The 56,913-nt window shown below is 74.5% G+C and carries 51 protein-coding genes and 1 riboswitch (2 of these 52 only partly in view); of the genes, 16 read left to right on the top strand and 35 right to left on the bottom strand.

What is annotated here, in order from left to right:
• The 7 genes from ML5_RS24595 to ML5_RS24565 form a co-directional block, all read right to left on the bottom strand.
• Positions 1 to 1,798 carry the 5' portion of a hypothetical protein gene (locus ML5_RS24595; protein ID WP_013476592.1) on the bottom strand. The gene continues 332 nt to the left of window position 1, outside the view, so the window shows 1,798 of its 2,130 coding nt (coding positions 1-1,798); it begins with the start codon at positions 1,796 to 1,798; the stop codon falls past the left edge of the window.
• Between the two features lie 9 nt (positions 1,799 to 1,807).
• Positions 1,808 to 2,920 (bottom strand): VWA domain-containing protein, encoded by a 1,113-nt coding sequence (locus ML5_RS24590; RefSeq protein ID WP_013286602.1) that lies wholly within the window; start codon positions 2,918 to 2,920, stop codon positions 1,808 to 1,810.
• Positions 2,917 to 5,271 (bottom strand): DUF5682 family protein, encoded by a 2,355-nt coding sequence (locus ML5_RS24585; protein ID WP_013476591.1) that lies wholly within the window; start codon positions 5,269 to 5,271, stop codon positions 2,917 to 2,919. The genes ML5_RS24590 and ML5_RS24585 overlap by 4 nt, the downstream gene beginning before the upstream one ends.
• Positions 5,268 to 6,371: an AAA family ATPase gene (locus ML5_RS24580; RefSeq protein WP_013476590.1), complete on the bottom strand. Its 1,104-nt coding sequence runs from the start codon at positions 6,369 to 6,371 to the stop codon at positions 5,268 to 5,270. The genes ML5_RS24585 and ML5_RS24580 overlap by 4 nt, the downstream gene beginning before the upstream one ends.
• A complete protein-coding gene (locus tag ML5_RS24575; protein ID WP_013476589.1) occupies positions 6,368 to 10,051 on the bottom strand; it encodes a DUF4132 domain-containing protein in 3,684 nt (1,227 codons plus the stop codon). Before ML5_RS24575 ends, ML5_RS24580 begins: the two co-directional genes overlap by 4 nt.
• Before the next feature lie 75 nt (positions 10,052 to 10,126).
• Positions 10,127 to 12,424, bottom strand: a complete 2,298-nt coding sequence (locus ML5_RS24570) for an FtsX-like permease family protein (RefSeq protein WP_013476588.1) — start codon at positions 12,422 to 12,424, stop codon at positions 10,127 to 10,129.
• Positions 12,421 to 13,095 carry an ABC transporter ATP-binding protein gene (locus tag ML5_RS24565; RefSeq protein WP_013476587.1) on the bottom strand — a complete coding sequence of 225 codons (675 nt, stop codon included), beginning with the start codon at positions 13,093 to 13,095 and terminating at the stop codon, positions 12,421 to 12,423. The genes ML5_RS24570 and ML5_RS24565 overlap by 4 nt, the downstream gene beginning before the upstream one ends.
• 187 nt (positions 13,096 to 13,282) lie before the next feature.
• Between ML5_RS24565 and ML5_RS24560 the strand changes: the two genes are divergently transcribed.
• Complete coding sequence (locus tag ML5_RS24560) at positions 13,283 to 14,545, top strand: sensor histidine kinase (protein WP_013476586.1); 1,263 nt, start codon at positions 13,283 to 13,285, stop codon at positions 14,543 to 14,545.
• Positions 14,542 to 15,210, top strand: a complete 669-nt coding sequence (locus ML5_RS24555; RefSeq protein WP_013286609.1) for a response regulator transcription factor — start codon at positions 14,542 to 14,544, stop codon at positions 15,208 to 15,210. Before ML5_RS24560 ends, ML5_RS24555 begins: the two co-directional genes overlap by 4 nt.
• 24 nt (positions 15,211 to 15,234) lie before the next feature.
• On the opposite strand, the gene ML5_RS24550 is transcribed toward ML5_RS24555, so the two are convergent.
• A complete protein-coding gene (locus ML5_RS24550; RefSeq protein ID WP_013286610.1) occupies positions 15,235 to 15,564 on the bottom strand; it encodes a hypothetical protein in 330 nt (109 codons plus the stop codon).
• Positions 15,565 to 15,699: 135 nt separating this feature from the next.
• Here ML5_RS24550 and ML5_RS24545 point away from each other — a divergent pair, with 135 nt between their 5' ends.
• The 5 genes from ML5_RS24545 to ML5_RS24525 all read left to right on the top strand — a co-directional run bounded on the left by ML5_RS24545 (position 15,700) and on the right by ML5_RS24525 (position 21,326).
• Positions 15,700 to 16,431: a histidine phosphatase family protein gene (locus tag ML5_RS24545; RefSeq protein WP_013476585.1), complete on the top strand. Its 732-nt coding sequence runs from the start codon at positions 15,700 to 15,702 to the stop codon at positions 16,429 to 16,431.
• Entirely contained in the window at positions 16,415 to 17,278 is an 864-nt protein-coding gene (locus ML5_RS24540; protein ID WP_013476584.1) for an NAD(P)H-hydrate dehydratase, read from the top strand. Before ML5_RS24545 ends, ML5_RS24540 begins: the two co-directional genes overlap by 17 nt.
• A 148-nt stretch (positions 17,279 to 17,426) precedes the next feature.
• The gene (locus tag ML5_RS24535; RefSeq protein WP_013476583.1) at positions 17,427 to 18,911 is read left to right on the top strand and encodes a S8 family serine peptidase; all 1,485 of its coding nucleotides are present in this window, start codon (positions 17,427 to 17,429) and stop codon (positions 18,909 to 18,911) included.
• A gap of 106 nt (positions 18,912 to 19,017) precedes the next feature.
• Positions 19,018 to 19,518, top strand: coding sequence for a hemerythrin domain-containing protein (locus ML5_RS24530; protein WP_013476582.1), 501 nt, complete (start codon positions 19,018 to 19,020; stop codon positions 19,516 to 19,518).
• A 263-nt stretch (positions 19,519 to 19,781) separates the two neighbouring features.
• A riboswitch (ZMP/ZTP riboswitch) is annotated at positions 19,782 to 19,871 on the top strand.
• Between the two features lie 18 nt (positions 19,872 to 19,889).
• On the top strand, positions 19,890 to 21,326 hold the full coding sequence (locus tag ML5_RS24525; protein WP_013476581.1) for a glycine hydroxymethyltransferase: 1,437 nt from the start codon (positions 19,890 to 19,892) through the stop codon (positions 21,324 to 21,326).
• A gap of 66 nt (positions 21,327 to 21,392) precedes the next feature.
• Here ML5_RS24525 and ML5_RS24520 read toward each other — a convergent pair whose 3' ends face one another.
• The 6 genes from ML5_RS24520 to ML5_RS24495 form a co-directional block, all read right to left on the bottom strand.
• Positions 21,393 to 21,644, bottom strand: coding sequence for a hypothetical protein (locus ML5_RS24520; RefSeq protein ID WP_013286617.1), 252 nt, complete (start codon positions 21,642 to 21,644; stop codon positions 21,393 to 21,395).
• A 27-nt stretch (positions 21,645 to 21,671) separates the two neighbouring features.
• The gene (locus ML5_RS24515) at positions 21,672 to 23,015 is read right to left on the bottom strand and encodes a PLP-dependent aminotransferase family protein (protein WP_013476580.1); all 1,344 of its coding nucleotides are present in this window, start codon (positions 23,013 to 23,015) and stop codon (positions 21,672 to 21,674) included.
• Position 23,016: 1 nt separating this feature from the next.
• The gene (locus ML5_RS24510) at positions 23,017 to 24,120 is read right to left on the bottom strand and encodes an alpha-hydroxy acid oxidase (protein WP_013476579.1); all 1,104 of its coding nucleotides are present in this window, start codon (positions 24,118 to 24,120) and stop codon (positions 23,017 to 23,019) included.
• Positions 24,113 to 25,087 carry an alpha/beta hydrolase gene (locus tag ML5_RS24505; RefSeq protein ID WP_013476578.1) on the bottom strand — a complete coding sequence of 325 codons (975 nt, stop codon included), beginning with the start codon at positions 25,085 to 25,087 and terminating at the stop codon, positions 24,113 to 24,115. Before ML5_RS24505 ends, ML5_RS24510 begins: the two co-directional genes overlap by 8 nt.
• On the bottom strand, positions 25,084 to 26,307 hold the full coding sequence (locus ML5_RS24500; protein ID WP_013476577.1) for a cytochrome P450: 1,224 nt from the start codon (positions 26,305 to 26,307) through the stop codon (positions 25,084 to 25,086). The genes ML5_RS24505 and ML5_RS24500 overlap by 4 nt, the downstream gene beginning before the upstream one ends.
• 66 nt (positions 26,308 to 26,373) lie before the next feature.
• Positions 26,374 to 27,684 carry an SGNH/GDSL hydrolase family protein gene (locus tag ML5_RS24495; protein ID WP_013286622.1) on the bottom strand — a complete coding sequence of 437 codons (1,311 nt, stop codon included), beginning with the start codon at positions 27,682 to 27,684 and terminating at the stop codon, positions 26,374 to 26,376.
• Between the two features lie 285 nt (positions 27,685 to 27,969).
• Here ML5_RS24495 and ML5_RS24490 point away from each other — a divergent pair, with 285 nt between their 5' ends.
• From ML5_RS24490 to ML5_RS24470, 5 genes are read left to right on the top strand one after another with little or no spacing between them, the layout of a single operon-like run.
• Positions 27,970 to 29,532, top strand: coding sequence for a class I adenylate-forming enzyme family protein (locus ML5_RS24490; protein WP_013476576.1), 1,563 nt, complete (start codon positions 27,970 to 27,972; stop codon positions 29,530 to 29,532).
• On the top strand, positions 29,529 to 30,749 hold the full coding sequence (locus tag ML5_RS24485) for an MFS transporter (RefSeq protein ID WP_013286624.1): 1,221 nt from the start codon (positions 29,529 to 29,531) through the stop codon (positions 30,747 to 30,749). Before ML5_RS24490 ends, ML5_RS24485 begins: the two co-directional genes overlap by 4 nt.
• A gap of 50 nt (positions 30,750 to 30,799) precedes the next feature.
• A complete protein-coding gene (locus ML5_RS24480; RefSeq protein ID WP_013286625.1) occupies positions 30,800 to 31,192 on the top strand; it encodes an MmcQ/YjbR family DNA-binding protein in 393 nt (130 codons plus the stop codon).
• On the top strand, positions 31,189 to 31,821 hold the full coding sequence (locus ML5_RS24475) for an HAD family hydrolase (RefSeq protein ID WP_013476575.1): 633 nt from the start codon (positions 31,189 to 31,191) through the stop codon (positions 31,819 to 31,821). Before ML5_RS24480 ends, ML5_RS24475 begins: the two co-directional genes overlap by 4 nt.
• 41 nt (positions 31,822 to 31,862) lie before the next feature.
• Positions 31,863 to 32,543 (top strand): SGNH/GDSL hydrolase family protein, encoded by a 681-nt coding sequence (locus ML5_RS24470; RefSeq protein ID WP_013476574.1) that lies wholly within the window; start codon positions 31,863 to 31,865, stop codon positions 32,541 to 32,543.
• Positions 32,544 to 33,061: 518 nt separating this feature from the next.
• Here the strand turns inward: ML5_RS24470 and ML5_RS24465 are convergent.
• The 13 genes from ML5_RS24465 to ML5_RS24405 form a co-directional block, all read right to left on the bottom strand.
• Positions 33,062 to 34,411: a hypothetical protein gene (locus tag ML5_RS24465; RefSeq protein ID WP_013286628.1), complete on the bottom strand. Its 1,350-nt coding sequence runs from the start codon at positions 34,409 to 34,411 to the stop codon at positions 33,062 to 33,064.
• Between the two features lie 3 nt (positions 34,412 to 34,414).
• On the bottom strand, positions 34,415 to 35,380 hold the full coding sequence (locus tag ML5_RS24460) for an alpha-ketoacid dehydrogenase subunit beta (RefSeq protein ID WP_013476573.1): 966 nt from the start codon (positions 35,378 to 35,380) through the stop codon (positions 34,415 to 34,417).
• On the bottom strand, positions 35,380 to 36,351 hold the full coding sequence (locus tag ML5_RS24455) for a thiamine pyrophosphate-dependent dehydrogenase E1 component subunit alpha (RefSeq protein ID WP_013476572.1): 972 nt from the start codon (positions 36,349 to 36,351) through the stop codon (positions 35,380 to 35,382). The genes ML5_RS24460 and ML5_RS24455 overlap by 1 nt, the downstream gene beginning before the upstream one ends.
• Complete coding sequence (locus tag ML5_RS24450) at positions 36,348 to 37,145, bottom strand: DUF3050 domain-containing protein (RefSeq protein WP_013286631.1); 798 nt, start codon at positions 37,143 to 37,145, stop codon at positions 36,348 to 36,350. The genes ML5_RS24455 and ML5_RS24450 overlap by 4 nt, the downstream gene beginning before the upstream one ends.
• A gap of 2 nt (positions 37,146 to 37,147) precedes the next feature.
• Positions 37,148 to 38,071 (bottom strand): phytanoyl-CoA dioxygenase family protein, encoded by a 924-nt coding sequence (locus ML5_RS24445; RefSeq protein WP_013286632.1) that lies wholly within the window; start codon positions 38,069 to 38,071, stop codon positions 37,148 to 37,150.
• Entirely contained in the window at positions 38,068 to 39,168 is a 1,101-nt protein-coding gene (gene hppD / locus ML5_RS24440) for a 4-hydroxyphenylpyruvate dioxygenase (protein WP_013476571.1), read from the bottom strand. Before hppD ends, ML5_RS24445 begins: the two co-directional genes overlap by 4 nt.
• A gap of 60 nt (positions 39,169 to 39,228) precedes the next feature.
• A complete protein-coding gene (locus ML5_RS24435) occupies positions 39,229 to 40,491 on the bottom strand; it encodes a beta-ketoacyl synthase (RefSeq protein ID WP_013476570.1) in 1,263 nt (420 codons plus the stop codon).
• Complete coding sequence (locus tag ML5_RS24430) at positions 40,488 to 42,107, bottom strand: class I adenylate-forming enzyme family protein (RefSeq protein ID WP_013476569.1); 1,620 nt, start codon at positions 42,105 to 42,107, stop codon at positions 40,488 to 40,490. Before ML5_RS24430 ends, ML5_RS24435 begins: the two co-directional genes overlap by 4 nt.
• Entirely contained in the window at positions 42,104 to 42,604 is a 501-nt protein-coding gene (locus tag ML5_RS24425) for a beta-ketoacyl synthase chain length factor (protein WP_041784263.1), read from the bottom strand. The genes ML5_RS24430 and ML5_RS24425 overlap by 4 nt, the downstream gene beginning before the upstream one ends.
• Positions 42,605 to 42,717: 113 nt before the next feature.
• Positions 42,718 to 43,848, bottom strand: coding sequence for a beta-ketoacyl synthase (locus ML5_RS24420; RefSeq protein WP_013476567.1), 1,131 nt, complete (start codon positions 43,846 to 43,848; stop codon positions 42,718 to 42,720).
• Positions 43,841 to 44,086: a hypothetical protein gene (locus tag ML5_RS24415; protein WP_013286638.1), complete on the bottom strand. Its 246-nt coding sequence runs from the start codon at positions 44,084 to 44,086 to the stop codon at positions 43,841 to 43,843. Before ML5_RS24415 ends, ML5_RS24420 begins: the two co-directional genes overlap by 8 nt.
• A complete protein-coding gene (locus ML5_RS24410) occupies positions 44,086 to 44,349 on the bottom strand; it encodes an acyl carrier protein (protein ID WP_013286639.1) in 264 nt (87 codons plus the stop codon). Before ML5_RS24410 ends, ML5_RS24415 begins: the two co-directional genes overlap by 1 nt.
• 180 nt (positions 44,350 to 44,529) lie before the next feature.
• Positions 44,530 to 45,927, bottom strand: coding sequence for a class I adenylate-forming enzyme family protein (locus tag ML5_RS24405; protein WP_049800155.1), 1,398 nt, complete (start codon positions 45,925 to 45,927; stop codon positions 44,530 to 44,532).
• 257 nt (positions 45,928 to 46,184) lie between these two features.
• Between ML5_RS24405 and ML5_RS24400 the strand changes: the two genes are divergently transcribed.
• Positions 46,185 to 46,622, top strand: coding sequence for a GNAT family N-acetyltransferase (locus tag ML5_RS24400; RefSeq protein ID WP_013476565.1), 438 nt, complete (start codon positions 46,185 to 46,187; stop codon positions 46,620 to 46,622).
• Between the two features lie 3 nt (positions 46,623 to 46,625).
• On the opposite strand, the gene ML5_RS24395 is transcribed toward ML5_RS24400, so the two are convergent.
• Genes ML5_RS24395 through ML5_RS24360 form a run of 8 tightly spaced genes read right to left on the bottom strand, consistent with a single transcriptional unit; the run spans position 46,626 to position 54,408 of the window.
• A complete protein-coding gene (locus tag ML5_RS24395) occupies positions 46,626 to 47,873 on the bottom strand; it encodes a beta-ketoacyl synthase N-terminal-like domain-containing protein (RefSeq protein WP_013476564.1) in 1,248 nt (415 codons plus the stop codon).
• A gap of 55 nt (positions 47,874 to 47,928) precedes the next feature.
• The gene (locus ML5_RS24390) at positions 47,929 to 49,200 is read right to left on the bottom strand and encodes a beta-ketoacyl synthase (RefSeq protein WP_013476563.1); all 1,272 of its coding nucleotides are present in this window, start codon (positions 49,198 to 49,200) and stop codon (positions 47,929 to 47,931) included.
• Entirely contained in the window at positions 49,197 to 49,607 is a 411-nt protein-coding gene (locus ML5_RS24385) for a cupin domain-containing protein (protein WP_013286648.1), read from the bottom strand. The genes ML5_RS24390 and ML5_RS24385 overlap by 4 nt, the downstream gene beginning before the upstream one ends.
• A complete protein-coding gene (locus tag ML5_RS24380; protein ID WP_013476562.1) occupies positions 49,604 to 50,311 on the bottom strand; it encodes an SRPBCC family protein in 708 nt (235 codons plus the stop codon). Before ML5_RS24380 ends, ML5_RS24385 begins: the two co-directional genes overlap by 4 nt.
• Positions 50,308 to 51,852, bottom strand: a complete 1,545-nt coding sequence (locus ML5_RS24375; RefSeq protein ID WP_013476561.1) for an acetyl/propionyl/methylcrotonyl-CoA carboxylase subunit alpha — start codon at positions 51,850 to 51,852, stop codon at positions 50,308 to 50,310. Before ML5_RS24375 ends, ML5_RS24380 begins: the two co-directional genes overlap by 4 nt.
• Entirely contained in the window at positions 51,852 to 52,337 is a 486-nt protein-coding gene (gene accB / locus ML5_RS24370) for an acetyl-CoA carboxylase biotin carboxyl carrier protein (RefSeq protein WP_013476560.1), read from the bottom strand. The genes ML5_RS24375 and accB overlap by 1 nt, the downstream gene beginning before the upstream one ends.
• Positions 52,337 to 54,058, bottom strand: a complete 1,722-nt coding sequence (locus tag ML5_RS24365) for an acetyl-CoA carboxylase carboxyl transferase subunit (RefSeq protein WP_013476559.1) — start codon at positions 54,056 to 54,058, stop codon at positions 52,337 to 52,339. Before ML5_RS24365 ends, accB begins: the two co-directional genes overlap by 1 nt.
• Positions 54,055 to 54,408: a TcmI family type II polyketide cyclase gene (locus ML5_RS24360; protein ID WP_013286653.1), complete on the bottom strand. Its 354-nt coding sequence runs from the start codon at positions 54,406 to 54,408 to the stop codon at positions 54,055 to 54,057. The genes ML5_RS24365 and ML5_RS24360 overlap by 4 nt, the downstream gene beginning before the upstream one ends.
• Before the next feature lie 410 nt (positions 54,409 to 54,818).
• On the opposite strand from ML5_RS24360, the gene ML5_RS24355 reads away from it, so the two are divergent.
• The 3 genes from ML5_RS24355 to ML5_RS24345 all read left to right on the top strand — a co-directional run.
• Complete coding sequence (locus ML5_RS24355) at positions 54,819 to 55,664, top strand: BTAD domain-containing putative transcriptional regulator (protein ID WP_047894767.1); 846 nt, start codon at positions 54,819 to 54,821, stop codon at positions 55,662 to 55,664.
• Between the two features lie 62 nt (positions 55,665 to 55,726).
• Positions 55,727 to 56,074, top strand: coding sequence for a TcmI family type II polyketide cyclase (locus ML5_RS24350; RefSeq protein WP_013286655.1), 348 nt, complete (start codon positions 55,727 to 55,729; stop codon positions 56,072 to 56,074).
• A 252-nt stretch (positions 56,075 to 56,326) separates the two neighbouring features.
• Positions 56,327 to 56,913, top strand: partial view of a helix-hairpin-helix domain-containing protein gene (locus ML5_RS24345; protein ID WP_013476557.1) — the 5' portion only. It continues 412 nt past the right edge of the window; only the first 587 of its 999 coding nucleotides appear in the window; its start codon is at positions 56,327 to 56,329; the stop codon falls past the right edge of the window.

Genomic DNA, 56,913 nt, shown 5'->3' with positions numbered 1-56,913 from the left:
CGGCGACCACCGCCAGCGGCTCGACGACGAGCCCGTCGGCGCCCCGGCGGACCGTTCCGCTGACGTAGCGCGGCGGCCCGTGTGTGCCGTCCAGCGCCGCCGCGAGCGCGTCGAGTGCACCAGGGGCGGCGGCGTGGTGGGTCGCGGTGACGGTCGCCGTGCCGCCGTCGGCCCCGGTCACCGTGGCGTCCAGGCGCTGCTCGCCGGCCGCGTACCCGATGGCGCGCACCTCGCCGAGCGCGAGCACCCGCACCGACTCGGCGGCGGTGCGGGGGCGCAGCAGCCGGGGTGGCCGCCCGGCCAGCTCGGCGGCGAGCGCGTCCGGGTCGCGGGCGAGCAGGCCGGGCGGCAGGCCGGACCACTCCCCCGCGCCGGGGGTGACCGTGGTGCGGGCCAGCCGGCCGGCGGCGATCCGGAGCCGGTGCGCGGCGCTGCGCACCGCCGACTCGGAGACCACGTTGCCGGTGGCGAGCGCGCCGAGCGTGGCGCCGGTGACGCGCCGCCCGGCCAGCTCGTGGCCGGTTGGCGGGCCGTCGTCGGTGACCGGGTAGGCGCGGCGCAGCACCAGCACCGAGACGGCCGCCGGGTGGGCGAGCACCACGTCCACGCCCACCTCGCCTCCACTGCACCGGACCCGGGCGCCGAGGCCGGTCAGCCGTACCCGCCGCAGCGGCGTCTCCGCCGGCTCGTGGGTGCCGAGCACACGCTCCACCGGGGTGGCGCCCGCGTTCACCACCGCGCGCCGCCGCGCGGGCAGCTCGGCGAGCAAGTCGGCGAACGTCTCCGGCCGGTACCGGGCGCCGCGCGCCGCGTACGCCTCCAGTTGCCCGGCCAGGTCCTCGACGGCGAGCAGCGGCCAGCGCAGACCGGCCGCGTCGAGGTCACGCCGGGTCGCCGCCAGGCGGGCGTCCACGCCGGAGCCCAGGTGCGCGGCCCCGGTCAGCAGCACGTCGGCGGCCAGCGCCACCGCCGCGTCCAGCGTCGGATGCTCCGTGACGGTGGCGGTTCGCCCGACGCGTACCTGCGCCTCCGGACGGTCCGGGTGTTCCCGGTCGGCCGCCCGGCACGCCCACACCGCGAGCGCGATCGCCTCGCCGCCGTCGTCGGCCGCGTCGCCGCGCGCGTACCCGATCTGGCGGGGCACCAGGAAGCGGACCGTGCCGGTGGGCAGCTCCACGCGCGGGACCGGGTCGGCGGCGTCCGGCCGGTGGACCACAGCGGCGTAGCCGCGCCGCAACCGCCGTCGCGCGGCGGTGAGCGCCGGCGCGCCGATCGCGGCGGCCAGTTCCTCGTCGGTGACGTCGCCCGGCGACCACCGCCACGGCTCGCTCCCGGCTGCGGCGCCCTCCCGGCCCGGCGCCGCGACCCGGCCCGGCCCGGCCGCATTGCCCGGCGCAGCCTCCTGGTCCCGCGGCGCGCCAGGGCCCGGAGCCTGCCCGCCTGGATCGGCGTGCCGGCCCGGCGCGGCATCCGTGTCCGGTGCGGCCTCCCCGTCCGGTGCGGCCTCCCCGTCCGGTGCGTCGGCGTGCGTGCGCTGGTAGGTCAGCACGACGGCGAGCAGGTGCCGGCACACGCCGGGCGCCGGGCAGGAGCAGATCCCCGCCGCCAGGCCGCCGCCCACGGGCAGCGTCACAGTCACCCCGTCCGGGTACGCGGCACGCACCGCGCCGTCGGCGTCCTCGGCGAGCGCGGGCCGCTCACCGGCGTCGACCTCCTTCGTGGCGCGCTTCACCAGGCCCCTGTTGCTCAGCGCGGCCAGCACGTCCGGGGTGAGCGCGATCAGGTCGTCACGGATCATCCGGTCCCCCTACCGGCCCACGTGCTCGGCCACGAACGCGGCCAGCTCGCCCGGCGTCATCGCGCCGACCGCCGCGCCCACGTCGGCCAGCCGCTGGGCGGTGGCCCGGTCGTACGCCGGGTCGGCCTCCTCGTCCAGCGCGGCGAGCGCGAGCACGTGCGTGCCCTGCTCCACGAGTTGCTTCACCGACCGGACCAGACGTCCGGCGTCGCCGCCCTCGTAGAAGTCGGACACCAGCGCGACTATCGACCGGCGCGGGTTCTCCACGAGCTGCGCGCCGTACGCGACCGCGCGGGCGATGTCGGTACCGCCGCCGAGCTGCACCTTCATCAGCAGCTCCACCGGGTCGTCCACGTCGGAGGTCAGGTCGACCACGTCGGTGTCGAACGCGACCAGGTGGGTCCGCACGCCGGGCAGCCCCCACAGGCAGGCGGCGGTCACCGCCGCGTGGATCACCGAGCCGAGCATCGAGCCGGACTGGTCCACCAGCAGAATCACCTGCCAGCGGTCCAGGTGGCGGCGGGTACGGGAGAAGAAGTGCGGCTGCCGGACGTGCAGCCGGCGCTCGTCCGGCCGCCAGTGCGCCAGGTTCGCCCGGATGGTGCGGCGTACGTCGAAGTTGCGGGCCTGCCGGAACCGGCTGGGGCGGCGCGCCCGGGGCCCGGAGAACGACTGCCGCACCTCCCCTGCCAGCCGCTCGACCAGTTGCCGCACCACCGCCTCGACCAGCTTGCGGGCCAGCCGCAGCACCTGCGGGTCCATCAGGTGCTTGGTGCGCAGCACCGCGCGCAGCAGCGCCGGGTTCGGCTCGACCCGGGCCAGCACCGCAGGGTCGGTGACGACCTCGTGGATGCCGTACCGCTCGACCGCGTCGCGTTCCAGCCGCTGCACCGTCTCCTTCGGGAACAGCCGGGTGATCCCGTCCAGCCAGTCCACAGTGGTCAGCGCGGACGGGCCGGACCCGCCGCGCCGCACGTCGCGGCGGCCGAGTTCCGCGTCCCTGCCGTAGAGCCAGTCCAGCGCGGCGTCCCGGCCGGCGGCCTCGGCAGACAGGCCGCCCAGGCTGTCCTGCGCGGCGTCGCCGAGTACCAGCCGCCAGCGTTCCCGCATCGGGTCGGTCACGTCCGGTCCCCCTCCCACAGCCCTTCCCGGGCCAGCACCGCGTCGACCCGCTCCTCCACCGCGCGGGCGGCGGCCACCAGCAGCGGGTCGGCGTCCAGCCGCAGCAGGTCACCGGGCGGCGCGTCGCCGCCGTGCAGCGCCTGCACGTGCCGGGCCACCTCCGCCCGCTCGCGGGGCGGGAACCAGCCGAACGCCTGCCGCAGCGCGGGCAGCGCCACCAGGAAGTCGTGCGCGCCCATCGCGGCGAGCAGTTCGTCCACCACTGTGAGCAGCGCCGCGTCGCCGCTGACCACCTCCTCCCGGGCCAGCGCGAACAGCCCGGACAGCCAGTCGCCGAGCGTGTCCGGTGCGGCCACAGCCCGGACCGCGCGGGCCGCGTCCGGCACGTCCCCCAGCGACCAGGCCAGACCCAGCGCCGCGCCGCGCAGGTCCGGCGGGGCCGCCGGGTCGGCCGCCACCCGCCCGGCCACTGCCAGCGCACCGTCCCGGTCGAGCCCCAGCGCCGGGCCGGCGTGGCGAACCGCGTCCCGGACCGCGACGAGCGCGGTGAGCCGGCCCGGGTCGGCCGCCGCGGCCGTGGCGCGCACGCCCTCGACGAGCCAGAGCGCCCGGCGTACGGCGGCGGTGATCAGCGCGCCCAGCGGGGCGGTCCCGGCGCTGCCGAGGAGACGATCGTGCCGCCACAGCGCCAGCGCCACTGCGAGCGCCCGGCCCAGCGCCCGCAGGTCGGTGACCGCGCCGGTGGCACGGGCGATCGCGGTGAGCGTCCGGGTGGAGTGCTCGGGCAGCCCGGCCAGCGCGGTGTCGAACAGCGTCATGGCGAGCGCGTCGACGTCCGCGCCGAGCAGCGTCACCCGCTCCTCGATCCGGGCGGTGACGGCGTCCAGCACGGTCGGCCCGTACCCGCCCGCCTCGATCACCCGGGCGAGCCGGTCCGCCGACGGCGCGGGCGACCAGCGTTCGGTGAGCAGCGCGTCCGCGCCCACCCGGGGGCCGCGTTCGCGGACGTGACCGGGTACGTCGAGCAGCCGCAGCCGGTGCAGCAGGCGGCTGCGGGCCAGGTCGCCGGCGACTGTCAGGTCCAGCTCGGCCGCCTCGTGCGGATCGATCCGGTGGCGTTCCAGCTCGGCGTCGACGTCGTGCACGAGCGGCGGCAGCGGCGTGTCCGGGTGCAGGCGGCCCACCAGGTCGCCGCTGAGCGCGGCCACCATCTCCACCACCACCGGGTGGGCACCTGGTGCCAGCGTGCCCCGGGTCGCCCACGGCAGCGGCTGGTCGAGCGCGTCGGTGACCAGTGCGGACACCAGCCCGTCGAGCACGTCGACCCGGCCCGGGTGGGCGTGCCCGCGCAGCCGGGCCAGGCCGCCGGCCATGCTCCGGGCGGCGATCAGGTCGGCGGTGGAGACGGGCTGCCGCCGGGTACGCAGCCGGGCCGCCACCGCCTCGGTGAGCGCCTCCGCGGCCCGGCGCGGGCCGTCCTCCCAGACCCGCTGGTAGTACGCCGGTGACGGCATCCCGGACTGGTAGCCGACGAACGCGTCCAGGCGCCGGAACGAGTACGGCACGAGGTAGCTGCCCGCCACCGCGTCCGGAGCCGGGGCGGGCACCTCCGGCCAGTCGTCCTCCTCCGGGCCCGTGCCGTCCGGGCCCGTGCCGTAAGGGCCGGTGCCGTGCCGATCGGCGCCGTCCGGGCCGACGGTCAGCCGGACCAGGGCGGGACGGTGGAAGCCGCCGGTCACCACCAGCACCGGGCGGCCGGCGGCCCGGCGGCGGGCGGCGCGTACCCAGCGGGCCATGTACGCCTCCCGGGCGGTGTCGTCAGCCCCGGCCGCCGACTCGCCCCGCAGCACGTCGAAGTACGTGTCCAGCCGCTCGGCCAGCCCGTCGTCCGGGCCGATCTCGAACAGGTGGTCCCAGAGCGCGTCCACGTTGTCCACGGCGAGCGTGGCGCACAGCCGGCGCACCGCCTCGGCGTACCGCTGGTCGGCGTCGGCGTACCGGTTGGCGCGGTCGGACAGCGCGGGATGCCACGCAGGCAGGTCGATGAAGCGCAGCTGCGCGCCCACCTCCCGCCCGGCGGTCAGCGCCACCCACTCCGGCGAGTACGCGCAGAACGGGCTCCAGGAGGCGTGCCGCCGGGTGCCGTCGCGGTGCGCGGTGAACACGGCGATCGGCAGCTCGTGGTCTCCCAGCAGCTCGTCCATCCGCCCGTTCAGGTCAGCCGGCCCCTCCACCAGCACGTACGCCGGGCGCAGCCGCGCCACCGTGGCCGCGACCAGCCGGGCGCAGGCCGGGCTGTGGTGCCGGACGCCGAGGAACGTGACGCCGCCGGGCGCCTCGACGGCGCTCACCCGGGCAGCAGGTGCCGGGCGTCGTGCACCGCCCGCCACTGCGCGCCGGAGCGGCGGGACACCTGCTGCTCCAGGTAGCGCCGCAGCCGGGCCAGGTCCTCCGCGTCGTCCTTCGCGGCGGTGCCGGCCAGGCAGGCGACCAGGTCGGCGGCGTCGCCGGACTCGCCGCGCAGGAACCAGCCGCGCAGCCCGACCGCGTGCGCCACCGACACCGCCTCCGCGGTGCTCATCACCGCCGACAGCCGCTCCATCGCGTCGCCGCGTTCGGTGATGCCGGTCCGCAGCTCCCGGAACGTGGTGACCAGCACCTCCAGCAGGTCCCGCCGGGGCGGCGCGGTCACGCCGGAGCGGCGCAGCAACTCGCCCGCCTCCGCCTCGACCAGTTCCAGCTCGGTGCCGAGGTCGGGGATCGGGAAGACGGTCTCGAAGTTGAACCGCCGCTTCAGGGCGGCGCTCATCTCGTTGACGCCCCGGTCCCGGGTGTTCGCGGTGGCGATCACGTTGAAGCCCTCGCGGGCGAACACCATGGCGTCGGTGCCCGGCAGCTCCGGAACGGCGAGCACCCGGTCCGACAGCGGGGAGAGCAGACAGTCCTGCACCTCCAGCGGGCAGCGGGTGATCTCCTCGAAGCGGACCACCCGCCCCTCGGCCATGCCGCGCAGCAGCGGCGCCGGCACCAGCGCGCGCGGCGACGGGCCGTCGGCGACCAGCAGCGCGTAGTTCCACGAGTAGCGGATCTGGTCCTCGGTGGTGGCCGCGCCGCCCTGGATGGTCAGCGTGGAGTCGCCGCTGACAGCGGCGGCGAGCAGCTCCGACAGCAGCGACTTGGCGGTGCCGGGTTCGCCGACGAGCATCAGGCCGCGGCTGGTCGCCAGCGCCACAAGCGCCCGGTCGATGAGCGACGGGTCACCGACGAACTTGCGCCGGACCCCGGCCGCCGGGTCGCCGAGGATGAACCGGCGGGCGGCGCGCAGGCTCAGCCGCCAGCCCGGCGGGCGCGGGTCGCTGTCGTCGGCGGCCAGCGCGGCCAGCTCGCCGGCGTACCGCACCTCGGCCGGGGGACGCTGGGCCCGCTCGGCGGCCGGATCGAGCGCGGTCACCGGGTCACCTCCGCCAGGTCGCGCAGCACCTCGGAGAGGGTGACGTCGTCGAGGTCGCCGAGGCGGACCTTGCCGCCGCGCCGGAACCAGTCGCCGCGCGGCACGTCGTTCACCCAGATCGCCTCGATCTTCTGGTCCGGGAACATGTCCACCACCCCGACCGCGATGCCGGGGTCGAGGTCGATCACCACGGCCCGGCCGCCGGGGGCCTCGCGCTCCAGCCAGCTCTGGATGCCGGCGTCCTGCGGCATGCCGCGCCGCCAGCCCCGCCGTTCCAGGCTGAGCAGCCGCCCGGCCGGGACCGTGACACCCGCGTGCCGCCGCAGCAGCGTCTCCGCGCGCTCGGCCGCGTCCAGCCGGTACACCTCGCGGCCGAGCTGCGGGAACGGCTGGAGGATCTCGTAGTCGGCGAACACCTCCGCCCAGGCCGGCACCGCCGCGCCGAGGCTCAGCGGGTGCGCGATGGTGACAGTGGCGTCGTCCGGCAGCGTGTACGTCTCGTCGTCGACGTCGGCGAGCGTGCGGTCCTCGGCGACCCGGAACGCGGTGACCACATGACCGGCGTCGTCCACAGTGGCCCAGGCCAGCCGGCGGACGACGTGCCAGAGCAGCGGGTGGGACAGGAAGTAGCGGCGGAAGTCGGCGGCCGGCCAGCGCCGCCCGGTCACCATGGCCGCCTCGAAGCGGCGGATCTGGTCGGCGGCGAGCGTGCGCACGTCCTTCTTCAGGCCGGCGAAGCGCTTGTGCGCGGCGGGCGCCGCCGTGGCGTCGTCCCGGGCGCCGGGCTTGGGCAGGTCCTTGCGGCGGGCGCCGGAGCCGTCCACCACGTACGGCTTGAGCTGCTCGTCGAAGCCGACTGTGAACCGGCGCGGCCCGTAGTCGAGGACGAGGCTGCCGTCGGCGTCCAGCCCGAGGTCGGGCACCAGGCGGTCGCCGAGCTGCTCGGGCGTCAGGCCCAGCCCGTCGGCGACCTCGGTCACCTTGCGCGCCGCCTGGTCCCGCAGGCCCCGGAACTTCACCTTCTGCGAGATGCCGTAGAGGTGCATCAGCGCCACGTCGGTGCCGATCTGCGCCAGCACCTCCAGGCCGGTCACCGCCCGGGTGTGCTGGCTCTCGCCCGGCCAGGCCCGCACCAGCGGCGCGAGCCGCCGCGCGGTCGAGTCGTCGCCGAGCAGCCCCAGCGCGGTGAACGCCCAGCCGTCCTTCGAGGGCGCACCGGCGCTCTGCCAGCTCTCGAACAGCGCCCAGGCGAACTCCGCCAGGGAGTCGGTGTCGCACGCCGCGCGGACGACCTCCACCCCCGGGTACGGCTCGCCGGGCGGGGAGATGGCGAGCATCGTGCAGAGGTGACGGACCGCGTCGGCAGGCAGCGCGGCGGAGCGGTCCCGCAGCAGCACCTGCGGCAGCACCGCCGGGTCCAGCCACGCCGGCAGGCTCGGCATCCGGGCCGGGAGCTGGGCCAGCGGGTCCGCGTCGAGCATCGCCGTCGCGGCGGCGAGCGCCTCCTCGCCGTGCTCCCGGGCCACACCGAGGAGCACACCACGGTGCTCCGCGGCGACCAGCCGCAACGCCCGCTCGGCGGCCCGGCGACGCGGGCCGGGCGCGCCCAGGGCCGCCGGCAGCAGCGCCCGCACGGCGTACTCCGGGTGCCGCCGCAGCCAGGCGCGGGCGACCGGGCGGCCCGTCTTGAGCCGGTCGAGCCAGTCGGCCATCAGGTCGGCGACCTCACCGTCGGTGTACGGCAGCAGCACCTCGCCGACGCTCTTCGGCGCGGTGCGGGCCAGGTGCAGGGCGGCGGGCAGCGCGTCCAGCTCGTATCGGCCGGCGAGGCGGGACATCCACTCGTCGGCTCCCCAGGACTCGTCGGGCCGCCAGGACGGCAGCAGCGGCCGGGCCAGCTCCTCGGTGGCCCGGACGAAGAAGTGGATCGCCTCGTACGATCCGGCCCGCCCGGCGGCGACCTCGGCGGCCAACACGCTCAGGTCGTCGCCCCGCCACCAGCCGGACCAGCCGGGCACGATCGCGGCCCACCGCCCCCGCTCCCCCGGCAGCCAGGCCGTCGCGGACCCGGTGGGCCGGTTCAGCCCGCCCACCACCGGCGGGTCGGCTCGTGGGCGCCGGACCGTCCAGGGCGGCGTCACCAGCACCGGCGGCAGCCGGTCCGGCGCGGCGACCGGCAGCGCGGACGCGTCGTCGCGGATCCGCTCGACCCGTTCCCGCCGCGCCGGATCAAGCATCGGCAGCGCCTCCTCGACGGCGGCCGGGTTGGCCAGCACGTGCGCGCGCAACAGGGTGGCGGCCTCCCGCGCGGCCGGGCTGCGCCCCTCGGCGGCCGCGGACACCAGGCGCACGCCGCGCACCGGGAAGCGGCGCAGCATCTCCGTCATGGCGGGCGGGACGTACTTACGGTCCAGCCGGTCGAGCAGCGCCGCCATCGGCTCGTCACCGGGCAGGGCGGCCAGCAGCGACACCAGCCGCTGCCGCGCGTCCGCGCCGACGTGTTCGTCGTCGAACCACCCGGCCAGCACCGGCGCGATCGGCGGCCCGACCGCCGCGGTGGCGGTGACGATCGGCGCCTGGTCGTACATCAGCCGGTAGACCTGCAGGTGCCCGGCGAGGTTGTGGATCGCGTCCACGTCGTCGACTGCGCCGAGCAGCAGTTCCGCGAGCAGCGGACCCCCCTCGCGCGCCACGTCGGCGACGTCCTGGGCCACCCACTCCCGCTCGGTCGGCAGCAGGAACGAGGTGACCGCCCGCGCCGCCAGCGGCCCGGACCGGTACGGGACCAGCGCGGCGCGGGCCGCTGCGTAGTCGGCCTCGCGGGCCGCCGCGAGATGCGCGCGGACCCGGCGTAGCACCCCCTGACGCAGGCGCCAGTGGCCGTAGTTGTGCGCCTTGTTCACCTCGGCGCGGCCCAGCGAAAGCGGAGACGCCGACCCGGTGGCCGCCACGGTGATCTGCTCGGTCGCGGCGACCGCCGCTCCGGCCGGGCCGAGATCGGCGGCCAGCAGGTCGGCGAGGGCCACCCCCTGCTGGTCGCGTGCGTGATAGCCGAGCGCCACGGCCACTGCCGCCACCAGCGCGGCCCCGCCCAGCGGACCGGGCCGGCCGTCGAGGTAGCCGCGCAGCGCCGGACCCAGCTCCGGATCGTCGGTGGCCCGTGCGGTGGCGGCGACCGGTGCGGCCACCGAGTCCAGCACCTTGCGGCCGGCGGCGCGGCCCTTCGCGGCGCTCGGCAGGCCCGGGCCGGGTGTGCCGCCCCGGCGCGGGACCAGCATCCGCCGCCAGGCGGCCGGAACCTGGAACGCGTCCTCGTCCGGCAGCTCGCCGGCTTGCGATGTGGCCGACGGCGCCCCGGCCGGGACGCTACCGGCCGAACCGGCGGCGGCCGGATCGGCACCGGCCGTTTCCGGGTCGCGGCTCGGCGCAGCCGGCTCGACGGCGGGCGTTCCGGTGTGCCCGGCGGAGGACGCGGCGGTCGTCTCGGCGTACCCCTTGCGCAGTTTCTCCGCGATCAGCCGGTCGGCGTGCGCGGCGGCCTCGGCCGGCGCACCCAGTTCCTTGACCTGGGTGCGGCCCTGCGCGCCGATCGATCCATAGCGGACCGTCACCGTCGCGTCGCTCTGCCCGACCTCCCAGAACTTGGCCGAACCGCCGCCCACGAACTCGAATCTGCGCACACCGTCTCCTTGATCGCCCGCAGTGTGCGGGGACCATAACCGGCCCCACCGACACCCGCGACGCCGCCGGGCGCGCTACTCGCTCCGCAGTGCCGTCGCGGTCCGGGTCCGGGCCGCCCACCCGGCCGGCAGCAGCGCTCCGAGCAGTGCCGTCAGCGGCCCGCCCAGCGCCAGCGCCGCCAGAAGGACCGGCCCGTACACGTCGAGCAGACTCTCCGGCAGGTGCAGTCCGCCGTTGGCGGCCATCGCCGGGACGACGAGCCGTTGCATCGCCACACCCGCCGGTACGCCGAGCAGCCCGCCGACCAGACCGACGGCGGCGACCGAGGCGACCACCATCGCGATCGTCTGGCCCGGCGTCATGCCGAGCGCCTTGTACACACCGAGATCGTGGACCCGGTCGCGCAGGTCGAGGACGAGCATGTTGAGCACGCCCAGCGCGGCCACCGCGAGGAGCAGCAGGGTCAGCGTGGCGGTCAGCCCCTCCACGACCAGCAGGAGCGGGTCGGTCTCCGCGCCGCTCGGCCGCGCGGTGAGGCCCCGGCCGGCGAGTGCGCCGGTCAGCGCCTGTGCATAGGCGCCGGCGTCGGTGTCCGGGGCGAGCGCGATCCGGTACTCGGACGGGTTCCGGCCGGTGGGCGTGGCGGTACCGGTGAACACCGCCATGGCGGACTCGAACACCTCGCCGACGACGCGCAGGCGTACCGGCGTGCCCTCGATCCGGACCGTGACGGTGTCGCCGATCCGGGCTCCGGTCGCGGTCAGCAGGGGTCCGCCGACGACGGCATCGCCGGGTGCGGTGAACCAGCGTCCGGACACCATCTCGAAGCCGTCCCACGCCGCGTCGCCGGTGATCGTCGTGACGGAGACCGGGTCGGCGACGCCCGCGACGGCGCCCGGTGCCTGCGTGAGGCCGTACCTGGCGCGGGTGCCCGGCTGGGCGTCGATCGCCGCCAGCACCGCGGCCGGATCGGCGGTGGGAGCGGCGGCCGGTCCGGCGTCCGGGTCGCCGTTCACAGTGACGTCAGCGACGTCCTGGGTGAGCGCGGTCTGGATGCGCAGCAGCGACGCGGCGAGCCCGGTCGCGAACGTCACCGCCGCCGCGCCCGTCGCGACCGCCAGCAGGATCGCGACAGTGCGCGCCGGCCGCGCGAACGGGCGGGCCAGGCCGAGGCCCACCGGCCTGGCCACCGGCAGCCGCGCGGCCAGGCGCAACGCCCACCGGCCCCGCGCCGGACCGGACGCCCGTCCGACCGCGATGGCGTCCACGGTACGGAGCCGGCCCGCCCTCAGCGCGGCCGTCCACGCGGTCAGCGTCACCACCGCCAGCACCCCGCCGGTGGCCAGCATCGTCACCCACCAGGCGATGGTGGTGTTCGCCGAGCCGTAGACCTGCTCGGTCTCGGCCAGCACCGGCAGCGCGATCAGGTTCCCGGTGACCGTTCCGGCGACGGCACCCACGGCGGCCGGGAGCAGCGTCTGCGCGACGAAGGCGCGGACGATGCCCGCGGGGGTGCAGCCGAGCGCCTTGAGGATGCCGATCCGGCGGGTGGCGGCGCCGACCGTCCCGGCGACCACAGTGCCGACCACCAGCAGCGCCATCACGATGCCGAGCAGCGCGAACGCGACGAGGAACGGCACGAAGACGGCCGCGTCCTCGACGGCCTGCTGCCGCACGTCGAGCCAGGATCGGGCGCCGGTGACCGCGCCGGGGGGCAGCGCCGCGACCACGGCGTCCCGTCCGGCGCCGACCTCCGTCGCGGTGCGGGCGTCCGCGAACCGGTAGAGCATCTGGTACCCGTCGGCCGTGTCCGGCCCGTCGAGCCGGCCGACGGCGGACGGCAGCACCCAGGCGCCGACGGTGTCGCTGATCGACCGGGCCGTACCGACCACCGTGAACTCGCCGCCGCCCGGTGTGGTCAGGCGGGATCCGGGCGGCAGGCGGACCGCTCCGCCGCTCAGCACGATCTCGTCCGGACCGGTCGGCCACCGCCCGCCGGCCAGCTCGATGCGGTCGACGGGGCCGCCCGGATCGCTGCGCGCGACGACTGTCAGCGGCGGTGTCCGCATCCCGCCGCGCTCCGTGAAGGCGACCACCAGCACCCGGTACGGACCGGCGGCGGCCACCACGCCCGGCGCCGAGGCCGACGCGGCGAGCTGTGGTTCCGTCACCGCACTGGAGTCCGCCCGCACGGTCAGGTGTGCTCCCCGCTGGGCGGCGAACGCGTCGTCGAAGGGCGCCTGCGACGCGACGAGCAGCCCGGCTCCGAGCACCGTGGCGGTCACGGCGGCGGCGGTGACCAGGCCGACGACGACTGTCTGCACCCGGCGGCGCCGTACGCCGGACCGGACGACCCGGCGCAGCCCGCTCACCGTCGCACCTCGATCCGGCCGTCGCGCAGGCGGATCGTGCGGCCGGCGGACGCCTCGGCCAGCCGCAGGTCGTGGGTGACGAGCACGATGGTCTGGCCGCTGCGGTGCAGCTCGTCGAGCAGGCGCCGGACGTCCTCCCCGGAGGCGGTGTCCAGCGCGCCGGTCGGCTCGTCGGCCAGCAGGAGCGCGGGCCGGTTGATCAGGGCGCGGGCGACGGCGACGCGCTGCCGCTCACCGCCGGAGAGGCGTCCCGGGTACGCGTGCGCGTGCCGGGCGATGCCGAGCGAGTCCAGCAGGGAGGTCGCGTGTTCGCGCGCCGCGCGGGCCGGTGCGCCGGCCAGCTGGGCGGGCAGCAGGACGTTGTCCAGCACTGTGAGGTCGTCGAGCAGGTTGAAGAACTGGAAGACCAGGCCCACGTGTGCGCGCCGGAACCGGGCCGACGCGGCCTCGCCCAGCTTCTCCAGCCGGGTGCCCGCGACGGTCACCGTGCCGGCGTCCGGCCGGTCCAGCGCGGCGAGCAGGTTGAGCAGTGTGGACTTCCCGCTGCCGGACGGGCCGAGCACCGCCACGCACTCGCCGGGCCGGACGGTCAGCGACACGTCGTGCAGCGCGGGCGGCCCCTCGCCGTAGCGGCGGGTCACCCCGCGTACGTCGATCACCGGATCGGTCATGTGTCGCCCCTCGGGTCAGGCCTGTCGACTGGACGCCGTGACGTTAGGGGCGGATCCGAGGCCTGGGCATCGGTCCGGCAACGCACCACCCGTACCGCCAGAGGCGGATCTTCGCCCGGGGTCATCCCTGCGATGTAGTCGCACTGCACACCGTGACCGATGCCCCGGCCGGCGTACGGCGGCGAGAATGTGGCTCGTGAGAGGCATCGTGGCGACGGGACCGCTGCCGAGGCCGGGCTGGCGGGCGCTGCTGCTCGACGCGGCGCTGGCGGGTGCACTCGGGCTGGTGTGCTTCCAGGCCGCCACTGACGACGTCGGCGTGCCGCCCCCGCCGTTGCCGCCGCCACTGCCGCTGCCCCCGTTGGCGGTCCCGCCGGAGATGCAGCCCGCGCAGCCCGGGTCCACGCTCGGGGCACTGCTGCTGGTCTTCGTCATGTGCGCACCGCTGGTGCTGCGCCGCCGGTATCCGCTCGCGGTGCTCTGGGCGACGATGGCCGCCGCGTCACTGGTGCTGGTGACCGACGGGGAACGGCAGCCGGCCCTGTACCCGTGCGTGGTGCTGACCTGCCTCGTCGCCGTCTACAGCGCGGCGGCGCACAGCCCGTACCGGCTGCCGGCGCTGGTGTCCGTCCCGGCGGTGGCGCTGCTCGCCCTGGGCCTCCGGGAGCTGATGCCGGTCACGGTGTCCGCGGGCTACCTGCCGTTCGTCGTGCTGGCCCCGCTGGTGGCCGCCGCGGGCGGCCACCACGTGTGGCGGCGACGGGCGGGTGAGGACCGGCGGCGGCTCACCGCCGAGGCCCGCGCCCACGAGCAGGCGCTGCGCGACGCGGTCGCCGGTGAACGGGCCCGCATCGCCCGGGAACTGCACGACGTCGTGACGCATCACGTCAGCGTGATGGTCATCCAGGCCGGTGCCGCCCGGACGGTGCTCGCCGCCGCACCGGATCAGGCACGGGAGGCGCTGCTCGCCGTCGAGTCGACCGGCCGGTCCGCGCTCACCGAGCTGCGGCACGTCATGGGCCTGCTGGCCGAGTCCGAACCGGACGACCCGGAGGACCCGCAGCCCGGGATCGAGGGCCTGCCCGAGCTGATCGAACGCATGCGGGACGCCGGCGTGCCGGTACGGCTGACCATCTCCGGCGAGCGCCGGCCGGTCACCTCCGGTGTCGGGCTGACGGCGTACCGGGTGGTGCAGGAGGCGTTGACGAACATGGTCCGGCACGCGCCCGGCGCCGCCGGCACCGTCGTCGTCGAGTACTCGCCGGAGACCCTGCGGATCGAGGTCGGCAACACCGAGCCCGGCGTACCGGCCGCCACCGGGGTGTCGGGCGGGCGCGGCCTGATCGGGCTGCGGGAGCGCCTCGCCGTCTACGGTGGGACGCTGCGCGCCGGCGCCCGGCCGGGCGCCGGTTACCACGTCGAGGCCGTGATCCCGTGGGAGGCGACATGACGGTACGAGTGGTGGTCGCCGACGACCAGGCACTGGTCCGTACCGGGTTCCGCATGATCCTCACGGCCGGTGGGGTGGACGTGGTGGCCGAGGCGGCGACGGGCGCGGAGGCGGTGGACGCGGTCCGCCGCACCAGGCCCGACGTGGTGCTCATGGACGTGCGCATGCCCGAGCTCGACGGCCTCGAGGCCACCCGCCGCATCCTCACCGGGGCCGTCGCGGCGCCCCGGATCATCATCCTCACCACGTTCGACCTGGACCAGTACGTCTACGCCGCGCTCGCCGCCGGGGCGAGCGGCTTCCTGCTCAAGGACGTGACGCCGGAACATCTGGTGGCGGCCGTACGCATGGTCCAGGACGGTGACGCGCTGCTCGCACCCGCCATCACCCGCCGGCTGGTGCGGCGCTTCGCCCGCCGCGACCCGCAGACGGCGACTGTGCACCGCGACCTGGCCACGCTGACCCGGCGCGAGACGGAGGTCCTGCGCCTGCTGGCCGGCGGCCTGAGCAACGCCGAACTCGCGGAGGCGCTGCACCTGTCCGAGGCGACTGTGAAGACCCACGTCGCCCGGATCCTCGCCAAACTCCGTCTGCGCGACCGGGTCCAGGCGGTGGTGGTCGCCTACGAGACGGGCCTCGTGAGTCCCGGTTCGCCGGAGGACTGACCGATCCGGCGGCGGCCGTCAGTCTCAGGTGATCAGCAGCGCGCCGACGACGATCAGCGGCACCGAGACGAACAGGAAGATGCCGACGCCGGTGAGCACCCGCCCGCCGCCGCCGTCCTCCCGCTCGGGCGCCAGGCCGAACGTGGAGCGGGCCGGCAGCATGCCGATGCGGCTCAGCGTGAGGTCGCCGGTCATCCCGATCACGGCGCCGACGATCATGAACGCCACCCCCAGCCGGTGCGTGAAGTCCCCGCCGCCGACCGCTACCCAGATGCCGACCGCCGCCGCGATCACCACCGTGGCGATCAGGAAGAGCACCAGCGCCTCCCGCAGACCCCGCACCACAGTCGCCATGTGCGCCTCCCTCGGACCCGGACCGTCCGTCCCGCGTCGTGGGACATTGTGCCGGGTCGATGCACTGCGGCGCAGTCCCGCGCCGGGCCGGTCCGGCACGGTTATCCCCGGTCGAGCCCGGGTACCGGGAGCCGCATGGCGGAGTTGGGATCGCTCTGGATCGTGCGGCACGGCGAGAGCACGGCGAACGTGGCGGCCACGGCGGCCGAGACGTCCGGCGCCGAGCTGATCGACCTCAGCCACCGGGACGCGGACGTGCCGCTGTCACAGACCGGCGAGGAGCAGGCGCGGGCGACCGCCCGCTGGCTGGCCGGGCTGCCGGAGTCGAGGCGGCCGGACGTGGCTGTGGTGTCGCCGTACCTGCGTGCGGTGCGCACGTCCGAGCTGGCGCTCGACGGCACCGGGATCCCGGCGAGCGTCGACGAGCGGCTGCGCGACCGGGAGCTGGGCATCCTCGACGGGCTCACCGGCCACGGCGTGACCCGGCGCTACCCGGAGGAGGCGCAGCGGCGTACCCGGCTCGGCAAGTTCTACTACCGGCCGCCCGGCGGCGAGTCCTGGACCGACGTGGCGCTGCGGCTGCGGGCGCTGCTCGGCGACCTGCGCCGCGACCACGAGGGGGGCCGGGTGCTGCTGTTCGGCCACGACGCGCTGGTCTTCCTGCTGCGCTACCTGGTGGAAGGGCTCACCGAGGCGGAGCTGATGGCGCTGACCCGCGAGCACGTGATCGCCAACTGCTCGGTCACCGCCTGGCACGCCGACGACGCCGGCCGGCTCGTGCCGGAGGTGTTCAACGACGTCGCCCACCTGCACCTGCAGGGGGCGAAGCCCACCAGGGAGGACGAGGTCAATGCCGAGCCGGTCTGACGTGATCACCCCCGCGCTGCTGCGGGACTGGGCGCTGCCGGTGCCCACCGGCGGCAAGGAGGCGCGCGGCACCGTGCTGGTGGTCGGCGGCTCCCGGTTCACACCCGGCGCGGTGCTGCTGGCCGGGGTGGCAGCGCTGCGGGCCGGCGCCGGCGTGCTCCAGCTCGCCGCAGCCGAGTCGACTGCGGCGTCGCTGAGCATCCAGGTGCCGGAGGCGCTCGTGATCGGCCTGCCGGAGACCGGCGACGGCGCGGTACGCGGCGACCCGGGCGACCTGCTCCGCGGCCTGGTCGCCGAGGCCGACGTGGTGGCGGTCGGGCCCGGTCTCACGGACATCGAGGCCACCGGGGAACTGCTGCGCCTGGTCCTGGACGCGGCCGGCCGGGAGACCGCGCTGGTGCTCGACGCGTACGCGCTCGGCGCGCTCAGCCACGCGCCGGAGCTGCTGGCCGGGGCCGGCCGCAAGGCGGTGCTCACTCCCAACCTGACCGAGGCGCGGCACCTGCTGGGACGCGATCCGGGCGACGACCTGGACGCCGAAGCGGTGGAACTGGCCGGCCGGTACGACGCGGTCGTCTCGCTGTACGGGCACATCGCGACGCCGGACGGCCGGGCCTGGCGGGAGGAGAGCGGGGACGCCGGACTGGGCACCTCGGGCAGCGGCGACGTGCGGGCCGGGCTGCTCGCGGGCCTGCTCTCCCGGGGTGCCGGCCCGGCGCAGGCGGCCTGCTGGGCGGCGTTCGCGCACGCGGTGAGCGGGCAGCGGCTGGTCCCCCGGTACGGGCGGATCGGCTTCCTCGCCCGGGAACTGCTGGACGAGATCCCCTACACGATCGCCACCGTCTGACGATCCACGTCACCGGGATCCCGGCATGTGTAACACGCCGGGAGGCGGTGGCGCTGGTCCGGGCGAGGCCGGTACTTCGCCGTGCCTCCGCCCGGACCGCAGCCCGCTCAGGGGTGCGGTCCACCCGCACGAACCCCTGGGAGTCTGTGTGAACAACCTCCGTCGCAAGACACTCGCCGCGGCGTCGGCAGTGACGCTCGGCGCCGGGCTCGCCCTCGTCGGCGGCACGGCACCGGCCGCGGCCGTCGGACCGGAAACCTCGTACATCGTGCTCGCCCCGCAGGGCAACAGCACCGCCAAGGCCGCCGCCCGCGTGGCGGCCGCCGACGGCACCGTGGTGGCCGCGTACGACAAGATCGGTGTGCTGGTCGTGCGCTCGTCCGCCCCGGACTTCGCCACCCGGGTGGCGGGCGCCGGCGTCGAGTCGGTCGCCTCCACCGCCGGCCTGGGCACCGCCCTGGACGAGGGCGAGACGGTCGAGGTGCCGGCCGCCGCCGTCGCCGCGGCCACCGGCGACCCGACCGCCGAGCCGCTCTACAACCTGCAGTGGGACATGCCCCAGATCCGCGTCCCGCAGGCGCACGCCGTGACCGGCGGCAGCCCGTCGGTCGTGGTGGGTGTGCTGGACAGCGGCATCTCCAGCAGCCACCCGGACCTGGCGACCCAGATCGCCAGGGACAAGAGCGCCTCCTGTGTGGGCGGCGTCCCGAACACCGCCGAGGCCGCGTGGAACCCCACCACGAGCGACCACGGCACCCACGTGGCGGGCACCATCGCCGCCGCGGTCAACGGCGTCGGTGTCACCGGTGTCGCCCCGGGCGTGAAGGTCGCCGCCGTCAAGGTGGTCAACGACGACGGCTACATCTTCCCGGAGGCCGCGGTCTGCGGGTTCATGTGGGCCGCCGAGCACGGCTTCCAGCTCACCAACAACAGCTACTACATCGACCCGTGGGAGCTGAACTGCCGCAACGACGCGCGTCAGCGCCCGGTGTGGAAGGCCGTGCAGCGGGCCCTGCGCTACTCGCAGTCCCAGGGTGTGCTGCACGTCGCGTCGGCAGGTAACTCGAACTACGACCTGGCCCACAAGATCACCGACGCCGGCAGCCCGAACAACGGCACCCCGGAGGAGCGCGAGAACCTCACCAACGCCTGCCTCGACCTGCCGGCCGAGGCGCCGGGCGTGGTGACCGTCGCGGCCGTCGGCCCGACCGGGGAGAAGAGCTACTACTCCTCGTACGGCCAGGGCGTGATCGACGTGACCGCGCCGGGTGGCGACACCCGGTTCCGGACGCAGGGCGCCCGCTCGACGTCCGCCGACGGCATCCTGTCCACCACCTTCAACACCGCCACCCGCACCAACGGGTGGGGCTACAAGCAGGGCACCTCGATGTCCGGCCCGCACGCCACCGGCGTCGCGGCGCTGGCGCTGTCCGCGCACCCGGGCATGAGCCCGGGCCAGCTGGCCTCGTTCCTGGAGCGCACGGCGGTGGCGAAGTCCTGCCCGTCGGGCGTCTACAACCCGGTGCCGCTGATCCCGGCGGGCCCGAACGCGTACGACGCGACCTGCTCCGGCGGGAACCGCAACGGGTTCTACGGCGCCGGCGTCGTGGACGCGTACAACGCGGTGAAGTAACAGGTATCCGCGTGGACCGGGCCCGGCGATCACGCCGGGCCCGGTCTGTTTGTCCTGGTGGGGCACCGGGTAGGGGGGCACCGTCAGCCGACTTAGGAGGTAACCGGTGTCCACCGATGCGATCGTCCTGCTCAAGGAGGACCACAAGGAGATCCGCCGCCTGTTCAAGGCCTTCCAGGAGGCCGAGGAGGGACCGGCGAGCAAGCGCGGGAAGATCGTCGGGCAGATCCTCGAAGCCCTCACGGTGCACACCTACCTGGAGAACGAGGTGATGTACCCGGAGGTCCGCAAGCTGGTGCCCGACGTCGAGGACGACGTGCTGGAGTCGTACGAGGAGCACCACGTCGCGGACGTGCTCTGCGTCGAGCTGTTCACGATGGACGCCGGCGACGAGCGCTTCAACGCCAAGACGACGGTGCTGATCGAGAACGTGCTGCACCACATCGAGGAGGAGGAGCAGGAGTGGTTCCCGAAGGTCCGCGAGGCGCTCGGCCGTAACCGGCTCCAGGAGATCGGCCAGCGGATGCTCGACCTGCGGCCGAAGGCGCCCAAGACGCCGACCGCCCCGAAGGCGCTGAAGAAGTCGCTCGACGCCGTGGTCGCCTGACACCGGCACCGCCTTCAGCCGGTCCGGGATGATCTTGCCGGCTGCCACCTGGATCTTGTTGACCAGCGAGCCGGCGGCGACCTTGTGCTCCCCCCTTCGTCAGCGCCTCGAACGCGTCCTCGGCCACCGTGGGTGGGTCGTCCGTGGGCCCCTGGCCGACCCGGGTGCCGGTCATGCCGGCCCGGTCGAAGAACTCCGTGTCGGCCGGGCCTCCCCGGGAGGGGCGGCCCAACCCCGCAGGTCCCGGCCGGGCCGGTAGGATCGGCACAGGCCGTGACTGGCGCGTGGAGATGGAGCACCATCGGGGAGCGGCCTCGTCATGAGGACGCATGCCGAGCGCCTGGGCCTTCCGCACGTCACCTGGAGGTCGCATGTCGCGCAACGCCGAGTCCACCGCCTTCCGCAGCGCGCTGGAGGTCGTCCGCGGCGTCGAGCCGCGCGTGGCCGACGCCATCGCCGCGGAACTGGCCGACCAGCGCGAGTCGCTCAAGCTCATCGCCAGCGAGAACTACGCGTCCCCGGCGACGCTGCTGGCGATGGGCAACTGGTTCAGCGACAAGTACGCCGAGGGCACGGTCGGGCGCCGGTTCTACGCCGGCTGCCAGAACGTCGACACCGTCGAGGCGCTCGCCGCCGAGCACGCCCGCGAGCTGTTCGGCGCGTCCCACGCGTACGTGCAGCCGCACTCGGGCATCGACGCCAACCTGGTCGCGTTCTGGGCGATCCTCGCCGACCGGGTCGAGTCCCCCGCGCTGCGCAAGGCGCAGGCGCGGCAGGTCAACGACCTCACCGAGGCCGACTGGTTCGCGCTGCGCCGCGAGCTGGGCAACCAGCGGATGCTGGGCATGTCGCTGGACGCCGGCGGGCACCTCACCCACGGCTTCCGGCCGAACATCTCCGGCAAGATGTTCGACCAGCGCAGCTACGGCACCGACCCGGCCACCGGCCTGATCGACTACGACCGGGTGGCCGAGGCGGCCCGCGAGTTCAAGCCGCTGATCCTGGTCGCCGGTTACTCCGCGTACCCGCGGAAGGTCAACTTCCGGATCATGCGGGAGATCGCCGACTCGGTCGGCGCCACGTTCATGGTCGACATGGCCCACTTCGCCGGGCTGGTCGCCGGCAAGGTGTTCACCGGCGACTTCGACCCGGTGCCGCACGCGCACATCGTCACCACCACCACGCACAAGTCGCTGCGCGGCCCGCGCGGCGGCATGGTGCTCTGCGGGCCGGAGCTGGCCGACCATGTCGACCGGGGCTGCCCGATGGTGCTCGGCGGGCCGCTGCCGCACGTGATGGCCGCCAAGGCGGTCGCGCTGGCCGAGGCACGCCGCCCCGACTTCGCCGACTACGCCCAGCGGATCGTGGACAACGCGCAGGCGCTGGCCGACGGTCTGCTGCGCCGGGGCGCGACGCTGGTCACCGGCGGCACCGACAACCACCTGGTGCTCATCGACGTGTCCGGGTACGGCCTCACCGGCCGGCAGGCCGAGCAGGCGCTGCTGGACTCGGGCATCGTCACCAACCGCAACTCGGTGCCGCAGGACCCGAACGGCGCCTGGTACACCTCCGGCATCCGCATCGGCACCCCGGCGCTGACCACCCGGGGCCTCGGCGCCGCCGAGATGGACGCCACCGCCGAGCTGATCCACACCGTGCTCAGCCAGACCACGCCCGGCACCGGCCCGGACGGCGCACCGTCGAAGGCGAAGTACGTGCTGGACCCGGCCGTCGCCGAGTCCGTCGGCAAGCAGGCCGCCGACCTGCTCACGCCGTTCCCGCTCTACCCGGCGGTCGACCTGGGCTGAGCGCCCGGCCGACGCGAAGCGGCACCCCGGGAGAAGGAGTCTCCCGGGGTGCCGGCGGTTCAGGGGTCAGCGCAGCGGGCGCTTCAGGTGGTAGCGGTGGACCTCGGTGCTGCCCTGCACGTTGTTCACGTCCTCGGCGGCGGAGACCAGTTCCCAGCCCTCCCGGCCGACCCGGTTGAGGTGCGCGATCGCGGTGTCGCCGTATGCCGTCACGTCGGTGCGTGACCCGTCCGGGCCGTACCACACGAACGAGACGTGGAAATTGCGACCCTGACCCTGATACCGACGAACGAGCAACGCGTACTCCCAGGCAACCATTCGTCCATTATCAACAGAGGAACGGCGTCAGGAAACACGCACTGTGCCGGAACCCTGACACTCCGGCGTCACTCCGGCGGCCATGGTGTCCGTGACCAGCGCGGCGAGCCGGTCCAGACCCAGATCGATCGACTCCGGTGTGACGGCGCTCACCGACAGCCGCAGCGCATCGACCGGCGTGCCCGCGTCGTAGAAGTGCGCCATCGGGGTCCAGAGCACGCCGTACTCACGCGCCGAGCGGTGCAGCAGCGCGTCGTCGACGGCGAACGGCACGCTCACCACCACGAAGAACCCGCCCGCCGGCACGGTCCACGAGACCGGGCCGCCGGCCGGGAAGCGCCGGGCCAGGCCGTCGACCAGGTGGCGCAGGTTGCGGGCGTACGCGGCCCGCTCCCGCACGTTCGCGGCCACCAGCGAGCAGTCGTGCGCCAGCAGCGCGCCGCCGATCATCGCCTGGCTGATCGGTGACGTGTTCACGGTGACCATGCTCTTGATCTTCGCGAGGTGGTCGGCGAACGGCACCACAGCGCCGTCGGCCTCCCCCACCCGCTGGTCGGCGACCACGTAGCCGACCCGGGCGCCGGGCAGCACGGTCTTGGCGAACGAGCCGAGGTAGACCACCCGCCGGGCGGTGTCCAGCGCCTTGAGCGTGGGCCGCCGGTCGGTGCCGTCGGCCGGGAACAGACCGTACGGGTTGTCCTCGATCAGTAGCAGGTCCTCCTCGGCGGCCAGCTCCAGCAGCCGCCGCCGTTGCTCGGTGTCCATGCTGACGCCGGACGGGTTGGCGAAGTCGGGCATCACGTAGCAGCCGCGGGGCCGCAGCCCCTCCGCGCGGGCCCGGCGCACCCCGGCGCGCAGGTCGGCCAGGTCGACGCCGTCCGGCCCGCCGGCCACCGGGCGCACCGGCAAATCGACCAGGCGGGCCGCGCCGGTGAGCCCGACGTACGTGGGCGCCACCGCGAACAGCACGTCGGCCGGGCCGGTCCGCAGCGCGCGCAGCACCAGGAACATCGCCTCCTGGCAGCCGACGGTCACCACGATCGACTCCGGGTCGACGGTGAGCCCCTCGTCCACGGCGAGGTGCCGGGCGATCAGGTGGTGCACGATGCCCTTGGTGCGCCCGTACTGCAGCAGCGTCCGGTCCACGCCGGCCCGGTCCAGCCCGACCTCCTCGGCCAGGTGGCGGCGGAAGCGGTCCAGGTGCGTGTGCAGCAGCGCGGAGTCGAAGAACTCCTCGTACGGCCGCCCGGCCGCCAGCGACACCGCGTCCGGGTAGTGCTGCGCCACCTCGTTGAGGAAGTTCATCGAGTTCAGCGCCGGGTCGCCGACGCTGCCGTGCAGCGCCGAGACGGCCAGGTCGACGGGTTCCACGTCAGCCTCCGATCCGGGTACGCAGCCGCCGGGCCGAGGCCGGGTCGGGGCAGCCGCTGAGGATGAGCGCGTCGCGCAACTCCGCCGCGAGCAGCGCCAGCGCCGCCTCGGCGCCGGCCCGGCCGCCCGCCGCGAGCGCCCAGAGCAGCGGCCGTCCGAGCAGCACGCCGTCCGCGCCGAGCGCCAGCGCGCGCAGCACGTCGACGCCGCCGCGGACGCCGCTGTCCAGCAGCACCGCGCACCGCTGGTCGACCGCCGCGACCGCCTCCGGCAGCACGGCCGCGCTGGCCGGGGCGGCGTCGAGCTGCCGTCCGCCGTGGTTGGAGACCACCACGGCGTCGACGCCGGCGTCCGCCGCGCGGACCGCGTCGCGCGGGTCCAGGATGCCCTTGACGAGCAACGGCACCCGGGTACGCGCGCGCAGCCACTCCAGGTCCGCCCAGCTCAACGCCGGGGCGAAGACCGCGCCGGTGTGCACGGCCACCGCCGAGACGCCGGGTGTGCCCTGATGCGCCAGGTCGTCCCGGCCGCCGGGCAGGTTCGCGGCGGTGACGTGCGGCGGCAACGCGAAGCCGTTGCGGGCGTCGCGTAGGCGCCGCCCGAGCACCGGCACGTCCACGGTCACCATCACCGCCGCGCAACCGGCCCCCTCCGCCCGGTCGAGCAGGTCGGCCACCAGCGCCCGGTCGCGCAGCCAGTAGAGCTGGAACCACACCGTCGCGCCGGTCGCCGCGATCTCTTCGATCGGGGTGCTGGACAGCGTGCTCGCCACGTACGGCACGCCCGCCGCGCGGGCCGCCGCCGCGAGCGCCGGCTCGCCGTCGGGGTGCAGCAGCCGCTGGTACGCCATCGGTGCGACAGCCACCGGCAACGCGGCCCGGCCGCCGGGCAGCGTCGCCTCGGTGGACGGGTCGTCCACCCCGGCCAGCATCCGGGGCAGAACCGCCACCCGGTCCAGTGCGGCCCGGTTCGCGGCAAGGGCGGTCTCCGTGCCGCTGCCGCCGTCGACGAAGTCCCACACGTCGGCCGGCAGGACCGCCCGGGCGAGCGCGGCGAACTCGGCCAGGCTGGCCGGTGGCACGAACCCGTCCGCCGGGTCAGCCATGGTCGGCACCCGTCGCCGCCCGGACGTGCGCCGGGTCGAGCCCGAACGCGCGGCGCAGGAAGGCGGCGGCGCGTTCCTGGGCCAGCCGGCCGGCGTCGAACACGCCGGGCATGGCGAAGAACCCGTGCACCATGCCCGGGTGGTCGTCCGTCTCGGTGGGCACACCGGACTCGCGCAGCCGAGACGCGTACCGCAGGCCCTCGTCACGCAGCGGATCGTGCCCGGCGGTGATCACGAACGCCGGGGGCAGGCCGGACAGGTCCTCGGCGAGCAGCGGCGACGCGAGCGGGTGGGCCGCGTCGCCGGGGTCGGCGAGGTAGTGGCCGCGGTACCAGCCGACCGAGTGCCTGTTGAACAGCATCGGGTCCTCGTCGTCGGCCGGCCGGTGCCCGGGCCGCTGGTCGGTGTTCGGGTAGACGAGCAACTGGGCGGCGAGCCGGGGACCGCCGTCGGCGCGGGCCAGCAGCGTCACCGCGGCGGCCAGGTTCCCGCCCGCGCTGTCCCCGCCGACAGCCAGCCGGTCGGCGTCGACGCGGAACTCGGCGGCGTGCGCGGCGAGGTGCCGCAACGCGGCATGGCAGTCCTCCACCGCCGCCGGGAACGGATGCTCCGGGGCGAGCCGGTAGCCGACGGTCACGGTCTGGGCGCCGGTGAGGTTGACCAGCCGACGGCAGATCCCGTCGGCCGTGTCGACGCTGCCGAGCGTCCAGCCGCCGCCGAAGAAGTAGACGAGCGTGGGCAGCGGTCCGTCGCCGTCCGGCCGGTGGATCCGCACCGGCAGCGGCCCGGCCGGGCCGGGCACCGTCGTGTCGCGTACCTCCGCGACCGGCTCGACCGCGCCGGAGCCGGCGCGGATCGCGGCGAGGTCGGCGGCGCGGGCCTCGGCGAGGGTCTGGGTGTAGAGCGGCACGGTGCCGGCGGCGGCCCTCGCGGCCCGCCACGCGACCACCTGCGGATCGAGTGTCATCCGGCCTCCCCGGTGGTGACGAAGAGTTTGTCGATACCGCGCAGGAACAGGCTCCCGCTGTACGTGTAGGGCTGGGTGACGGCGAGCCGGGGGAAGCGCGCGAACAGGCGCGGCAGCGCCAGCCGGCCCTCCAGCCGGGACACCGCCGAGCCGAGACAGAAGTGCAGCCCGACGCCGAAGGCCAGCGACGGCGGGCCGTCGCGGCGCGGGTCGAAGCGGTCCGGGTCGGGGAACCGGGCCGGGTCACGGTTGGCGGCGGCGATCAGCAGCAGCACGTTGTCGTCGCGGTCGATCGGCACCCCGCCGAGGTCGACGCCTGCGGGCGCGGAGCGGGCCAGGAAGTGCACCGGGCTCTCCATCCGCAGCACCTCCTCCACGCAGCCCCGGGCGAGCGCGTCGTCGCCGGGCAGCGCGGCGGTGACGTCCGGATGGTCCAGCAGCAGCGGAAGGCCGTTGCTGAACATGTAGACGGTGGTGACGAAGCTGGCGTTGAACAGCACGATCAGATTGCTGATCAACTCATCCTCGGTGAGGTCGACGCCGCCCGCGTCGAGCACCTCGGCCAGCCCGCTGATCAGGTCGTGGCCGGGCGTACGGCGCCGGTGGGCGATCAGGTCCCGGTAGAAGACGCGCAACTCCTCGGCGGCCTGGTTGGCCCGGGCCAGCCGCTCCGGCGTCTTGCCGGACACGTCCATGTACTCGTCGATCCAGTCGACCCGCTGCCGGTACCAGGACAGGTCCGCCGCGGGCAGGCCGATGAACTCGGCCATCACCAGCGCCGGGACCGGGTACGCGAAGTCGGCCACGAAGTCCACCTCGTGGCCGTCCGCGCCCACCTCGGCCATGTGATCCAGGCGTTCGGCGACGATCCGCTCGATCACCGGCTCCAGCGCGCCGAGGCGGCGCGGGGTGAACGTCCTGGCGAACACCGCGCGCATCCGGGTGTGGTCCGGCGGGTTGACGAACATCATCGACGTGAGGAACGTACGCAGGATCTCCTGCTCCTCCCAGCCGGGCGGGAAGCCCTTGTACCAGCCGGGATCACGCAGGATCTGGTCCACCACGTCGTACCCGCCGGCCACCGCGCTCACGGTGCTGTGCTCGGCCCGGGCCGGAACGGCGTTGATCGGCCCGTGCGCGTGCAGGGCCGCGTAGAAGGGATACGGGTTCTGCCGGCCCTGCTCGCTGTAGAGGCCGGTCAGGATCTCGCTGACGTCCACTGTCTCTTCCTCCCCAGGAAACGGCGGCGGGGGCGGCGTCGTGTCGACCGCCGCCCCCGCCCGGTGTCACAGTCCGAGCAGCTTCAGTGGTACGGCGTTCGCCATCACCGCGGCGCCCGTGTCGTTCGGGTGGATGTGGTCACCCGAGTCGTACGCCGGCAGCAGCCGGCTCGGCTGGGCCGGATCCCGCATCACCGCGTCGAAGTCGACGACGCCGTCGAACTCGGCGCGGCCGGGCCCGCGCAGCCAGGTGTTGACGGCCTGCCGGGTGGCGTCCTTCTCCGGGGTCCACACGCCCGGCCCGCCATTGCCCTCGTACGGCATGAGCGTGCCGGCGATGCTGGTCAGGCCGCGCGCCTTGACCTGCTGGTTGAGCTGGCGCAGCGTGGCGATGATCGCCTCCGGGCTGTCGCCGTTCATCCAGATGTCGTTGATGCCCAGGTGGGTGATGACGGTCCGCACCCCGGTCTGCGGGAACACGTCCTCGTTGAGCCGGGCCAGCGCGTTCGGGCCCAGCTCGTAGTAGCCGGGGAAACCGCCCGCGCCGGGCTCGGTGCCCTCGTGGTTGAGCCGGTTGCCGGCCAGGCTGAGGTTGAGCACACCCGGGGTACGCGGCTCCGGGCGGGCGTCGATCAGCCGCTTGGCCAGGAAGTCCGGCCAGCGGCGGTCGGCGTTGACGGTGCTGCCGTTGCCGTCGCTGATGGAGTCACCCAGCACCACCACGGAGCCGGGCGTGGCCTTGCGCTCCACGTCGATGCCGGACAGGAACATCCAGCAGCAGTTGGGCCGGATGGTGAAGCCGGTGCCGTCGGCCGCCGAGGTGAGGTCGGTGGCGCCGATGAAGTTGGTGACCTTGGACTGACCGTGGAACGTGACCGGCCCGGTGAGCACCGGGAAGTACAGGGTGACCACCAGGTCCTCCTGCTCGGTCACCGGGAAGTTGACCGGGTCGCTGAGCAGTTCGGCGCCCTTGTTGATGGTCGCCGTGCCGGCGCCGGAGAACGTCAGCTGCCGGATGCTGGCCGGGACGATGTCGGACAGGTCATCGGGGGTGGCGGTGTTCGGCCGGGCGATGGTGGCGCTGCCGACCTGGACGGCCTGCTGGCCGTAGAGGTTGGTCAGCCGCACCCGCAGGCGCGGCCCGCCCACCGAGGTCTGCACTGTCATCCGAATGCTCTGGTTGTTCAGGCCGGTCTCGGTCAGGCCCACGGTGTTCCCGCGGGTCACCGCCGCGGCCCAGGTTCCGGCCCACTCGGCGCGCCCGTGCCCGGCGCGGTCGTTCCCGGTCGGGCCGGCGCTCGCGGTGACCGCCGGGGTGGCGGCGATCAGCAGCGTTACGGCGGAAGCTATGACGTGCCATCTCTTCGGGGTCGGCATCGATCCTCCATGGTCGGCAGCCCCGGGCGTGACGCGGTCGGCGGCACCGGCCCGGGCGATGGACCGGAAACTAGCTTCCGGCCGTGACGAGCGTCAATCAACCTGATCGACATGATCAAATGCCCGGGGGGCGTGACGCAGCGACGATCGGCTCTGTCCGGCGTGGACCGCGGCTGCCTAGGCTCGGGGCTGGCGGCGGTGCGGTCGCCGACCCTGGCACCTGCCGTCATGTCCCGGCCCTGACCTGGCCGGACGCCGCTCGCGGACCATGATGGGGGCTGCCCGATGACCGACCGGCCGAACTATGTGCACGAGGCGCTGGAGCTGTTCGCCGGGTTCGGCGACCGGGAGGCGCTCGTCGGCGGCGGACGCCGCCTCACCTACCCCCAGGTCGCCGCCGAGGTGCGCGGCCTGGCCGCCGCGTTGCGCCACCACGGGGTACGCCCCGGCGCGGCGGTGCTGGTGATGCTCGGCAACACGGTCGAGGGTCCACTGCTGCAACTGGCCCTGCACCTGCTGGGCTGCCGGAGCATGTGGGTGGCCCCGGTGACCTCGCGGCGGGAGGTCGACGAGTTCGTCGCGCTGTCCGCGCCGGAGGCGTTCGTCCACGACCCGCGTGACGCGCAGGCCGTGGAGGTCGCGGCGGGCCTGTCCGGCGTACCGGTGCTCTGCCTCGGACCCGGCGGCGCCGGACCGGACCTGACCGCCGGGGCCGCCGGGCCGGCCGCGGAGCTGCCCGCCGAGGTACCGGCGCCGGAGTCGATCCTGCAGACCAGCGGCACCACCGGCACGCCGAAGCTGGTGCACCACCGGGAGAGCTTCTACCGGCAGGTGCTCGCACTGGCCGCCGACTTCCGGGGCGCCGGGTTCCCGCTGCTGCGGCACCTGTCGCACTCCCCGATGTGGCTGGCCAGCGGCCAGATCACCACGTTGATCAACCTGTTCACCGGCGGGGTGCTGTTCCTGCGCGAACAATGGGACCCGGCCGCGTTCGTCGCCACAGTGGACGCCGAACGGCTGACCTCCACGTTCGTCACCCCGCCGATGCTCTACGAGGTGCTCGACCACCCCGACCTGCCGGGCGCCGACTTCTCCGCGATGTTCATGTTCAACGTGGGCGCCGGGCCCGCCGCGCCGGCCCGGCTGCGCCAGGCCATCGCCCGCTTCGGCCCGTGCCTGCGCATCGTGTACGGGCTCAGCGAGGCGGTGGTCATCTGCGCGCTGCCGGGGCTCACCGAGGACCCGGAGCACCCGGAGCGGCTGCGTTCCTGCGGCCGCCCGTACGGCGACGTGTCGGTGGAGATCCGCGACGCGGGCGGGCGGGTGCTGCCGGCCGGCGAGGACGGCGAGGTGTGGGTGCGCACCAAGCTGAGCTTCGCCGGCTACCACGGTCAGCCGGAGCTGACCGCCGAGACGCTCGTCGACGGCTGGGTCCGCACCCGCGACATCGGGCACCTCGACGCCGACGGCTACCTCTACCTGGTCGACCGGTTACAGGACCGGATCCTCACCCGGCAGCGCAGCTGGCCGATCTACTCCCGCCCGATCGAGGACGTGCTCGCCGGCCACCCCGAGGTACGCGCCGCCGCCGTGATCGGCGTACCGGACCCGGTGGCCGGGGAGCTGCCGCACGCGTACGTGGTGCCCGCGCCGGGCGCGTCGGTGACCGGCGAGGAGCTGATCGCGCTCGTGGTCCGGGAGCTGAGCGAGACGTGGGCGCCCGGCGCCGTCGAGTTCGTCGACGCGCTGCCGCTGAACCGGTCCGCGAAGGTGGACAAGCGCGCGTTGCGGGCCCGGTACGCGGCGGCCCACCCGGCCGGCGCCGACCCGATCGGCAGTCCAGCGTGAACCCGCGCCGGGAGTTGTACACCCTGGTCGGCGCCGACCTGCTGTCCAACCTCGGCACCCGGATCTCGGTGGTCGCCATCCCCTGGCTCGTGCTGGAGACCACCGGCAGCCCCACCAAGATGGGGCTCGTCGCGGCGGCGGAGACGCTTCCGTACATGCTCTCCAGCGCGCTCGCGACCCCGTGGGCGGACCGGTTCGGGGTACGCCGCACCTCGGTGTTCGTGGACGCCGCGAGCGCCGTCGCGATGGCCGTGGTGGCGCTGGCGCCCTGGCTCGGCTTCGGAACGCTGCTGGTGCTGGTGGCGATCGCCGGCGGGCTGCGCGGCATCGGCGACCGGGTCAAGCACGTGCTGTTCAAACCCGCGGCCGAGCGAGCCGGGGTGCCGCTGATCCGGCTCACCAGCGCCTACGACGGCCTGGCCCGGGGCATGACCTTGTTCGGCGCGGTGCTGGGCGGGCTGCTCATCGACTGGGTCGGGCTGACCCGGGCCATCTGGATCGACGCGGCCACGTTCGCGGTCTGCGCGCTGCTGATCGGCGTGCTGGTCCGGCCACCGGCACCGGCGCAGCCGGCGCCCCGGGAGCCCTACCTGCGGGCACTGCGCGGCGGCTTCGCGTACCTGCGCACCGACCGGACGCTGATGACCATGCTGATCGTGGTCTCGGTGTCGAACATGTTCGCCAACGCCAGCGTCGCGGTCTGGATCCCGCTCTGGGTCAACCAGGTGCTCGGCGACCCGGCCGGATTCGGTCTGCTGCTGGGCGTCTTCTCGGCCGGCGCGCTGCTGGGCAACCTGCTGTTCACGATGTTCGGCACCCGGCTGCCGGCCGGGACCACGTTCGCGCTCGGGCTGACGCTCAGCGGCGCGCCCCGGCTGCTCGCGCTGGCGCTCAGCGACGACCTGGTCGTGGTGCTCGTGGTGACGTTTCTGTCCGGCATCGGCATCGCGGCGGTGAACCCGCTGCTCGGCGCCGCGCTCTACCAGCGGGTGCCGGGCGAGCTGCAGACCCGGGTGCTGGGCATCTCCGGATCGGTGGCGTTCCTCGGCCTGCCCGTCGGCGCGCTGCTCGGCGGCTGGTCGGTGGCGCTGCTCGACCTGACCCCGGCGCTGCTGGTGATGTCGGTGGTCTGCCTGGTGCTGACCGTGGGGCCACTGCTGCTGAGCCGCGCGTCCCGGCGCCCGGCCGCGGAACCTGCCGCGCCCACGCCGGTCTGAGCCGGCCGGTCCGGGCCGCGGTGTCGGGGGTCGGCGGTAGGGTCGGGTCCATGGCGACCTGGGAAGACGTGCGGCGCATCGCGCTGGGCCTGCCCGAGACCACCGAACGACCCACGTACGACGAGGCGCCCGCCTGGCGGGTCCGCGACAAGTCGTTCGTCTGGGAGCGGCCGCTGCGGCGCGGCGAACTCGATGCGCTCGGCGACGCCGCGCCGGACGGCCCGATTCTCGGCGCGCGGGTGCCCGACCTGGGCGCCAAGGAGGCGCTGATCGCCGACGACCCGGCTGTCTACTTCACCACGCCGCACTTCGACGGATACCCGGCGGTGCTGGTCCGGCTCGACCGGATCGGCGTGGACGAGCTGACCGAGCTGGTCACCGAGGCGTGGTACGCGCGGGCCCCGAAGCGGCTCGCCACGGCGCACCGGGCGGAGAACGCGTGACCGGCCCGGTGGACGCGATCGTGTTCGACATGGACGGCACGCTCGTCGAGTCGCACGCGGTGGTGCCCGCGGCGTACCGGGCGGCGGTGCGGGCCGGAGGCGGGCCGTCGTACACCGACGCCGAGGTCATCGCCGGCTACTCGATCGGCTCCCCGGCGGACCTGCTGGCGCACCTGCTGCGGCGGCCCGCCTCCGGCGAGGACCTGGACCGCTATCACACCGAGCTGGATGCGCTCGCCGGCCGGGTACGCGTCTACCCCGGCGTCGCCGACGCGCTCGCCGAGATCGCCGCCCGGGTGCCGGTCGGCGTGTTCACCGGCGCGAGCCACCGGGCCGCCGAGATCCTGCTCGACCGGGCGAGCCTGCTCGGTCACTTCCAGGTCGTCCTCGGCGGGGACCAGGTCGACCGCCCCAAACCGGCGCCCGACGGCGTGGAGGCGGCCTGCCGTCGGCTCGGCGTGCCACCCGGCCGCGCCGCGTACGTGGGTGACTCACCACTGGACGTACGCGCCGCCCGGCGCAGCGGCGCGGTCGCGGTCGCCGCCGCGTGGGGTCACCAGTACGACCCCGACGAGCCCGCCGACCTCAGCCTGAGCCGGCCCGGGGAGCTGCTGGCCCTGCTGGGCTGAGCCTCTTTCCCGGCGTGGGACGCTCGGCTAGCCTGCCGGGCATGCCATCGACGTTGACCGAGGCGACCGACCCGTGGTGCCTGCGTCCGGGAGAGGCCGCCGACCTGCTGCGCGGGCACCCGTGGCGGCGGTTCGTGGTGCTGGGTGACAGCGTCGCGGAAGGACTGTGCGAACCCGCCGACGGCTACCCCGACCTCCAGTGGGCCGACCGGATCGCCGCCGAGCTGCGCGCGATCCGGCCGGAGCTGGCCTACCTGAACCTAGGCCGGCGCGGACTGCGCGCGCACGAGGTCCGGGCCACCCAACTGGCCGGCGCGCTGGCCTTCGAGCCGGACCTGGCCCTGGTGGTGTGCGGCGGCAACGACGCGTTCCGGTCCGCCTACGACCCGGACGCTGTCGACGCCGAGCTGACCGCCATGATCACCGCGCTACGGGAGGCGGGCGCGGACGTCATCACCGTGGGCATGTTCGACGTGTCGCACAGCCCGGCGGTGCCGGACGCGCTGCGCGCGGGCCTGGGCGAGCGGATGCGCCGGCTGTCCCGGCACACCCGGGCCGTGGCCGAGTGCCTGGGCACACTGCACGTTCACCTGACCGACCACCCGCTGGTGGCCGACCCGTCGCTGTACAGCAGCGACGGCCGCCACGGCAGCGCCCGCAGCGACGCGGTAGCCGCCGCCGAAACCCTGAAGGTCCTCTCCACCCACCTCCCCCACCCCTGACCCACCCTCCCCCGGCTCCCCGCCCCGCCCCGCCCCGCCCCGCCCCGCCCCGCCCCGCCCCGACGATCATGAAGTTGACCGCACTCTGCGTCCGTTTTGTCGCCGCTAACTTCATGATCAGCGGGATCAGAGGGCCGAGGGCCGACCTGCGGGCCGGATCCACCTTGTTGACCAAGGAGTTTGGGTCGCTGACACCTCCCCGTGAGGACCCAAACTCCTTGATCAACGCGCCGGGGCGGACCGGAGAGGCGGAAGACGAGACGAAGAGGCCGGACGGGCGGCCGACCCCGACCCGGCCCAACCCAATCCGCCGATCATGAAGTTGGCGGCGCTGAGCGTCCGATTTGTTCCCGTCAACTTCATGATCAGCGGGGTCAGGGGGCGAGGGTCAAGCGCCGACCCCGGATCCACCTTGTTGACCAAGGAGTTTGGGTCGCTGACACGCCCCCGTGAGGACCCAAACTCCTTGATCAACGCTGGGAGTGAGGGGGAACGGGGGTGGACGGGGATGGAGCGGGTCAGTCCGTCAGCAGGATGCCGGTCAGGAGGACGCCTCTCGCCAGGTTGAGGACCTCGTCGCACCCCGGGTAGCCCACCCGCGCCAGCGCGCCTGAACCTGTGCGGTCGAACAGGTACGGGGCGAGGCTGTACGGGACGTCGGCGGTGACCGTCTCACCGGTCTCGATCTGCACGAAGTCCATCGCCACACGGTCCGCCTCGTGGTAGCGCTGGAGGATGTTGCCGCCCTCGGCGATGGCCGCGCGTACCCCGTCCGCCCACGCCACAGCTGTCATCTCCCGGCCGATCAGCACGCCGTGCCCGGCTGATCCGCCTGCCGGCTTGGCGACCAGGTCGGCCTGTTCGGCGAGCGCCCGGTCGAGCTGGTCGGCGGTGAGCGCCACGGTGTGCGGCACGTACCGGCGGATCAGCGTCCGGTCGTCCTCCGGCAGCAGGTCCAGGTCGTCCCAGAGCCAGGCGTAGTTCAGCTTGTTGCTGAGCAGCCAGGCGGCGCTGCTGACGAACATCGGCAGCGTGCCGGCGGCGAGCGCACCGGCCACCGCGTCCAGCCCGGCGCTGGGGGTGACCCGGTTGGGCACGAAGAGCCGGAACAGGGCGTCCACCGGGGCGCCGCCGACGACCAGCCGGTTCTGCCCGTCCAGGGTGGCGGTGGCGACCGGGGCGATGACCAGGTCGATGCCGAACGGGCGGGCCTGGTCGATCAGCGGGGACAGGATCCGGATGAACGTCTCCGGGTCGTCCAGCCCCGGGTAGTCGGCGTCGAAGTCCATCAGCAGCGCCACCCGGGCGCCGTCGGGCAGGCCGAGTGTGTCCCGGATGGCCACGAACCGCTGGTCCAGCAGGGACGGCGCGGGCCGGGCGCCGTCGAGCAGGTCATGGGTACGGTACAGCTCGGCGTACCGCTGGATCACGGTGTCGGCGTCGAAGCCGCCGCCGAGGCTGCTGTCGATGTTGTACTCGACGATGCACGGCACGCCGCCGGAGAACAGCACATCCGGCCGGTACGCGGCGAGCAGCCCCTCGTGCAGTTCCTCGTCCGGGTCGAGCAGCCGGGTCTCGCCGTCCGGCACGTCGAGCAGCAGGCGCAGCTCACCGGCGGTGCGGGCGCGGCGCCGGCAGGCCTCCAGAATGAGCTGGGCGATGCGGTCGCAGACCTCGTTCAGCTCGCGGAACGCGTCGGCGGTGAACACGGGCGGGCGGGCCAGCCGCCACTGCTTGTTGTACGTGGCCCGGCCGTGGAAGATCTTCTCCCAGGCCACGGCGCCTGTGGTCACCATCGCGGTACGGGTGGACTCGGGCAGGTCGGTCCACGCCTGGCCGAGCGGCGGCCACGTGTAGTTCGGGTCCATCGTTCATCCGTCCTTGAGGGTCAGTTGGATGGCGGCGGCGAGCTGGTCGCGGCCGGGCTGCACGGCCCGGTCCAGGGCGGGCGCAAAGGGCAGCACCGCGCCGTCGGGGCGGGTGACCCGGCGGGGTGGCGCGGCCAGCCGGACCCGCTCGACCACCGTGGCGATGATCTCCCCGGCGATGCCGCAGGAGCGGTTGCCGTCGTCGACGACCACCAGCCGCCCGGTGCGGCTCACCGACTCGACCAGCCCGTCCCAGTCGAACGGGTAGAGCGTGCGGGGGTCGAAGACCTCCACCGACGCCTGGCCGGCGAGTTCCTCGGCGACGGCGAGCGCGTCGTGCACCAGGTGCCCGACCGCCACCACTGTCACGTCGGTGCCGGCGCGGCGGACGATCCCCCGGCCCAGCGGCACGGGCACCAGGTCGGTGACGTCGGCGCGCAGGTCCAGGGCACCCGCCGGGGCGAAGACCACCACCGGGTCGTCGCAGCGGATCGCGGAGACCAGCAGCCCGTACGCGTCGGCCGGGGTGGCCGGTACGACTGTGGTCACCCCGACGTGGGCGAACAACGCGTACGGATGGTCGGAGTGCTGCCCGGCCCAGCCGGTGCGGGAGCCGGAGCCGGGCACCACGTAGGTGACCGGCACCGCGCACTGGCCGCCGGTCATGAGCGGGAACTTGTGCGCGTGGTTGACGATCTGCTCGAAGACCAGGAACAACAGCGACGGGATCTGGAACTCCACCACCGGGCGGGCCCCGGCCAGCGCCGCGCCGGTGGCGAAGCTGGTGAACGCCTGCTCGGACAGGGGGGTGTCGCGGACCCGTTCCGGGCCGAACTTCTTCAGCAGGCCGGTGGTGACGTTCGCGGCGGCCACCCGGATGTCCTCGCCGAGCACCACGACCGAATCGTCGCGGGTCATCTCGTCGGCGAGCGCCCGGGTGAGCGCCCTGCGGTAGGAGAGCCGGGGCATCAGCCACCTCCGGTCCGGGCGGTGAGCCCGCTGGCGTACAGGTGGTCCAGGGCGGTCGCCGGGTCGGGGTGCGGCCCGGCGAGCGCGTAGTCGACGGCGGCGTCCAGTTCCGCCTCGACGGCGGCGTCCACCTCGGCCCGCACCGCCGGGTCGAGCCGTGCTCCGGCGATGTCCACCGGATCGCGGGACCGGCCCTCGGCCACCTCCTCCGGCGGCCGGTAGTCGAGGCGTACCTGATGTTCGAAGGTGTGGTGGGCGTCGAAGCGGTAGGTGCGGGCCTCGACCAGCTCGGGGCCACCGCCGGCGCGCATCCGCACGACGGCGGCGGCGGTGACCTCGCGTACCGCCTCGGGGTCCTGCCCGTCGACGGTGGCCGTCGGCATGCCGAACGCGGCGGCCCGCCCGGCGATGGTGCCGGCGACCGCGCCGTCGACCGGCATGGTGGTGGCGTAGCCGTTGTTCTCGCAGACGAACAGCACCGGTATCCGCCAGAGCGCGGCCAGGTTGAACGCCTCCAGGAGCATGCCCTCGTTGACCGCGCCGTCGCCGAAGAAGGTGGCGCCGACGATGTCGGCGCCGCGCCGCCGGCGCTCCCACACCGCTCCGGTGAGGATCGCCCCGGCTGCCCCGACGATGGCGTTGGCGCCGAGGACGCCGACGCCGAAGTCGGCGGCGTGCATCGACCCGCCCCGGCCCCGGTTGAGCCCGGTGACCCGGCCGCACAGTTCGGCCAGCATCCGGGCCGGGTCGGCACCCTTTGCGAGCACGTGCCCGTGCCCGCGGTGGGTGCCGGTGACCAGGTCCTCGCGGTCCAGCGCCGCGCAGACGCCGGCGGCGATCCCCTCCTGACCGAGGTACGGGTGGATGCCGCCGACGATCTCCCCGGCGCGGACCAGCTCGATCGCGCGTTCCTCGAAGCGGCGGATCAGCCGGACCGTCCGGTAGAGCCGGAGCGGGTCGGAGCCGGTCACGCCGGACGGCCCTCCTTGACGGCGGCGAGGATGTCGTCCCAGAGGCGGGCGCGGGCGGCGAGCGCGGCGTTCACCGTGTCGGCGCACTCCTGCCACTTGGTGTCGTCGTCGCCGCACAGGTCGGCCAGCATCTGCATGGCCATCGGGGTGTGCTGCTCGCCGTCGACCTCGATGTGCCGCTCCAGGTAGTCGACGAACTTGTTGAGCCTGTTGCTGCGCTCGTTGACGGCGACGACCTGGGTGAACATCTCGGGGATGAGGTCCTCGCGGCCGAACGCGAACGCCGCGGCCTGGCAGTGCACAGGGGTGGTCTCGATGATGCGCCAGGTGGTGCCGGCGAACGCGGCGGACGCCGCGGGGACGCCGGCGGCGCCGAGCGCCTCGGTGACCGGGGTGCCGTCGCGCAGCAGGTCGACGAGCTTGTTCACGGCTGTGGTGTCGGCGCCGGCCTCGGTCATGCCCTGCACGTACAGCTCGAAGTGGCTGATGTAGCCGTCGCCGAGTTCGTCGCTCTCCTCGACCATGACGATGTCGTTGATGAGGCGGCGGCTGCCGGTCGGGCCGGTCGGGATCCACGGCACCGTGACGCAGGTGAGCTGCCGCTGCAACGACTTCAGCAGGGACATGAAGTCCCAGACGGCGAAGACGTGGTGCTCCATGAACGTGACGAGCGCGTCGTGGGTGTCGAGGTTGGCGTAGAGGGGGTGCTTGACCACCACGTCGCGGCGCTCGGTCACCGCCCGCTCCAGCCGCTCGATGCCCGGGTGCGTCTTACCCCAGTCGTACCGTGACATTGTCAGCCTCCCTGCTGGGCGCGGTCGCGCCAGATGACCGGGCAGTAATCGGGGTCCGCGTAGTCCGGCCGGCCCTCGTGGGTGCGGCGGACCAGCACGTCGTGGTTGTACGCGGCGAGGGTGCCGTCGGAGAGCGGATACTCCCGCCAGGCGTTGTCGCCGTCCTGCAGGTGCAGCGAGACGGCCCGGCGGGGCCGGCCGCTGACGTTCGCACCGCTGCCGTGGTATGTGCGGCAGTGGTGGAAACTCATGTGTCCCTTGGGGATCACCATGGGGATCTTGCGGATTTCGGCGCCGTTGTACGCCGCGTTCTCGGCGAGCATCACCTCGAGCTGGTCGCGGTCCCGGTCGGCGAAGTGCCGCACCACCGTGTCGTCGGCGCCGATCTCCCGCCAGCGGTGGGAGCCGTCGACCATGGTGATGGTGCCCATCTCCTCACCACAGTCGTGGAACGGGATGAACGCGGTGAGCATGTTCTCCGACGACGAGGACGCCCAGTAGTGCTTGTCGAAGTGCCAGGGCACGATGTTCGACGGCTCACCGGCGATCGGCGGCTTCCAGATCAGCGTGGACTGGAAGATCCGGATCTCGGCGGCGCGGGCCAGCCGGGCGGCGACCGCACCGATCAGCGGCTTGCGCAGGATGCGGGCGATGCCGTCGTGCTCGTGGTGGACGTAGTCGTTGTGCCGCTGCACGTCACCCTTCGAGGGCTCCCAGTAGGCCAGCTTCGGCGGGCGTACCGGCAGGCGGCGGTCACGGTCCCCGGCGTAGTAGCTGTCGGTGGCGGCGACGAGTTCGTCCACCTCGTCGTCGGTGAGCAGCTTCTTCGACAGGTACCAGCCGTGCTCGGCGTAGTGCCGGACGTCCTCGTCGGAGGGAAGCAGCGCCTCCTCCTCGGCGGTCAGCCCGGGATCGATGGTGGTCATGCCCCAGCCCCTCCGGCCGCGACGCCGGGGGTCGCCCCCGCCGCGGCCAGCTCGCGTTCCTTCGCTTCGTAGAGCGCCTTGATGTTGCCGCTGCCGAAGGTGCGCGCCCCGCGCCGCTCGATGAGTTCGAGGAAGAGCGTGCGGCGCACGTGCATCGACTCGGTGAAGATCTGCAGCAGTTGCCCGTCGTGGTCGGAGTCGACCAGGATGCTCAGCTCGCGCAGCCGGTCCACCGGCGCGTCCAGCCGGCCGACCCGCTGCTCCAGCCCGTCGTAGTAGGCGCCGGGCGTGCTGGCGAACCGCACCCCGCGCCCGGCGAGCGCGCCCACGGCGGTGACGATGTCGTCGGTGCGCAGGCCCAGGTGCTGCACCCCGGCCCCGGCATGCCAGCGCAGGAAGTCCTCGATCTGCCCCGGCCGGGCGCCGGTGTCCGGCTCCAGCAGCACGAAGGTGACAGTCCCGGACGGGCTCTGCACCACCTTGGAGTTCATCGCCTGGCCGGCGACCTCGATGTGCTCGGTGAAGATGTCGGCGAAGCCGAACACCTTCTCGTAGTGCGCGACGGTCTCGTCGAGCTGCCCCGGCGGCACGCAGATCGCCAGGTGGTCCACCTCGGCGAGCAGCGTGTCCGTGCCGTCGGGCGCGGTCACCGGCTCGATCGCGCCGGGCAGGAACACGCCCGGGTCGCCGCGCCGCTCGACGAGGCGGTGCACCACGTCGCCGAAGCCGCCGACCTCGGCCACCACCACCTCGGCGTCCGCGCCGGTGAAGGTGCGCGGCGGGCTCAGCGCCGTCGCCCCGCGGTCCACCAGCTCGGCGTACGCCCCGGCGGCGTCGTCCACGGCGAGCGCCACCACGGCGATGCCGTCGCCGTGCCGGTGCACGTACGTGGCAGCCGGGTGCTCGGCGGACAGTCCGGTGGTCAGCAGCAGCCGGATGCCGGCCTGGGCCAGCAGCAGGGAGCGCTGCCCGTCCAGCCCGGTCTCCGGACCGCCCTGCCCGCACAGCCGAAAACCGACCGCGTTGTCGAAGTAGAAGGCCGCCTGCCGGGCGTCCCCCACGTACAGTTCGAGATGATCTATCCCGTTGATGGTCATGGGCTTCCCCTGTTCCCCCCGTGATCGCGACCCGGACGGACGCCCGGGACTGGAGTCCGGTCAGCCCGCGGCCGGGGTGGCGGCCCGGCGGGCCGGCCCGGAGAGCCGGCGCAGGAGCAGACTGACGTTCTGGCCGCCGAACCCGAACGAGTTCGTCAGCGCGTGGCCGGCCCGGGTGGGCCGGGGCACGGCGCGGACGTGGTCCGCCTCGCACTCCGGGTCCGGGTCGTCCAGGTGGTAGGTGGGTGGCAGCAGGCCACTGTCGAGCGCCAGCGCGGTGGCCGCGGCCTCCAGCACCCCTGACGCGCCGAGCAGGTGCCCGGTGAGCGCCTTGGTGGAGCTGACCGGCACACCGCCGGTGCCGAACACCTCGGCCAGCGCGATCGTCTCGGCGACGTCACCGAGCTTGGTGCCGGTGCCGTGCGCGTTGACGTACCCGACGTCGGCGGGCCCGACCCCGCCGGCCGCCAGCGCGCGGCGCATGCACGCCGCCGCTCCGGCACCGTCCGGCCGCGGCGCGGTCGGGTGGTACGCGTCGGTGTTCGCCCCGAAACCGGCGACCTCGGCGTAGCCGCGCACACCCCGGCCCTCGGCGTGCCCGGCGCGCTCCAGCACCAGCAGCGCCGCGCCCTCGGCCAGCACGAAACCGTTGCGCCGCTTGTCGAACGGGCGGCTGGCCTCGGTCGGTTCGTCCCAGCCCCGGGCCAGCGCCCGGGCGTTGCCGAACGTGTCGGCGAACGTGCCGAACAGCGGCGCCTCGCTCGCCCCGCACACCACCACGTCGGCCTCGCCGGAGCGGATGAGGCGTACCCCGTCGGCGACGGCCTGGGCACCGGACGCGCAGGCCGTGCCGACCGACGAGCTGTAACCGCGGATGCCGTGCGCGATGGCGATCCGCGCCGATGGCATGTTCGGCAGGATGCCGGTGAGCAGGTACGGGCTGACCGCCGCCCGGCCCCGGGCGGCCCGCGCCAGCACCTGGCCCTCCAGCGTGGACATGCCGCCGACGCCGCCGACGATCACCGCGATGCGCTCCGGGTCGACGTCGCGGCCCACCTCGATGCCGGCGTCGGCGAGCGCCTCGGCGGCGGTGATCAGGGCGAGCAGCACCACCCGGTCGAGCACCTTCGTCTCCGGTCCGGAGGCGACGCTGCGCGGGTCGATGTCCGGCAGCACCCCGGCCACCTCCAGGCTGCCCGCCGCCGGGTGTCCCTCGGGCGGGCGGCGCAGACCGGACCGGCCGGTGATCAGCGCGTCGAACGTGTCCGCCACGCCGCGCCCGGCCGGGGTGAACAGGCCCATGCCGGTGATGACGGCGGTCACGACGGCGCCTCGGTCAGGTAGCGCTCGCGCAGCGCCACCTTGCGCACCTTGCCGGTGACGGTGACCGGGATGTCGTCGGCGCGTACCGGGACGATCCGGCGCAGCGTGGCTGCCACGTCCGGGCCGAGCGCGGTACGGATGCGTTCGGTGCGGTCCGCCTCCGGGTCGGCGCCGGCGGCCAGCTCCAGCAGCACGTCGGTGGTGACTGTGCCGTCGTCCGCCTTGACGATCACCACAGTGCAGTCGGTGACGTCGGGGCAGGCGGCGAGGATGCGTTCCTCGGACAGCGCGGTGAAGAACCGCTTCCCGTCGCCTGCCTCGACCGAGTCGACCGCCCGGTCCAGGTGGTAGTAGCGGCCGTCCTCGTCGGCGTACACCAGGTCGCCGGTGAGGTACCAGCCGCGCAGCCGGAACCGGTACGTGGTGACCGAGTCGTTCCAGTAGCCGCGGAACAGCGACGGCGAGTCGATGCCGAGCCAGCCGACCTGCCCGGGCGGCAGCTCGTTGCCGTCGGCGTCGAGCACGGCGACCTTGGCGAACCGGTACGGGCGGCCCACGCAGCGGCCGTACCGGTCGGTGTCGGTGGTGTGGGTGATGTGGAACATCGAGTGGCCCATCTCGCTGGAGCCGAGCCCGTCGATGAACACCGACCCGGGTACCCGGGTCACGCCGCCACGCGTCACCACGTCGCGGGAGCCGACAGCGACCAGCCGCCGTACGTGCGGCTCGTGCGAGCAGTCGCCGGTGTTGAACCACAGCCGCACCGAGTCCAGGTCGTAGCCGGACAGGTCGAAGCGGGCCAGCTCGGCCCAGGTGACCGAGAAGCCGAACACGCCGTCCGGGCGCCACCGCTGGATCGCGTCCAGCACCCGCTCACCGCCCTGGTCGGAGAGCAGGAACATCTCCGCCCGGTTGCCGAGCGCCTGGTTGACCATGAGCACTGTGGCGGTGTGCGGGGCCGGCAGCGCGTTGAGGATGCGTGTGGTGCCCTGCGCCTGCGGCATGGACAGCAGGTGACGGGTGGCGGCGAACAGGCTGGCGTGCGAGTGCAGCACCGCCTTCGGCACGCCCGTGGTGCCGGAGGTGTGGGTGATCACGATCGGGTCGTCCGGGTGGTGCCGGTAGTGCGCGGGTGCCGTGTCGGGGTCGCCGGTGCCGGCCTGCGCGGGCTCGCCGAGCATCGGCGCGCCCAGGTCGTGCCCGGCCAGCGCCTCGGCGTGCGCGGCGTCGGCGAGCACCCCGGCGGCGCGCAGCCGGCGGATGTACTCGGCGGCGATCTCGGGACGCAGCCTGCCGTTCATCAGCGCCGGGATGGCGCCGAGGCGGGTCAGCGCCAGGAACGACAGCACCATGTCGGCGGCGGTGCCGGCCCAGACCGCGACCGGGTCGCGGGGTTTCACCCCGCGTTCGTGCAGCCACGCCGCCCGGGCGGCGACCATCCGGTCGAGCCGGCCCAGGGTCAGCGGGGTCTCGGCCGGGTGGCCGTCGATCTCGGTGTCGAACGTGAGCCCCGGCCCGTCCGGGTCGGCGCCGTGGGCCAGCACCCGGGCGAGCACGTTGCCCGCGCCCAGCTCGGCGTCGGCCGCGAGCGCGCCGCGTAGTCCCTTCGTCCTCATTGACGTGTTCCCTCCCCCAGCAGCACCGCGGTCGCCTCGCCCGGCGTACCCTCCGGTGCCAGTTCGATCAGGATCAGCAACGCCTGTGCGGCGTCGCCGTCGTACAGCAGCAGGTCCGCCTCGGCCTCCCCCTCGGCCCGCGCGTCGCCGGTGGGGCTCAGGCACACCACCGGCCCGTCCAGTCCCCAGCGCGCCGCGACGTGCCCGGCCACGCTGTTCGGCACCGACTGGAAGAAGAACAGCGGCCCGATCCGCCCGCCCGCGGCCACAGTGGCGCGTACGTGCGCCGCCCCGGCGGTGTCCCCACCGGCGCTGACCAGCACCACAGCCGTCCGGTTGCCCGGCGGCAGCGGCCCGTCGGGGTACCGCCGCGCGAGGCAGCGCTGCGCCACCGCGGCCACCAGCGGCGCGAACGGCGAGTGCACGAACCCCGGCACCCCGGCCGGCCCCGCGTCCCCGTCCCCGTCCTCGGGCCACCGCGCCTCCGCGAGCACCACGACTCCCCCGTCGCGCGATCTTGCGGTTGGTGCCCCGGGCGCGGGCGTTGTGCCCGGTTCGCCGGGGCCGTGAGTGCAAGATCGCGGGAGGTCGGGGTGGGGGGCGGGGGCGGTCATGAGGTGCTCACCAGGAGGGCCGTGTCGGCGCCGCCGAAGGCGGCGTTGAGGGTCAGGGCGTGTTCGGTGCGCGCGGGGCGCGGGGCGTCGCGGATGACGTCCAGCGGGCACTGCGGGTCGGGGCCGAGCCAGCCGGCGGTGACCGGCAGCTTGCCGTGCCGCAGGGCCAGCACGGTGACCAGCAGTTCCAGCAACCCGGACGCCTCCAGCGCGTGCCCGTGCACCGACTTGGTGGAGCTGACCGGCAGCCGCCCGGCGTCCTCGCCGAACACCCGGGTCAGCGCCGCCGCCTCGGAGGCGTCGCTGAACGGGGTGCCGGTGGCGTTGGCGTTGACGTAGCCGATCGCGTCCGGGGGCAGCCCGCCCCGGCGCAGCGCCGCCTCGACCGCCCGGGCCAGCCCGAGCCCGTCCGGGTGCGGCTGGCACGCGTGGTACGCGTCCCCCGCCCGGCCCCACCCGGCCACGCTCGCCAGCGTCTCGGCGCCCCGCCGGGCGGCGGCGCCCGCCGACTCCAGCACCACGGCGGCCACCCCGTCGCCCAGCAGCAGGCCCTTGCGCCCGGCGCTGAACGGGCGTACCGCGCCGTCGGCGGCGAGCGCCCGGCCGGCGTCGAACAGCGCGTACTGGTCCGGTTCGACCAGGTAACCGGCCGCGACCACGACCCGCTCCAGGTCGCCCCGGCGGATCAGCGCCGCCGCGTCGGCGACCGCGCTGCTCGCCGACACGCACGCGGTGGTGTAGATCCGGGTACGCCCGCCGAGGCCGCACCGTGCGGCCAGGTGACCGGCGAGCGCCGGCACCGTCGGCTCGTCCCACCCCTGCGGTACGGGCAGCGAGTACGGCCCGCCGTGGGTGGCCAGGAACAGCGCCGACTCCGCCCGCCCGGCCCGGTCCAGTCCGGCGGCCCGGGCGGCGGTGTCGATCGCGTCGGTCAGCTCACCGGCGAGCGTGCCGACGTCCGGCAGGGTGGCCGCCACCGTCACCCGGCGGCCGGTGGTGTCGAAACGGCGCACCGGCGCGAACGCCGGGGTGCCGGTGAGCACCCCGGCCAGCAGCGCGTCGGCGCCCCTGCCGAGGGCGCTGAGCGCGTACGTGCCGGTGATCCGTACGGTCTCCCGCTCAGCCATCTGCGGGAGCGGTGAGAGAGCCACGGAACACCGCGAGCGCGTCGTCGACGGTGCGGATGCCGGCGAGTTCGTCGTCGCTCAGGTCCAGCCGGCGGTCGTAGCGCTGCTCGACCATGTGCACGAGCCAGGCCAGCTCCATCGAGCCGAGCCGGTCCGGCACCTGGTCGGCGGGTTTCGCGGTCAGTTCGGCGAGCATGCTCACCAGGTCAGCTCGCCCCAGGTCGGGCTGACCGGACATCAGGACTTGTCGCTGTTCGCGGCCACCCGGTCGGCGACCATCGTGGTGAACTCGCCGACCGTCATCAGCGCCAGCTTCTCCGACTCGTCGTCGGCGAACTTCACTGCGTAGCGGTCCTCGACGCGGACCGCCAGGTCGGCCAGGGCCAGCGACTCCAGGTCGACGCCGGAGGGGCCGAGCGTGGTGTCGTCGTCGAGCTCCTCCACGTCGTAGTTCATGTCGGCGAGCTGTTCGACGACGAAGGTGCGGACCTCGTCTCGCATGGGTTCAGACCTCTTCTCCGTGTACCGGCTGACGGTGCCCGGTCGGGACACCGTGTGCGTGTGAACCGGCGGGGTCGGGCGCGCGGGTGGCGCGTTGCCCGGCCGGTCCGGGGCGGGATTCGGGGTGGACCGGACGTCCGGTGGGCGTCCGGCGGGTGTGCGGCTCGTACAGCGGGCCGGTCACGACGCCGCGCCCCGCAGCGCCGGGACGGACCGGACCAGCTTTCCGGTGGTGGTGCGGGGCATCTGGTCGAGCAGACGCAGCGTGCGGGGACGCTTGAAGCCGGCCAGCCGCTCGGCGATCAGCTTGTCGAGCGTGTCCTCGGTCAGTGAGCCGTCGGTCTGGACGTACGCGGTGATGCCGTCGTCCCAGACCACCACCGCGGCGACGACGCCGGGCAGCCCGGCGACTGTGGCCTCCACCTCGGTCAGGTCGACCTTGAGGCCGCCCACCGACACCTGCGAGTCCAGCCGGCCCTTGATGGTGACCAGGCCCGTGTCCGGGTCGACCACGCCGGCGTCGCGGGTGTGCAGCCAGCCGTCGGCCCACCGGGTCGGGTCGGCCAGTCCGACGTACGGGTTGGCCGGGCAGCTCACCCACAGCTCGCCGTCGCGCTCGCGTACCTCGATGCCCGGGGCGGGCGCGATGGCGGGCCGGTGCCGCCCGTACAGGTCGGTGCCGATGACGCCGACCTCGGTCATCCCGTACATGTTGCCCAGCGGGACGCCGTAGCGGTCGGTGAACGCGTTCGCCACGGCCGCGGGCACCAGCTCACCGCCTGTGGTCATGCGCTTGAGCTGGGGCAGCGGCCCGGCGGGTGTGGTGGAGGCGAGCAGCCCGATGTGGAACGGGACGCCGAGCACAGTGGCCGGGGTGTCCTGGGCGGCGACGGCGGCGAGGATCGCGTCGCCGCTGAGCCGTTCCGGTGGGCACAGCTCGACGCCGGCGTGCAGCCCGTAGAGCAGGCCGCCGACCAGGCCGAGCACGTGCACCATGCTGGGGAGCAGGATGATCCGCTCGCCGGGCAGCGCGACGCCGTCGATGCGGGTGTAGCGGTGCACCTCGGCGACCAGGTCGGCGGCGGTGCGGCCGATCACCTTGGACGGTCCGGTGGAGCCGGAGCTGAGCTGGATCACCGCGTGCGGGCTGCCCGCCGGGCGGTCGGAGTACGCGCTGACCCCCGCGGTGACGTCGACGAAGATCCGCAGCGCGCCGCCGCCGGTTCGTACCGGGGCGACCACCACCTGCGGGCCGAGCCGGCGCAGCGCCTGGTCGACCTCGTGGTCGGTGAGCCGGTGGTCGAGCAGCACCGCCTGGGCGCCGGTACGCCAGGTGGCGAGCAGGTGCGCCACGTACGCCAGCGAGGGCGGCAGGCGCAGCGCGGCGGCGCCTCCGGCGCGCAGCCCGGCCCCGGCGAGCCGGTCCTGAGCCTCGCCGACGAGCCGGCGCAGCGTGCCCTTGTCGACCGGTTCGGGCAGGCGCAGGCAGACGTCGGTGTCGCGGCCGGTGAACAGGATGTCGTCCACCCAGTCCACCGTCGTCGAGGCAGGATCTTCCGCCACGGGATGTGCAGTCACGACCAGCCACCGTTCCACTGAGGAACTGGGCGGATCCGCCCAGCGGGTACGTCGTTCGGGGTATGGCGGAACCCTACGACGCCCCTCTTCTGCATCGCCAGATGCAAATGGCTAGATCCAAAACAGCGGCTGGGTGGATTGCTCAGGCTCGATCGGACAGGCAGGATCGGGGCCACGCCGGCAAGGTAGTCCGCCGGCCGCCGGATGCTGTGCGCGCGGCACCCCGCGCGGACGGCGGGGGCGGCTACGCTCACGGCATGTTCCGTGCCGCCCGGCCCGACGACTTCCCGCAGCTCATCCGCCTCTACCGGCAGCTGAACCCGGACGACCCGCACCTGAGCGACGGCTCCGACGAACGGGCCTTCGCGCGGATCCTGGCCACCGAGGGGCTGCACCTGTTCGTGCTCGACGTGGACGGCGCGGTCGTCGCCACCACCTACCTCAACGTGATCCCCAACCTGAGCCGGTCGGCGTCGCCGTACGCGGTCATCGAGAACGTGGTGGTCGACGAGTCGCGGCGCGGCACCGGCCTGGGCAGGCAGATCATGGCCGGCACGCTCCGGGCCGCCTGGGACGCGGGCTGCTACAAGGCGATGCTCATGACCGGGTCGCGCTCACCCGCGACCCACGCCTTCTACCTGGCCTGCGGGTTCTCCGGCGACGCGAAGACCGCGTACCTGGCCCGGCCGTCGTGACGGTCAGTGCTCCCCCGCCGGTGGTGGCGCGGCGCCGCGCAGCACCAGCGCGCTGTTGAACCCGTCGAAGCCGCGCGCGCCGACCAGCGCGATCCGGCTGCGGGGCGGGCGGGGCTGCCGCAGGAACGTCAGCTCGCAGCCGGGCGCCGGCTCGTCCGGGCCGGCCGAGGCGGGCAGCATCCCGCGCCGGAACGCCAGCAGCGCGGTGGCCGCGTCCAGCGCGGACCCGCCCTGGTGCGCCCGGCCGGTCAGCGGCTTCTGCGTGGTCACCGGCGGGGTCCGGTCGCCGAACACGGTACGCAGCGCCGCCGCCTCGGCCCGGTCGTACGCGGGCACCCCGAGCGCGTCCGGCCAGATCACGTCCACGTCGTGCGGGCGTACCCCGGCGCGTTCCAGTGCCAGCCGCATCGCGCGGGCGTAGTGGGCCGGGTCGGGGCCGGTGGCCGGGTCGGTGGGCGCGGCGTCGTGGGTGGCGGCCCAGCCGGTGATCTCCCCGTAGACGCGGGCGCCCCGGGCCAGCGCGTGGCCCAGCTCCTCCACCACGAAGACGGCGCCGCCCTCGGCCGGCACGTACCCGCTCGCCGCGACGTCGAACGGCCGGTACGCCCGCTCCGGGTCGGACACGTCGCTGAGCAGGCCGGAGCGGAGCTGGCAGGCCAGCGCGTACGGGCTCAGCGGGCACTCGGTCGCCCCGGCGATCACCACGGGGGTGCCCCGGCGGATGGTGCGCACCGCGTGCGCCAGGCTGTCCAGCCCGCCGGCCGACTCGGACACGGTCACCCCGGACGGCCCCTTGAACTGGTGGCGGATCGACAGCTGTCCCACGCTCGCGGCGTAGAACCAGGCGATCGACTGGTACGCCCCGACGGTGCGGCTCGGCCCGCCCCAGAGCCGTTGCAGTTCCCGCTGCCCGAACAGGTTGCCGCCGGAGGAGCTGGCGAGCGTGACCGCCCACTGGTACGGGTCGGGCGACACCTCGGGCAGCCCGGCGTCGGCGAGCGCCAGCCCGGTGGCGGCGAAGCCCAGGTGGGTCCACCTGTCGGTCTGCACCCGCTGCCGGGTGTCGCTGAACCCGGCCGGGTCGAAGCCGGCCACCTCCCCGGCCACCCGGGTCGGGTACCGCTCCGGGTCGAACAGCGTGATCGGCCCGGTGCGCCGGGTGCCGGCGAGCACTGTGTTCCAGTGCGCCTCGGCGCCGACGCCGCTCGGCGCGACCACGCCGATGCCCGTCACCACGGCCCGCGCGGTCACGGTGCCGTCCTTGTTCGCGACTGCGGGGCTCGGAAACCCGGCTCACTCCTCGCGCTCATAGTGGCGTCACCGCGAGCCGGCGGAACACCATCGCCGACTGGAATCCGCCGAATCCGCTGCCCACCGACAACGTTACGTCCACCGGCACCTCCCGGGCCTCGTTCGGCACGTAGTCCAGGTCGCACTCCGGGTCGCGGGTGGTCCAGTTCGCCGTCGGCGGCACCACGCCGTACTCGATGGCGAGCGCGCAGGCGGCCATCTCGATCGAGCCGATGGCGCCGAGCGAGTGGCCGACCATCGACTTGATCGAGCTGATCGGCACCCGGTACGCCGTCTCCCCCAGCGCCCGTTTGAACGCCGCAGTCTCGTGCCTGTCGTTCTGCCGAGTGCCGGAGCCGTGCGCGCTGACGTACGACACGGCGGCCGGGGCGAGCCGGGCCTGCCGCAACGCGTCGCTGATCGCCACCGCCATCTCCGCCCCGTCCGGGCGCAGCCCGGTCATGTGGAAGCCGTTGCTGCGGCTGGCGTACCCGGCCACCTCGCAGTAGACGTGCGCGCCCCGGCGGCGGGCGTGCTCGGCCTCCTCCAGCACCAGCACCGCCGCGCCCTCGGCGAGGACGAACCCGTGCCGGTCGGCGTCGAACGGCCGGGAGGCGTGCTCCGGGTCGTCGTTGTCCGGGCTGGTCGCGCCGATCGCGTCGAACGAGGCGACGGTGACCGGGGAGATCGGCGAGTCCGCGGCGCCGGCGAGCACCACGTCGGCCTCGCCGTCGGCGACGAGCTGGTGGGCGTACCCGATGGCGTCGATGCCGGAGGTGCAGCCGGTGGAGATCACCTGCGCCGGCCCGTGCAGGCCGTGCCGGCAGGCCACGTCGGCGGCCAGGCTGCTGGGCACCAGCGCCTGGTAGAGGTACGGCCCGCCGAGCGCGTGGTCGACCAGCCAGTGCCGGCCGGAGTCGCTGACCCGCACGTACTCCTGCTCCAGGGCCATGGTCCCGCCGACGGCGGTGCCGAGCACCACCCCGGCGCGTTCGCGCTGCGCGTCGGTGAGGGTGAGGCCGCTGTCCGCGAGCGCCTCGGCGGAGCAGGCGAGCGCGAACTGCACGTACCGGTCGGCACGCTGCCGTTCGGCGAGCGTGATCCCGGCGGCGTCCGGGTCGAAGTCGCACTCGGCGGCGATCTGCGACCGGAACGGCGACGGGTCGAAGAAGCTGATCCGCCGTGTCGCGGTGCGCCCCTCGGTGATCGTCTTCCAGAAGCGGTCCCGGGTGGCGCCGCCGGGTGCGACGACGCCGATGCCGGTGACCACTGTGCGCCGGCCGGTCACGACGGCTCCCGCGGCGGCGGTGCCGCGCTCTCGGTGTCGACGTGGCCGAGTTCCGGGCGGGGAGCGAGCGGTCCGAGGTGGAACACCACCTCGGCCGGCTCGTCGCCGGTGTTGCGCAGCCGGTGCCGCACGTCCTTCGGTACGTAGAGCGCCTCCCCGGCGGCCACCGGCACCGGCGTGTCGTCCAGGTCGACGGTGATCGCGCCGCGGGCGACGTAGAGGAACTCCTCGCTGTACGGGTGGTAGTGCTCGGCGATCCGCTCCCCCGGCGCGAGCGTGGCGACGCCCATGAATCCGGAGGTGCTGCCGACCGTCTTCGGGCCGAGCAGCACCCGCAGTTCCCCGCCGCGGCGGCGGTCGGCCGGTACGTCGTGGACGGAGACCCGGGCGGTGGTGGTGTCGGTCATCGCGCGCCTCCCGCGTGCGCCCGCTCGATCTTCTCCTTGATCACGGCGAGCTGGATCGTGCTGTTGGTGTTGATCCGGTTGGTCATGGCGGCGTTGTCGACCGGTGCGTCCGGCTTCATCGCGAAGTCCTGGGTCCAGGTCATCCGGGTGCCGGCGGGCGTCTCGTCGTAGCGCCAGTGGATGCGCATGTACTCGAACGGGCCGGTCTCGACGCGCCGGGCGTGCACCTCGCGGGTGGCCGGGTCGGCGGTGCGTTCGCTGACCCAGCTCCACGACACCCCGTTCTCGTCCGGGTGCATGGTGAGCCGGAAGCGCACGGTGTCGCCGTCGCGGTCCAGGATCTCCGCGGTCGCGTACTCGGTGAACAGGTCCGGCCACCCGGCCACGTCGTTGGTGATCTCCCAGACCAGCGGCAGCGGCGCGGCGATCTCCACGGCGTTCTCGGTGTGCCCGGGCGGGTCCGCCTTGCGGGCCACCAGGTCTGCGACGCCGGCGATGCTGAGCTGCCCGGCCTGTTCGGGGATCTTCACCCGCCACCTGTCGGCCACCACCGCCGACAGTTCGAGCAGCGCCAGGGAGTCCATGCCCAGTTCCTCCAGGCTCGCGGCGGGCGCGCCGGCGGCGGCGTCCGGGTCCAGGCCGCAGTGCGTGACCAGGATGTCGGTGATCTCGCGGGCGAGCGGGCGGTCGGGGGCGACGGTCATCGGTTCCTCCAGGTGGTCGGGCCGGCGGCGGGCACGGCGCTGACGGGGGTACGGCCGCCCGGCTCGGCCGCACCGCGCGGGTCGGGCACGACGGCCCGCGCCGGGGACGCCTCGACCGCGTCGTCGGCGGGCGGGGCGTCGGTCGGCGGCGCGTCGGTGGGCGGCGTGTCGGCGGTCGGCGCGTCGTCGGCGGGCGGGGCGAGCAGGCGTTCCACCAGGGCGGTGGTGTGCCGGGCGGCGCGGAACGCGGGGTCGCGCAGCACCCGCCGGGCGAACGGGATCGTGGTACGCACACCGGGACCGGCCACGTCGAACTCGGCCAGCGCCCGGTCGAGCCGGTCCAGCGCGGCGTCCCGGTCCGGCGCCCACACCGCCACCTTCGCCAGCAGCGAGTCGTAGTGCGGGCTGACCGGATAACCGACGTGCCCGTGGGTGTCGACCCGGGTGAACGGGCCGCCCGGCGGCCGGAACCGCTCCAGCCGGCCGGGTGCGGGCGCGAAGTCACGGTCCGGGTCCTCCACGTTGACCCGGCACTCGATCGCCACACCGTCCAGGCGTACGTCGGACTGGCGCAGCCGCAGCGGGGTGCCGAACGCCACGTGCAGCTGTTCCTGCACCAGGTCGATGCCGGTGATCATCTCGGTGACCGGGTGTTCCACCTGGATCCGGCAGTTGATCTCCAGGAAGTGGCAGCGTTCAGCTTCGTCGACCAGGAACTCCACTGTGCCGGCGCCGGTGAAGCCGACCGACAGCGCGCCGCGCAGCGCCACCTCGGCGACGGTGTCCAGGGTGGCCTGCCGCAGCGCGGGCGCGGGCGCCTCCTCGATCAGCTTCTGGTGCCGGCGCTGCACCGAGCAGTCCCGGGTGCCCAGGTGCACGCCGTTGCCGTGGCCGTCGCAGAGCACCTGCACCTCGACGTGGCGGGCGTCGGCGAGGTACCGCTCGACGTACACCCGGTCGTCGCCGAACGCGACCTGGGCGGCGGCGCGGGTCCGGGCGTACGCGCGGGGCAGCTCGGCGGCCGAGCGCACCACTGTCATGCCGCGCCCGCCCCCGCCCGCGGCGGCCTTCACGATCACCGGGTAGCCCACCTCGGCGGCCACCTCCTGCGCCTCGGCGACTGTGGGCAGCGTCCGGACGCTGCCCGGCGGCAGCGGCAGCCCGGCCCGGCTCATCAGCGCGCGGGCCGTCGACTTGTCCGCGAGAGCGGCCATCACCTGCGGCGGCGGGCCGACGAAGACCAGGCCGTTCTCGGCGCAGATCTCGGCGAAGTCGGCGTCCTCGGACAGGAAGCCATAGCCGGGGTGGACCGCCTGCGCGCCGGTCTGCCGGGCGGCCTCCACGATCGCGGCCGCGTTGAGGTAGCTGCGGCGGCTGGCCGCCGGGCCGATCCGTACCGCCTCGTCGGCGAGCCGCACCGGCAGCGAGTCGGCGTCGGCGCTGGAGTGCACCACCACCGTGCGCACGCCGAGTTCCCGGCAGGCGCGCAGCACCCGCAGCGCGATCTCGCCCCGGTTGGCGATCAGCACCTTGTCGAACATCAGGAGTCCTGTCCGGTGACCGGTTCCAGGGCGATCAGCGGCTGGTCGTACTCGACGGGCTTGCCGTCGTCGACCAGCACCTCGGCCACCCGTCCGGCCTGGCCGGCGGTCACCTCGTTCATCAGCTTCATGGCCTCGACGATGCCGACCACCTGGCCCGGACGGACCATGTCGCCGACCGCGACGAACGGCATCGCCCCGGGTTCGGGGGCGCGGTAGAACGTGCCGACCACAGGTGAGCGCACGGCCGGCCGGTCGGTCGCGGGCGCGGCTCGCGCGGCGGGTTCGGCTGCCCGCGCGGGGAACGCCCCGGCCGGTTCGGCGGCGCGCTGCGCCGGGGGTGCCGGGTCGTGCCACTCGACCTCCAGCACCGACTCGCCGCTGCGCAGCCGCACCCGGCGTACCGGCCCGGCCAGGTCGGCGACGAGCTTGCGGGCCTGCCGGCGCAGCCCGTCGAGCACCTGCTCGGACTCGGCGTCGGCCATCACGCCACCTCCGCCCGGTCACCCGACGGCGAGGCCGGGGACGGGCCGGCTGCCGATCGGGCCGCGCCGAATCGGCGGAACCGTTGCCGGCGGCGGCGGACCAGCGTGGCCGGGGGGACGGTGAGCAGCGGCGCGAGGTTCGCCGCGACCGCCCGGCGCAGCAGCTCGGCCGCGCCGCCCGGGTCGGCGTGCGCGGCCGGGCGCGGCTCCGGCACCAGCTCGTCGACCACGCCGAGGCGGCACAGGTCGGCGCCGGTGAGCCGCAGCGCGCGGGCCGCCTGCGGGGCGGCCGAGCTGTCCGGCCAGAGGATCGCGGCGCAGCCCTCCGGGCTGATCACCGAGTAGACGGCGTGTTCCAGCATGAGCACCCGGTCGGCGACCGCGAGCGCGAGCGCGCCGCCGCTGCCGCCCTCCCCGGTGACCACCGCCACCACCGGCGTGGGCAGCACGGTGAGCGCGAGGATGTTCTCCGCGATCGCCGCCGCCTGACCCTGCTGCTCGGCGCTCACCCCCGGGTCCGCGCCGGGCGTGTCCACGAGTGTCACCACCGGCAGCCGCAGCCGCGCCGCGAGGCGCATCAGCCGCAGCGCCTTGCGGTGCCCGGCCGGGCTGGCCATGCCGAAGTTGCGGGTCACCAGCTCGGCGGTGGTGTGCCCCTTCTGGTGACCGATCACCATCACCGGGCGGCCGTCCAGGCGGGCGATGCCGCCGACGACAGCCGGGCAGTCGGCGCCGAGCCGGTCGCCGTGCAGCTCCACGAACCCGTCGAACGCCGTCTCCAGGTAGTCCAGTGTGGTCGGACGACCCGGGTGCCGCGCCGTGCGTACCGTCTCCCAGGGGTCGCGGTCGGGCCGCGGGGTCGCGGTCGGCGCGGTGACCGGCGGGCGCGGCGCGGGCGGGTTCTCCGGCGCCCGGCGGCCCGCCTCGGCAGCGGCGAGCAGCGCCGCGAGCCGGCCCCGCAACGCGTGCCGGGGCACCACCATGTCCACCTGACCGTGCCGCAGGAGGTACTCGGCGGTCTGGAAGCCCTCCGGCAGCGTGGCGCCGGTGACCTGGCGGATCACCCGGGGCCCGGCGAAGCCCAGCCGGGCGCCGCTCTCGGCCAGCACCAGGTCGGTGTTGGTGGCGAAGGAGGCGGCCACCCCGCCGTACGTGGGGTCGGTGACCACGCTGACAGTGAGCAGGCCCGCCTCCCGCATCCCCGCGAGGGCCTGGCTGACGGTGGCCATCTGCATCAGCGACAGCGCGCCCTCCTGCATCCGCGCGCCGCCGGACGCGGTCACCAGCACCAGCGGGATGCCGTCGGCGAGCGCCCGCTCGGCGGTCCGGGTGATCAGCTCACCGACCGCGCAGCCGAGGCTGCCGCCGAGGAAGCGGAAGTCCATCACCGCCAGCGCGACCGGGTGCCCGCCGAGCCGGGCGGTGCCGCACAGCACCGCCTCGTCCAGGCCGGTCGCCGCGCGGGCCGCGCCGAGCCGGTGCGGGTACGGCAGCTCGTCGACGAACTCGATCGGGTCGACGCGCACCGCCCGGTCCGGCAGCGGGACGAACGAGTCCGGGTCGGCCAGCTGCGCCACCCGGTCCGGCGCGTCCAGCCGGGCGTGTGACCCGCACTCCGGGCAGACGTCCAGGTTGCGGCGCAGCCGCTTGCGGTAGAGCAGCGACGCGCATCCGTCGCACCTCGACCAGAGCTGCTCGTCGCGCGGGGCGGTCGTGGTCACTGTGGCCGCCCGGCGGTGTCGTACCGGTGGGCCGGCGCGTCGTAGCGGTAGAAGCAGTGCGCCATCGCGTCGCGCGGCGAACGCCAGGTCGGCAGGTACGGTGAGATGTACGGCCGCAGCCGCTCGCTGATCCGGATGAACTCCGGATGCCCACGGTTGTCCTCGACCGCGCCCTGAGCGGGCGTCTCCGTCTCCAGCAGATGGACGTAGAGGTCGTGCAGCCGGTACAGCGAGCGGTGCCGGACCCCGACCAGGCCGGGCAGCTCGGTCGCGTCGGACTCGGCGAAGATCTCGGCCACCCGGTCCTCGGCCGTCGGCACCACCTTGGCGACGATGAGCGAACGGTCCATTCGCGCCTCCTGCACGTCCCGGTGCGCGGCGAACCGGTCGCGCCGCACGGATTGCCACACGGTCGCGCCGGCGGCGTCTACCGGGCGTCAACCGGGCCCCATCGCGCCACAAACATGGTGACGCTGCGTTGACGCAAGCTGTGCGTGAGCTATGGGAAGATCGCTTTCCGGTTTCCGGGTGACGACACTTCTTCGCAGATCACAGGCGTATTACCGAGCCCACTACGGACAGTCAGGTGACCGACCGACCGTTGACTGAGAGTAACAGGCGTTGATATTCTGCGTCTCGGTCAGCCCGGCCACGGTGGAGCTTCCCGCCGTGGCGGAGGCGTTCCGACACCGGCGTCGCGGCGGCGGTCCGGGCAACGCGAAACGGTCGGGACGAGGGTTCCGGTGCTGGGGGGTGCGCCGTGTCGGGTGGATCGAGAATGCCGACGGCGGGCGAACCCGCCCCACGGGTGTCACTGCACCTGCTGGGCGGCTTCCAGCTGCTGCACGACGACACCCCCGTGGTCGTACCCCGGGGGTTGCAGCGCGTCATCGCCCTGATCGGCCTGCGCCCGGCCGCGACCCGCAGCCACCTCGCCGGGCTGCTGTGGCCCGAGACGCCTGAAGAGCGGGCGCTGTCGTCGCTGCGGACCGCGCTGTGGCGGCTGCGGCAGGATCCGTGCTGCCCGCTGCGCACCGACGGCGACACCGTCCGGCTCGGACCGACCGTCCGCCTCGACGTGGACGACCTGGTGGAGACCGCGGCGCTGGTCCGCGAGGGCGCCGTCCCGCGCGGCGCCGCCGGCGCCGGACGCCACGACCTGCTCCCCGGCTGGTACGACGACTGGGTGCTGCTGGAACGCGAACGGCTGCGCCAGCTGCGCCTGCACATGCTGGAGGAACTCGCCGGCAACCACCTCACCGCCGGGCGGCACGGCGAGGCGCTGGAGGCGGCGCTGGAGGCGATGGCCGCCGAACCGCTGCGGGAGACCCCGCACCGCCTGGTGGTCCGCATCCACCTGGCCGAGGGCAACGCGTTCGAGGCGGTCCACTCCTTCTACGTCTACCGCGATCTGCTCCTGCGCGAACTGCGCCTGGAACCGTCCCCGGCGATGACCGCGCTGCTCGACGACACCCTGGCGCCGATCCGCCGGGCCACCCGCCCGGACCCGCCGCCGCCGCGCCGCACGGACCGGACCGCCAAACCGGCGCCGCGCGCCCCCACCTCGCCGTCGCCACCACCATCAAAGCCCCGGGGTACGCGGTGACGGCGAGGTGACAGCGCGACCGGCACTGTGAACCCAGCACCGCGGCGGCGAGAGGGGTCACGATGAGTCGACTGTTGGTGGTCAGCCGGATCGTGCCGGGCGCACAGGGCAGGGTGGCGCAGATCTTCGCCGAGGCCGACGCCACCGAACTCCCCCACCTCACCGGCGTCCGGCACCGGTCGCTGTACTACCTGCACGACCTGTGCGTCCATCTGATGGAGACCGTCGACGTCGCCCCCGGGCTGACCGCGGAACTGCGCGACAACCCGCTCTACGAGCAGGTGAACAAGAGGCTCTCCGCGCACACCTCCCCGTACCTGCCGACCTGGCACTCCCCCCGCGACGCCGTGGCCGGCTGCTTCTACAGCTGGGACGCCGCCGACGTGCCTGCGCCCGACCGGATCCACTGACCGGCCACGGGCGACGGACGGGGCGCCCCGGAACCACGCACGGCACCCAGGTTCCGGGGCGTCTCCCTGCTCCGCGAGGCCGCTCGATACCGGCCTCCGGCACACGCTCGGTCATGCTGCGGCCACCGGCCGACACCGCCGGTCCCATCGTCGTGGCCCGGCCCCGGGCTGCCTGTCGTGCGCCGCGCGCGTGTGCGAAGCTGCCCCGAGTCTTTCGCCACCGTCATGCACGTACATAGAAGGAGGTTGGCCATGCCGTCGAGCTTCGGGCAGTGGCTGTTCGTGATACTGGCCCTGCTCATCGGATTCGGCGTCGGCTGGGTGGTCGTCGGCCGTCGCCGGTCCGGCGCCCCGGCGACGCCCACGGTGGAGACCGCACCCGAGGTGACCGCCACCGTCGACGAGCCGCGCCCGGTCGCGGTGGTCGACGAGCCCCCGGCGACCGCCACGGTGGCCGAGCAGCCCGCGCCCACCGAGACGGCGACCGCCGAGCCGGCCGTCGCCACCGCCGCCCGTACCGCAGACGAGCCGGAGGCGTCGTCGGTCGTCGCCGAGCCGGTGTCCTCGTCGGCCGTGTCCTCGTCGGTCGTGGCCGAGCCGGTCGCCGTGGACCGTCCGGCGGACGAGCCGGTGCCGTCCTCCGCGTCGGTCGCTGCGGACGAGCCCGCCGCCCCGGCCTCCATCGATGTGGACGAGCCGGCCGCTTCTCCGGCGCTCGTCGCCGAGTCGGAGCCCTTCGCGGCGGAGCCGGAGCGCGCCCCCGTCGCCGTTCCGGCGCAGTCGACGCCCGCCGACGAGCCGGAGGTGCCGGCGACGACGTCGTCGGCCGATTCGGCTGC

The sequence above is a fragment of the Micromonospora sp. L5 genome (assembly GCF_000177655.2).
GTDB classification, from domain to species: Bacteria; Actinomycetota; Actinomycetes; order Mycobacteriales; family Micromonosporaceae; genus Micromonospora; species Micromonospora aurantiaca.
This window is presented reverse-complemented; position numbering and strand designations above follow the sequence as displayed.

Bases quoted from the DNA above. Each gene is read 5' to 3' on its own strand.
- ML5_RS24380 (WP_013476562.1), bottom strand. From the start codon at position 50,311: ATGACCGTCGCCCCCGACCGCCCGCTCGCCCGCGAGATCACCGACATC.
- ML5_RS24495 (WP_013286622.1), bottom strand. From the start codon at position 27,684: ATGCCGACCCCGAAGAGATGGCACGTCATAGCTTCCGCCGTAACGCTG.
- ML5_RS24375 (WP_013476561.1), bottom strand. From the start codon at position 51,852: ATGTTCGACAAGGTGCTGATCGCCAACCGGGGCGAGATCGCGCTGCGG.
- ML5_RS24565 (WP_013476587.1), bottom strand. From the start codon at position 13,095: ATGACCGATCCGGTGATCGACGTACGCGGGGTGACCCGCCGCTACGGC.
- ML5_RS24470 (WP_013476574.1), top strand. From the start codon at position 31,863: ATGCCATCGACGTTGACCGAGGCGACCGACCCGTGGTGCCTGCGTCCG.
- accB (WP_013476560.1), bottom strand. From the start codon at position 52,337: ATGGCCGACGCCGAGTCCGAGCAGGTGCTCGACGGGCTGCGCCGGCAG.
- ML5_RS24420 (WP_013476567.1), bottom strand. From the start codon at position 43,848: ATGGCTGAGCGGGAGACCGTACGGATCACCGGCACGTACGCGCTCAGC.
- ML5_RS24415 (WP_013286638.1), bottom strand. From the start codon at position 44,086: ATGTCCGGTCAGCCCGACCTGGGGCGAGCTGACCTGGTGAGCATGCTC.
- ML5_RS24385 (WP_013286648.1), bottom strand. From the start codon at position 49,607: ATGACCGACACCACCACCGCCCGGGTCTCCGTCCACGACGTACCGGCC.
- ML5_RS24555 (WP_013286609.1), top strand. From the start codon at position 14,542: ATGACGGTACGAGTGGTGGTCGCCGACGACCAGGCACTGGTCCGTACC.
- ML5_RS24505 (WP_013476578.1), bottom strand. From the start codon at position 25,087: ATGACACTCGATCCGCAGGTGGTCGCGTGGCGGGCCGCGAGGGCCGCC.
- ML5_RS24430 (WP_013476569.1), bottom strand. From the start codon at position 42,107: ATGAGGACGAAGGGACTACGCGGCGCGCTCGCGGCCGACGCCGAGCTG.
- ML5_RS24560 (WP_013476586.1), top strand. From the start codon at position 13,283: ATGTGGCTCGTGAGAGGCATCGTGGCGACGGGACCGCTGCCGAGGCCG.
- hppD (WP_013476571.1), bottom strand. From the start codon at position 39,168: ATGACCATCAACGGGATAGATCATCTCGAACTGTACGTGGGGGACGCC.
- ML5_RS24350 (WP_013286655.1), top strand. From the start codon at position 55,727: ATGAGTCGACTGTTGGTGGTCAGCCGGATCGTGCCGGGCGCACAGGGC.
- ML5_RS24510 (WP_013476579.1), bottom strand. From the start codon at position 24,120: ATGGCTGACCCGGCGGACGGGTTCGTGCCACCGGCCAGCCTGGCCGAG.
- ML5_RS24465 (WP_013286628.1), bottom strand. From the start codon at position 34,411: ATGGACCCGAACTACACGTGGCCGCCGCTCGGCCAGGCGTGGACCGAC.
- ML5_RS24540 (WP_013476584.1), top strand. From the start codon at position 16,415: ATGCCGAGCCGGTCTGACGTGATCACCCCCGCGCTGCTGCGGGACTGG.
- ML5_RS24545 (WP_013476585.1), top strand. From the start codon at position 15,700: ATGGCGGAGTTGGGATCGCTCTGGATCGTGCGGCACGGCGAGAGCACG.
- ML5_RS24410 (WP_013286639.1), bottom strand. From the start codon at position 44,349: ATGCGAGACGAGGTCCGCACCTTCGTCGTCGAACAGCTCGCCGACATG.
- ML5_RS24400 (WP_013476565.1), top strand. From the start codon at position 46,185: ATGTTCCGTGCCGCCCGGCCCGACGACTTCCCGCAGCTCATCCGCCTC.
- ML5_RS24460 (WP_013476573.1), bottom strand. From the start codon at position 35,380: ATGCCCCGGCTCTCCTACCGCAGGGCGCTCACCCGGGCGCTCGCCGAC.
- ML5_RS24360 (WP_013286653.1), bottom strand. From the start codon at position 54,408: ATGGACCGTTCGCTCATCGTCGCCAAGGTGGTGCCGACGGCCGAGGAC.
- ML5_RS24520 (WP_013286617.1), bottom strand. From the start codon at position 21,644: ATGGTTGCCTGGGAGTACGCGTTGCTCGTTCGTCGGTATCAGGGTCAG.
- ML5_RS24450 (WP_013286631.1), bottom strand. From the start codon at position 37,145: ATGTCACGGTACGACTGGGGTAAGACGCACCCGGGCATCGAGCGGCTG.
- ML5_RS24550 (WP_013286610.1), bottom strand. From the start codon at position 15,564: ATGGCGACTGTGGTGCGGGGTCTGCGGGAGGCGCTGGTGCTCTTCCTG.
- ML5_RS24525 (WP_013476581.1), top strand. From the start codon at position 19,890: ATGTCGCGCAACGCCGAGTCCACCGCCTTCCGCAGCGCGCTGGAGGTC.
- ML5_RS24490 (WP_013476576.1), top strand. From the start codon at position 27,970: ATGACCGACCGGCCGAACTATGTGCACGAGGCGCTGGAGCTGTTCGCC.
- ML5_RS24480 (WP_013286625.1), top strand. From the start codon at position 30,800: ATGGCGACCTGGGAAGACGTGCGGCGCATCGCGCTGGGCCTGCCCGAG.
- ML5_RS24445 (WP_013286632.1), bottom strand. From the start codon at position 38,071: ATGACCACCATCGATCCCGGGCTGACCGCCGAGGAGGAGGCGCTGCTT.